The following is a 56,307-nucleotide window of genomic DNA, read 5'->3' as shown; positions in this document are numbered from 1 at the left end:
AGCGCCCCGCGTGACCCTTGATCAATGGCGCACGTTGCAAGCCGTGGTCGACCATGGTGGCTTCGCCCAGGCGGCCGAAGTACTGCACCGCTCGCAATCCTCGGTGAGCTACACCGTCGCCCGCATGCAAGACCAGTTGGGCGTGCCCCTGCTGCGCATCGACGGGCGCAAGGCCGTGCTCACCGAGGCCGGCGAAGTGCTGCTGCGCCGCTCCCGGCAACTGGTGAAAAACGCCAGCCAGCTCGAAGACCTGGCCCATCATATGGAGCAAGGTTGGGAAGCCGAAGTACGCCTGGTGGTCGATGCCGCCTACCCCAACGCCCGCCTGGTGCGCGCCCTCACCGCCTTTATGCCGCAAAGCCGTGGCTGCCGCGTGCGCCTGCGTGAAGAAGTGCTGTCGGGTGTCGAGGAACTGCTGATTGAAGGCGTCGCCGACCTGGCGATCAGCGGCTTCAGCATCCCTGGCTACCTGGGCACGGAAATGAGCGATGTGGAATTTGTCGCCGTGGCCCACCCCGAACACCCCCTGCACCGGCTTAACCGCGAGTTGAGCTTCCAGGACCTGGAAAGCCAGATGCAAGTGGTGATCCGCGACTCCGGCCGCCAGCAACCACGGGACGTCGGCTGGCTCGGCGCCGAACAGCGCTGGACCGTGGGCAGCCTGGCCACCGCCGCCACCTTCGTCGGCAGCGGCCTGGGGTTTGCCTGGCTGCCCCGGCACCTGATCGAGCGCGAGCTTAAAGAAGGCGTGCTCAAGCAACTGCCCCTGGAGCAAGGCGGCAGCCGCCACCCGACGTTCTACCTGTACTCCAACAAGGACAAGCCCCTGGGGCCCGCGACGCAGATTCTCGTCGAACTGCTGCGCACCTTCGACACCGCACCGCTGGACGCCCCCTTTGCCGCCCCCCGGCAAGCCTGAAACGGAGTTCACCCATGGCCTATTTCGAACATGAAGGTTGCACCCTGCATTACGAGGAATATGGCCACGGCGAGCCGCTGATCCTGATCCACGGCCTGGGCTCCAGTTGCCAGGATTGGGAACTGCAAATACCGGTATTGTCCCGGCATTACCGCCTGGTGGTGCTGGACGTGCGCGGTCACGGCCGCTCCGACAAGCCTCGGGAGCGCTACAGCATCGCTGGTTTTACCGCCGACCTGGTGGCCTTGATCGAACACCTGCAACTGCCCGCCGCCCATGTGGTGGGCCTGTCGATGGGCGCGATGATCGCCTTTCAACTGGCGGTCGACCAACCGCAGTTGCTCAAGAGCCTGTGTATCGTCAACAGCGCACCCGAGGTCAAGGTGCGCAGCGCCGATGACTATTGGCAATGGGCCAAGCGCTGGACCCTGGCACGTGTGCTGAGCTTGAAGACCATCGGCAAGGCCCTCGGTGACAGGCTGTTTCCCAAACCCGAACAGGCCGACCTGCGGCGCAAGATGGCCGAGCGCTGGGCAAGAAACGACAAACGTGCTTACCTCGAGAGCTTCGACGCGATTGTGGGCTGGGGCGTGCAGGAACGACTTTCGAAAATCACCTGTCCAACCCTGGTCATCAGCGCCGACCATGACTACACCCCGGTGGCGCAGAAACAAATCTATGTAAAACTGCTGCCCGATGCGCGGTTGGTGGTGATCGAGGATTCGCGCCACGCCACACCGCTGGACCAACCCGAAACCTTCAATACAACCCTGCTCGATTTTCTGAAGACAGTCGAAAGCACTTCCCAGGATCACTGACCCATGCTGAAAAAAATCGCCGTTTTTGCCGGTTCTGTTCTGTTTGCTGCCAACCTGATGGCGGCCACGCCGGCCAAGGCACCACACGTATTGATCACCACCACCAATGGCGAGATCGAAATCGAGTTGGACCCGGTCAAGGCGCCCATCAGTACCAAGAACTTCCTGTCCTATGTCGACAAAGGCTTCTACACCAACACCATTTTTCATCGGGTGATCCCGGGGTTTATGGTGCAAGGCGGCGGGTTCACCCAGCAAATGTCGCAAAAGCCAACTGAAACGCCGATCAAGAACGAAGCCAGCAACGGCCTGCATAACGTGCGTGGCACCTTGTCCATGGCGCGTACCAGCAACCCGGATTCGGCCACCAGCCAGTTCTTCATCAACGTAGCCGACAACGCCTTCCTCGACCCGGGCCGTGATGCTGGCTACGCGGTATTTGCCAAAGTGGTCAAGGGTATGGACGTAGTCGATATCATCGTCAACTCGCAGACCACCACCAAGCAAGGCATGCAAAACGTGCCTATCGATCCTGTCCTGATCAAGTCGGCCAAGCGTATCGACTAAGGTCCACAGGGCGTTTCGCGCGCCGCCCACAAGGCGGCGCGTGTATTTGAAAAGGAGAGCCCGCCCGGCGGGCGTCAGACCTAATGCTCTATCGTCGCTTTGAACAACTGATCGATATCTTCCGCGACGCTCCCAGCGCGGCACCTCCCGATAAAGTCCTGCCCTTCTACCTCTATTACCTGCGCCAGGTGTGGCCGTGCTTTGCCGCGCTATTGGTGGTCGGCCTGATTGGCGCGCTGATCGAAGTGGCGCTGTTCAGCTACCTGAGCCGCATCATCGACCTGGCCCAGGGCACACCGCCGGCCAATTTCTTCCAGGTCCACGCCACCGAGTTGATCTGGATGGCCGTGGTCGCCCTGCTGCTACGCCCGATCTTCGGCGCCCTGCACGACCTGCTGGTACACCAGACCATCAGCCCCGGCATGACCAGCCTGATCCGCTGGCAGAACCACAGCTATGTGCTCAAGCAGAGCCTGAACTTTTTCCAGAACGATTTTGCCGGGCGCATTGCCCAGCGCATCATGCAGACCGGCAACTCGCTGCGCGACTCAGCCGTCGCCGCTGTCGATGCCATCTGGCACGTGGCGATCTACGCCATCAGTTCCCTGGTGCTGTTTGCCGAGGCCGACTGGCGCCTGATGATCCCGCTGGTCACCTGGATCATCGCCTACAGCCTGGCGCTGCGCTACTTCGTGCCACGGGTCAAGGAACGCTCGGTGATCTCCTCCGAGGCGCGCTCCAAATTGATGGGGCGCATCGTCGATGGCTACACCAACATCACCACCTTGAAGCTGTTCGCCCACACGCAGTCCGAGCAGGAGTACGCCAAGGAAGCAATCATCGAGCAGACCGAAAAAACCCAGCTGGCCAGCCGCGTGGTGACCAGCATGGACGTGGTGATCACCACCATGAACGGCCTGCTGATCGTCACCACCACCGGCCTGGCCCTGTGGCTGTGGACCCAGTCGCTGATCTCGGTGGGCGCCATTGCCCTGGCCACCGGCCTGGTGATCCGCATCGTCAATATGTCGGGTTGGATCATGTGGGTGGTCAACGGCATTTTCGAGAACATCGGCATGGTCCAGGACGGCCTGAAAACCATCGCCCAGCCACTGGCGGTGATCGACCGCGAGAACGCCCCGCGCCTGCGCGTGCCCCACGGCGAAGTGCGCTTCGAGCAAGTGGATTTCCACTACGGCAAGAGCAGCGGCATCATCGGGGGCCTGAACCTGGTGATCAAACCTGGGGAAAAGATTGGTCTGATCGGTCCTTCCGGTGCCGGCAAGTCGACCCTGGTCAACCTGCTGCTGCGCCTCTACGACCTGCAGGGCGGACGCATCCTGATCGACGACCAGAACATCGCCGACGTGGCCCAGGAAAGCCTGCGCGAACGCATCGGCATGATTACCCAGGACACCTCGCTGCTGCACCGTTCGATCCGCGACAACCTGCTGTATGGCAAACCCGACGCCACCGACCAGGAACTTTGGGAGGCCATCCGCAAGGCGCGTGCCGATGAATTTATCCCGCTGCTCTCAGACGCCGAGGGCCGTGTCGGCCTGGACGCCCATGTGGGTGAGCGCGGGGTGAAACTCTCCGGCGGGCAACGCCAACGCATCGCCATCGCCCGGGTCCTGCTCAAGGACGCGCCGATCCTGATCATGGACGAAGCCACGTCGGCCCTGGACTCGGAAGTGGAAGCGGCCATCCAGGAAAGCCTGGAAACCCTGATGCAAGGCAAGACGGTGATTGCCATCGCTCACCGCCTGTCCACGATTGCTCGAATGGACAGGTTGGTCGTCCTGGAAAAAGGCCAGATCGCCGAGAGCGGCAGCCACGCCCAACTACTGGCACAGGGCGGCCTGTACTCGCGATTGTGGCAACACCAGACCGGCGGATTCGTCGGTATCGACTGATTCTGGACTACTAACGGCGCTATCAATTCCGAACAATTCTGACAGTTTTTTCTAACTCGCTGGCCGTGTATCACAATCCTGCTGTACTGCAATCAGGGCCCAGGGAGGGCCCTGACATCAGACTGCAGGGAAGCCTCACCGACCAGTTGATTTAGAAGGACGCGTTCATGTCTCTGTTCAAACGTTCCGTTACAGAAGGGTTAGGTACGTTTTGGCTGGTGTTGGGTGGTTGCGGGAGTGCGGTTCTGGCCGCAGCGTTCCCCGATGTCGGAATTGGTCTACTGGGGGTATCCCTGGCATTTGGACTGACGGTGCTGACCATGGCGTTCGCCATTGGCCATATCAGCGGCTGTCACCTCAACCCGGCAGTTACCGTGGGCCTGGTGGTCGGCGGCCGGTTTCCGGTCAAGGAGTTGCCAGCGTATATCGTCGCGCAGGTCATAGGTGGCGTCGTCGCGGCGGCCCTGTTGTATTTCATTGCCAGCGGCAAGCCGGGCTTTGAACTGGCTGCGGGGCTGGCCTCCAATGGTTACGGCGAACATTCGCCGGGCGGGTACTCGATGGCGGCGGGGTTTGTCACCGAACTGGTGATGACGGCGATGTTCCTGCTGATCATCCTCGGCGCCACTGACCGTCGTGCACCGGCGGGCCTGGCCCCCATCGCCATTGGCCTGGGGCTGACGCTGATCCACCTGATCTCCATCCCGGTCACCAACACCTCGGTCAACCCGGCCCGCAGCACCGGCCCCGCGCTGATTGTCGGCGGCTGGGCGATCCAGCAGTTGTGGCTGTTCTGGCTGGCGCCGATCCTTGGCGCGGTGATCGGTGGCATCACCTACCGTTGGCTGGGCAAGGAAGAAAACGCCTGATCCACCCTGTAGGAGCGAGCTTGCTGGCGAAAAACCTGAGGGCGCCGCGTTTATCCAGAATGAATGCGCTGTACTTGAGTTCTTCGCGAGCAAGCTCGCTCCTACAGGGGAACAGGTCGAGTTCCCTGAGCGTTATGCCTGCCGATACGGCAACGCCGACCGCGCCTCTTCGGCATACGCCAGAATCCCTACCCGCTCGCGCTCCAGGAAGTCTGCCACGGCGGTTTTCAAGCCCGGATGACGCAAGTAATGCCAGGAGCGGGTAATCACCGGCTCAAACCCCCGGATCAACTTGTGCTCGCCCTGGGCACCGGCATCGAAACGTTGCAGTCCATTGGCGATCGCGTAATCCATGCCTTGATAGAAACAGGTTTCGAAATGTAGCCGGTCGAATTCACCCAAGCAGCCCCAGTAGCGACCGTACAGGCTATCGCCACCCACCAGGCTGAAAGCCATGGCCACCGGCCGCGCCCCTTGCTTGGCCAGCACCACCCGAATGGCCTGCGGCATGCGCTCGGCCAACAGGCTGAAAAACGCCCGCGTCAGGTACGGCGACTGGCGGCGCACGGCATAGGTGTTGGCGTAACAGGCGTAGACAAAATCCCACTGGGCCTCGCTCAACTCATGGCCTTGCAACCATTCGAACTCAATCCCCTGCCCCGCCACTTGCTCGCGCTCCTTGCGCATCTGCTTGCGCTTGCGCGAACTCAGGGCGTCGAGGAAGTCCTGGAAATCGCGATAACCACGGTTCTGCCAGTGGAACTGGCAACCCAGACGCGCAAGCCAACCGGGTTGCTGGCCCAGTGCCGCATCGGCCATGGCATCGGTGAAGTTGATATGGGCGCTGGAAAGCCCTTCGATCTCCAGGTAGCCAGGCAAGCTCTGCAGCAGCTCCAGGCCGTCTGCGCCATTGGCCGCCAGCAGGCGCGGCCCGCTGACCGGGCTGAAGGGCACGGCTGTCAGCAACTTGGGGTAGTAATCGATGCCGGCACGCGCGCAGGCGTCCGCCCAACCATGGTCAAACACGTATTCGCCATAGGAGTGCCATTTGCGGTAGCTGGGCAGCGCCGCGACCAGCCGCTCATCCTCGTAGTGCAGCAAGTGCTCGGGCTGCCAGCCAGAATGCCGACCAAGGCTGGCACTGTCCTCCAGCGCACTGAGGAACGCATGGCGCAGAAACGGCTGATCCTCGGGGACCAACGCGTTCCACTCATCAGGCGATATTTCGGACAGGCTATTCAAACGTTTCAACGGCATGCCATTCCCCGACGGTAAACGCTCACTCACGATATTCAGGCCATTCTGACAGAACCCACTGCCTGCGCGGGCAGCAAAAAAAAACCCCGCCAAATGGCGGGGTGAAAAAGAGGATCGCGCTTTAACGGATGAAGAAAGAGCGCGTTGGAGCGGTATTACAGTTGCTTAGAACACGTACTGCACACGACCGACGATGGAGTCACCGCTGTCATCGCCATTGGCGTTGGTGATTTTGTCGGTGCTGACCTTGCTGTAGTTCAGCGACAGCTTGACCGCCTCGTTGGCGTACCAGTTCACACCCAGGGTGTTCACGTTGGCCTTGGCGTCGCCGGTTTCGCGGGTAGCGCTGCTGACGACGATGTTCTTGTCGTCAACCTTGATGCTGTCGTAGCGGTAGAACACTTCCCAGGCGCCGAATTGCTTGTTCTCGGGCTTGATCGCGTCGAACTTGCCGCCGTCGAGCTTGTAGGCACGGGACTCGCCGGTCAGGGTGTAGGCCAGTTGGCCGTAGAAACCGCTGGTTTTCACGTCCTGGTAGGCATTGCTGTCAGCTTTCATCTTGCGGCTCAGGGCTTCAGCCTGCACCGAGAATGGGCCGGTTGCGAAGGCAAACTCACCACCGAACACGGTGTCGGTGTCATAGGCGCCCACTGCGGTCAGGTTGCTGGCGTTCAGGCCCAGACCACCGCCGAAAGTAGCGCGGTTGCCGTTGGAGCCGGCATCGTTGCCACCGGTGGTCGCTACGCCACGAGCGCCGAGACGAGGACGAATCCGCGAGTCGAAGGCTGCATCGTTCAGATCACGTGCCGCCACGTTCAAGCCGAAGTGCAGGACGTCGCCGCCTTTGTTCATCGGCGCCAACACGATACGGCCGTTGAATTGCTTCACGCCCTTGCCGTCTTCGTCGTTGATGTCCTTGGAGGCCAGGCTGGCGGAGCCGTAGAACATGTCCGCCGCAGTGCCGCTGACCTGGATGCCCATGCCGTTTTCGTGGGTGTTGACCCAGTCCGCAACCTCGTAAGCGGAGTTACGCTCCATGGCGGTGATCCACTTGGAGCTGGTGGCTTTTTCCAGGCCAAAATCCGGGTCAAAACGACCGACGCGGATGGTTACTGGCTTGAAGCCCACATAGGACATGGACGCTTCGTCGAAGTAGCCGTCGTCGGAGTTACCCGAGTTGTGGGAGAAGTCGTAGTTGAGCTGGTATTTGAAATCCTTGTAGACGGTGCCACCCAGCTCCAGGAAGGCGCGACGGAAGTAAGCGGCGTCGCCCGAGTCACCGTTCTTGGTGTAGAAGCCGTCAAATGAGCCGTAATCGGCTTGCAGGCGACCACCCAGCTTGAAGCTGAAGTTCTGGTCGGTAGTAGCAACCTCAAGGCCGCCCTTGGTTTTGACAACGATATCGGCGCCGTCAGTAGTGACAGTACCAGCGAAAGCCTGGGCGGTAACGGCCAGGGCCAGGGCGCTGGCCGCGAAACCGGCGAAGTGCTTACGGATCATCGAAGAATTCCCCTAATTGGTGGTCTTTTGCGTTGGAAAACACACGGGTTCTGCCCCGCTGGTGTTGGGAGGGGATCTTGGCGAGGGGATATTTCAGGCAAGTTGCTGCAAGATAAATATTTTATTACAGGGGAACTTTATTACAACCACTGGAAATAAGCGCAAAGCTAGAGCCGGCGCGGGCTTGAGCAAAAAAAGTACGAGAAATGCCAGGTGAAAAAAAGGTGAAAAAAACTTACGAACCTGCAATGTTTTTCAGCGCAGGGCTTTTCGCCGACACAAAAAAGCCCACGACGGCGACGTCGCGGGCGTTGGGTCCAGCAGAAGGCGGTCAGGAATTGCGCTTGAGTTCCGAGGCCAGGCGTTCGGCCAACCCTTGTGCATCCGGCACCTCGGGTTCGGGCAGGATGCGCAAGGTGGCTTGCATCAGCCGCATCTGGCGAATGAAGCGCCGGCAATTGGCACAGAACATCAGGTGATGGCGCATCAGCAGGCGCTCGCGAAAGGTCAGTTGCCCATCGAGATAATCACTGGAGCGTGCCACTTGTTCTTTGCAGGTCAACATTCGCCGGTTTCCTCGAAATGCTCCACCGTGGCGAAGACTTTAAGCCGCGCCCGATGCAGCAGTACACGCACATTGGAGAGCGAGACTTCCAGAAGATTACAAATTTCTTCCAACTCCAGGCCCTGGCGTTCGCGCAGCAGCAGCACGCTGCTTTGCAGCTCGGACAGACTGAGCAGCGTGTGCTCCAGACATTCACGCAGCTCGTTTTCGGTGAGCAGCGCCTCGGGGGTGTCCTGATGCCAGGCAAAGGGCGCGATCAGCCAATGCTCGTCGCCGGCGGCAAAGCGCTCATCACCAATGGTCCCGTGGGGCGACGGCAAGTCGTCGAGCAAAACTTCCCGGCGGTTCTGTTTGTAACGCCCCTTGGCCGAGTTGGCGGTGATGGTCAGCAGCCAGGTCTTGAGGCTGGAGCGCCCTTCGAACTTGGCGAGGCTGCGTACCACCGAAAGCCAGGCGTCCTGGACCACTTCGTCAGCGTGGCGCTGGCCAACGATGGCGTAGGCCACCGCACGCATGGCGCTCTGGTACTGGGTGACTAACTCCTTATAGGCCTGCTGCTCGCCCTTGAGCAGGCGCTCAAGCAAGTGCGCGTCGTCGGCTGCTGCCATTCAGAATCTCACTGTGTTGAGGGGAGCCGTTGTGGCGAGGGGGCTTGTCCCCCGCTGGGCTGCGCAGCAGCCCCCATAAAACCCACTGAGTAGTGTCAGGCAGACCGAGGGGGTGGTTTTGGGGCTGCTGCGCAGCCCAGCGGGGGACAAGCCCCCTCGCCACAACAAGCCTCCACCGATAGGCCTCTTGGCCACTCAGCGCTTGCGCAGGATCACGCTGCCAATCGAATACCCGGCGCCAAACGAGCTGAGTACCGCCAGCGCGCCCTTGGGCAGGTCGTCCTGGTAGGTGTGGAACGCAATCACCGAACCCGCCGAACTGGTGTTGGCGTAGGTATCGAGGATCACCGGCGCCTCTTCGATCTCGGCTTCACGGCCCAGCAGTTTCTTGACGATCAGGTGGTTCATGCTCAGGTTGGCCTGGTGCAGCCAGAAGCGCTTCACGTCGGTCACGCTCAACTGGTTTTCAACCAGGTGCTGGCCGATCAACTCGGCAACCATCGGGCAGACATCACGGAAGACTTTGCGGCCTTCCTGCACGAAAAGTTTATCTGGCGCACCAATGCCCTCTTCAGCAGCGCGGTTGAGAAAGCCGAAGTTGTTGCGGATGGTATTGGAGAACTTGGTCAGCAACTTGGTGCTGACAACGTCGAACTGGTGCTCGGAAGTGGCCAGGTCGGCACGCTCCAGAATCACCGCGGTGGCCGCATCGCCAAAGATGAAGTGGCTGTCGCGGTCACGGAAGTTCAGGTGGCCGGTGCAGATCTCCGGGTTGACCATCAGGATCGCCCGGGCCTGGCCCAGTTGGATGCTGTTGCAGGCGTTCTGGATGCCGAAGGTCGCCGAAGAACAGGCCACGTTCATGTCAAAACCGAACCCCTGGATGCCCAGGGCTTCCTGGACTTCGATGGCGATGGCCGGATAGGCGCGTTGCAGGTTGGAGCAGGCAACGATCACCCCGTCGATATCGGCCGCAGTCTTGCCGGCGCGCTGCAGGGCTTGCTCGGCGGCGCCCACGGCCATCTGGCAGAGGATCGACCACTCGTCGTTGGAGCGCTCTGGCAGGCGCGGGGTCATGCGCTTGGGGTCCAGAATGCCTTCCTTGTCCATGACAAACCGGCTCTTGATACCCGAAGCCTTTTCGATAAAGGCGGCGCTGGATTCAGTCAACGCCTGAACGTCACCCTGCTCGATAGCCACGGCGTTGTCGGCATTGAACTGTTGAACGTAAGCATTGAAAGACTGCACCAGCTCTTCGTTGGAGATGCTGTTGGCCGGGGTGTACAGGCCTGTGCCGCTGATGACGACGTTATGCACGGTCGTTCCTCTAAATCTGTTCAGGCAGAAGGGATTGGTACCTTCGTACCAAACCGTAAGTCGCTCTAGTCCGCCGCGCGGACATCAAACGGGGAAACGCTTTGTCCCGGCGCGTCGAGGCTGATACAGCCAATCTAGACGATCCTGGCATTTATAACGGCGAAGTTTGCCATAAACCGGGGGGTTTGGCGCCTGTCACACGCGCACCTGCCCCCGGGATTGCAGGTCAAGGCTCCACCTGGCTCCACTGTTTGCTCAAACGCTTGTCGGAAATCGGTACCTTGGTGCCCAACTGCTGGGCAAACAGCGACACCCGGTATTCCTCCAGCCACCAGCGGTAAAGCTCCAACTGCGGATCGCGCTTGCCTTCCTGGGTGTGCTTGTTCAGCCGCGTCTGGTACTGGCTCCACAGGCCGCTCAACTCGCCGCTCCAGACCCGATCCTTCTGCACCTGGCTGGGCAGTTTTTCCAGGCGCAGTTCGATGGCCTTGAGATAACGCGGCAGTTCCTTGAACCACTGCGCCGGGGTTTCGCGCACAAAGCCTGGGTACACCAGGTTGCTCAGTTGTTGCTTGATATCGTTGAGTGCCACGGCCTGGGCCAGGTCGATCTTGCCCTTGAAGCGCTTTTGCAGGCCGTGCCACAGCTTCAATACTTCCAGGGTCAGGCGCGCCAGGCGTTCGGCATGTTCGGTCCAACTGCCGCGTTTGCGCTCGGCCAGGGCCGCCAAACCAGCGCCATCCCTCGGCAGGCTGGCCTCGCCTTCCAGCACGCAGCTGTCGAGGCTGGCCAGCAGAATGTCTTCCACCAGGGCATCGATACGTCCCAGCTCGCGGTACATCAGCCCCAGCTCGGTAAGACCGGGCAACTTGCCGCGCAGGAATTTTGCCGGCTCGGCCAGTTGCTGCATCAACAGACGCTGTAAGGCACGGCGATGCTGGAACTCGGCTTCGGCAGCAGTGGAGAAGCGCCCTTCCTTGACCGTCCCGTTTTCCTCCACCAACGCCGGATACACCGTCATCGACAGCCCGGCAATCTTTTGCTGGGTGGTCTCGGCCACGGCGGCGAAGACCTTGGCCTCCACCGGCAACTGGCTTTTGGCAGTCTGCGGCACCGCCAGGGCGGCCTGGCTGGCTTCGACAAAACGTGCTGTCAGCGCGGCCAGGTCGCGGCCCTCGCCGAGGAACTTGCCCTGGGCGTCCACCACTTCCAGGTTCATTTTCAGATGGTTTTCCACCTGCTGCGCGGCTTCGCTCCAGGCTTCATCGCTGACCCGCGCCCCCGTCATGCGCAGCAGCTCGCGCCCCAGCGCCTGAGGCAGCGAGCCCTGGGCAAATTCGATACGTTGCAGCGCAGCCTTGACGAAGTCCGGCACCGGCACGAAGTTCTTGCGCAGGGCCTTGGGCAGGTTGCGCACCAGGGCAATGCACTTGGCCTCGATCAGCCCGGGCACCAGCCACTCCAGGCGCTCGGCAGGCAAGGCCGGCAACAATGGGGCGGGCACGCGCACGGTCACGCCGTCGCGCGGGTGATTGGGTTCAAAGTGATAACTCAAGGCCAGGGCCAGGTCACCCAGGTGCAGCGTGTCCGGATAATGGGCAGCGGTGACTTCACTGGCCTCGCGCGCCAGCACGTCTTCTTCGCGCATGATCAGCAGTTGCGGGTCTTTCTGGCTGGTGATCTTGTACCAACTGTCGAAGGTCGCCGTCTGGTGGATCTCCGCCGGCAGGCGCGCATCGTAGAAGGCGTACAGGGTTTCTTCGTCGGCCAGGATATCGCGGCGCCGGGCCTTGGCTTCCAGTTCATCCAATTGCTCCAGCAACTGCTGGTTGGCGGCCAGGCACTTGGCCCGGGACTGGATCTCGCCACGCACCAGGCCTTCACGGATAAACAGCTCGCGCGACACCACCGGGTCCACCGGCCCGTAATGCACCGGCCGGCGTCCCACCACAATCAGGCCGAACAGGGTGATCTGCTCGAAGGCCACGACCTGGCCGCGCTTCTTCTCCCAATGGGGCTCGAAGTGGTTTTTCTTGATCAAGTGCCCGGCCAGGGGCTCGATCCAATCGGCATCGATCTTGGCCACCATGCGCGCATACAGCTTGGTGGTTTCCACCAGCTCGGCGGTCATCAACCATTGCGGGCGCTTCTTGCCGATCCCCGACGACGGGTGAATCCAGAAGCGCCGCTGACGGGCACCCAGATAGTCGCCCTCTTCGGTCTTCTGGCCGATCTGGCTCAGCAGGCCGGACAACACCGCCTTGTGCAGTTTCGGGAAATCCGCCGGCTCCTTGTTGACCGTCAACTGCATGTCACGGCAGATCAGGCTCAACTGGCGGTGGGAATCGCGCCACTCGCGCAGGCGCAGGTAGTTGAGGAAATTCTTGCGACACCAGTTGCGCAACGGGCTGGCGGTCAATTCCTGGCGCTGCTCTTCAAAGCCGCGCCACAGGTTGACCAGACCGGCGAAGTCCGAATCGGGATCCTTCCATTGCGCGTGGGCCTGGTCGGCCGCTTGCTGGCGCTCCGGCGGGCGCTCGCGCGGGTCCTGGATCGACATGGCACTGGCGACGATCAGCACTTCCTGCAAACTGCCGAGCTTGGCCGCTTCCAGCAACATGCGGCCCATGCGCGGGTCCACCGGCAGGCGCGCCAGTTGCCGGCCCAGGGGCGTCAGTTGGCTGTTGCGGTCCACCGCCGAGAGTTCCTGCAGCAGGTTGAAGCCATCGCTGATGGCCTTGCCATCCGGTGGCTCGATAAACGGGAAGTCGGTGATTTCGCCCAGGCGCAGGTGCAGCATCTGCAGGATCACTGCCGCCAGGTTGGTGCGCAGGATTTCCGGATCGGTAAATTCCGGGCGCCCGATAAAATCTTCTTCGCTGTACAGGCGCACGCAAATGCCCGGTTCAACCCGGCCGCAACGCCCCTTACGCTGGTTGGCGCTGGCCTGGGAAACCGCCTCGATCGGCAGGCGCTGGACCTTGGCGCGGTAGCTGTAGCGGCTGATGCGGGCGGTGCCGCTGTCGATCACGTAGCGGATGCCCGGCACGGTCAGCGAGGTTTCCGCGACGTTGGTCGCCAGCACCACGCGCCGCCCCGGATGGGACTGAAAAATGCGCTGCTGTTCGGCCGGCGACAGGCGCGCGTACAACGGCAGGATTTCCGTGTGCTTGAGCTGGGCCTTGCGCAGCATGTCGGCGGCATCGCGAATCTCGCGCTCACCGGGCAGGAACACCAGCACATCGCCCGGGCTCTTGCGCTCGCTGCGTTCAAAGGCGGCAATTTCATCGAGGGTGGCGAGGATCGCCTGGTCCACGGTCAAGTCGTCTTCGACGCGGTTGCCCTCTTCGTCCTGCTCCAGGGTCAGTGGGCGGTACCAGGTTTCCACCGGGAACGTACGCCCCGAGACCTCGACAATCGGCGCATCGTCGAAGTGCTTGGAGAAGCGCTCCAGGTCGATGGTGGCCGACGTGATGATGACTTTGAGGTCCGGGCGACGTGGCAGCAGGGTCTTCAGATAGCCGAGCAGGAAGTCGATGTTCAGGCTGCGCTCATGGGCTTCGTCGACGATGATCGTGTCGTAGCGCTCGAGGTAGCGGTCGTTCTGGGTCTCGGCCAGCAGGATGCCGTCGGTCATCAGCTTGATCAGGGTGTTGGAGTCGCTCTGGTCCTCGAACCGCACCTGATAGCCGACCAGCGCGCCCAAAGGCGTCGCCAGTTCTTCGGCAACCCGACTCGCCACACTGCGCGCCGCAATACGCCGAGGCTGGGTATGGCCGATCAAGCCGTACTGGCCGCGACCGATTTCCAGGCAGATTTTCGGCAGCTGCGTGGTTTTACCCGAGCCGGTCTCGCCCGCGATGATCAACACTTGGTGTTTTTGCAGCGCCGCCTTGATTTCATCGCGCTTGGCGGCGATGGGCAGGCTGTCGTCGTAACGAACCTGCGGCACGCTGGCCGCGCGCGCCGTGACCTGGGCACAGGACGCCTGCATGCGTGCCACCCACTGCGCCAGCTTCTCCTCATCGGGCTTCTTGCGCAGCTCAAGCAACTGCCGGCGCAAGCGGTGGCGGTCGGCGAGCATGGCGTGATCGAGGTTCTTCAGGAGTTGGTCGATAGCGGGCGCTTGGTCAGTCATCAGGTACTTTGCAGGTCGTCTATTTATGCACGGCCGGCAATTGTGGCAGAAAAGCGCCCGCAACGTTAAAGGCCGCGTAAATCACGTTTGGGAGCTGTCGAGCCCCACCCCAGCGAGGCTGCGATGACGGCGGCACTGCCTGCATCAATGTTGCCTGCCCCACCGCTATCGCGGGCAAGCCCGCTCCTACACGGATTAGTGCCCTTATTCGTTATCCAGGCCCTTGCGCCGGTACGGAAACACATCAATCACTTTCCCCGCCCGAATCGCCTCTTGCAGGCCTTTCCAGTAGTCGGCGTTGTACAGCTCACCGTGCAACTCATCGAACAAGCGCCGTTGCCCGGCATCCGCAAACAGGAACGGCGGGAACTCCTCGGGGAATACGTCCAGCGGGCCGATGGAATACCACGGCTCGGAGGCCATTTCATCTTCCGGGGTTCGGGGTGCCGGGATATGGCGGAAGTTGGCTTCGGTGAGGAAGCAGATCTCGTCATAGTCGTAGAACACCACGCGACCGTGGCGGGTGACGCCAAAGTTTTTCAGCAGCATGTCGCCGGGAAAGATATTCGCCGCCGCCAGCTGTTTGATTGCCAGGCCGTAATCTTCGAGGGCTTCGCGCACCTGGGCCTCATTGGCGTTTTCCAGGTAGAGGTTGAGCGGGGTCATGCGCCGTTCGGTCCAGCAGTGACGAATCAGCACCGTGTCACCTTCCACCTCGACCGTGCCCGCAGCCACTTCCAGCAGTTCGGCCAGGCATTGGGGCTCGAATTTGCTCAACGGGAAACGGAAGTCGGCGAACTCCTGGGTATCAGCCATGCGCCCGACCCGGTCGACACTTTTGACCAGGCGGTACTTCTCGATAACCGTCGCACGGTTGACGTTCTTCGACGGCGAGAAACGGTCCTTGATGATTTTGAACACCGTGTTGAACCCCGGCAGGGTGAACACGCTCATGACCATCCCCCGCACGCCCGGGGCCATGATGAACTGGTCGTCGGTGCTGGCCAGGTGGTTGATCAGCGCCCGGTAGAACTCTGACTTGCCGTGTTTGTAGAAGCCGATGGAGGTGTACAGCTCGGCGATGTGCTTGCCCGGCAGGATGCGTTTGAGAAAACCGATGAATTCCGCCGGTACCGGCACATCCACCATGAAATAGGAGCGGGTGAACGAGAAGATGATCGACACATCGGCTTCGTCAGTGATCAGCGCGTCGATGCGGATGCCCTGCCCTTCGCGATGCAGCAGCGGGATCACCAGCGGCCACTGTTCGTCGCGGGTATAGAGACGACCCACCAGGTATGCGCCTTTGTTGCGATAGAGCACCGAAGAAAACAGCTCGACGTTGAGGTCCGGGTCCTTGCAGACCCAATCCGGCAGGCTCTCGCGCAGTTGCGCTTCGAGGCGCTGCAGGTCGGCGGCCAGGTCGGCGTAGGGCTCGCTGAAGCGGTAGTCGCTGAAAATCTGCTCGAGCATGCCCGCCAGTTGGCCCTGGGGCTTGTAGGTGCGGGTTTGCGCAGCGCGGGCGCGACGCAGGCTCGGGCGAGTGGTGTGGATGAACATGCAGCCGTCGCTGATCAGGTCGTGGCTGAACAGCCCGCAAAAGATCGAGTTGTACCAGGTTTCGGACAGCTCATCGTCAAACCGCAGGTCGATCAGGCTGATATAGGCGCTCTTGACCAGTGGCCAGGACTTGATATCCAGCAACGCGCCTGCGTCAAAGGTTGCCCGCAGGCGCGTGGTGACTTCACCGACCTTTTCTTCGTACAGGTTGATCCGCGCCGCCGAGGCGGTTTGCGCCTCCTGCCACTGGGCCTTCTCAAAGCGCTCGCGGGCGCCGTCGGTGATCTGGCGAAAATGCTCGCGGTAATCGTCGAAGCCATCAAGGATCATCTGTGCGATGGACTGCGCGGTGTCGATGGCAGGCGTTTGCTGCGGCATGTCGGAGACCTCTGCGGGCGTTCGGAAGCCCTGAGATTAGCCAGAGTCCGCAAGCAGGAGAAGTACAATTTTCGCCGGGCGATGCCACGCGGATCGGTGCGCGACAAACAAATGTTTACGATTTTTTAATTCGACCATCCGGTCAATAAAACACCCCAAAGTCACGTCGCGTCGATGAATCGATTCACCTGAAGGCCGCAAAAGCCGGGCGCTGGCACCAAAAGCAGGGAACAACTCAGGCCGGCGTGGGCTCTGCGGCCTTATACAAACGTGGATCCAATGTAAGGGAAACCCTGATTACCTCAGTGATGGCACTTTGCTATATAGCCACCCCCTTCCCTGATAACAAGGTCAAAAGACCGGCTCGGGAACGGCTTTAAATCGCCCAAGGAGCATTGCAATGTCATTGAGGAATATGGGGATCGGCCTGCGCGCCAGTCTGAGTTTTGCGGTATTGGCCGGCCTGCTGGTGCTGGTCGGGTTGTTTGGCCTGGGGCAGATGGCCAAGCTGCGCGAAAGTGCCGCCATCATTGAAACGGCTTGGATGCCGAGCATCGAGAACATCCACGACAGCGCCGCCAACGTCGCGGCGATCCGCCTGGAGGCGCTGCGCTTGTTGACCACCGATGAGTCGGCGGTGCGCGAGCGCAGCAAAGGTTTGATCGCCAAGGAGCGCGCGCAGTTGCAGGAGCGCCTGGACAATCACCAGGCCCTGTTGAGCAATGATCAGGAGCGTCAGCTACTGGACCAGCTCAAAACCGCCGCGGCGGGTTATATGACCATCGTCGACCAGTTGATCCAACGGGTAGACCAGGATGAGCAGATGCAGGCCCTGACCTTGCTCACCGACAAGTTGACGCCCCAGGGCGTGATCCTCGGCCGGAGCCTGGACGCGTTGATCGACTTCAACCAGCAAGGCGCGCAGGATGCGGCGCAATCGGCGGCGCAGGTGTATCAGAGTGCACAGTGGATCGTCGGCGTCATCATCGCAGTCGCCCTGATCGCGACGTTGCTACTGGCCTGGCTGTTGACCCGCAGTATCACCACGCCCCTGGCGCAGGCGTTGCGCGCGGCACGTACGATTGCCTCCGGCGACCTGAGCCAGCCGATTCACGTGCAGGGCAAGGACGAACCGGCACAGTTGCTGGGCGCCCTGGCCACCATGCAGGAGCAATTGCAGGCGACCATTCGCGGTATCAGCGAATCCGCCCAGCAATTGGCCTCGGCCGCCGAAGAGATGAGCTCGGTGATGGAGCAAAGCACTCGCGGCCTGCAAGCCCAGAACGATGAAATCGAGCAGGCCGCCACCGCCGTCACGCAAATGAGCGCGGCAGTGGATGAGGTAGCGGGCAATGCGGTCTCCAGCGCCGAAGCCTCCCAGGCGTCCGATGAAGACAGCAAGCACGGGCACTATCAGATCAGCGAAACCATCAGCTCGATCCAGAACCTGGTCAACGAGGTGCTCGACGCCTCGGGCAAGGCCGAGGGCCTGGCAGTGCAGGCGCAAGACATCAGCAAGGTGCTGGAAGTGATACGCGGGATTGCCGGGCAGACCAACCTGCTTGCGCTCAACGCCGCCATTGAAGCCGCCCGCGCTGGCGAGGCCGGGCGGGGCTTTGCGGTGGTGGCCGACGAGGTACGTTCCCTGGCACAACGGACCCAGGACTCCACCGAAGAAATCGAGCAGATGATCACCGGTATCCAGCAAGGCACGCAGGACACGGTCGGCGCCCTCACCAGCAGCGCCGAGCACGCCAGCCAGACGTTGCAACGGGCCAACAGCGCAGGCAGCGCCCTGGAAAAAATCACCGCCGCCATTTCGCAGATCAACCAGCGCAACCTGGTGATCGCCAGTGCTGCCGAGCAACAGGCGTCGGTGGCCCGGGAGGTGGATCGGAGCCTGGTGAACATCCGCGACCTGTCGACCCAGACCGCCGCCGGGGCGACCCAGACCTCGGCCGCCAGCCAGGAGCTGTCGCGCCTGGCGGTGGACCTCAATGGTTTGGTGACGCGCTTTATTGTGTAGTGGATACGTAAAAGATTGTGTCAGACAGGTCCCTGGGCAACACTCTCGCCCTGATTAAAAAGGAGCTGTCCGTGAGACCTGTCGACACCCTGTACCTGCTGGTACTGGCCGCCATCTGGGGCGCGAGCTTTCTGTTCATGCGGATTATCGCCCCCGAGATCGGCACGATTCCTACAGCATTCTTCCGGGTGTCAATTGCCGCAGCCGGTTTGCTGGTGATCCTGGCAATCCTGCGGGTGAGCTGGGATTTTCGCGGTAAATTCAAAACCGTGCTGTTGCTTGGGGTGATCAACTCCGGGATCCCTGCGACCATGTATTCGGTGGCGGCGCAGGTCTTGCCCGCAGGTTATTCGGCGATTTTCAACGCGACGACGCCGTTGATGGGCGTATTGATTGGCGGGCTGTTTTTCCATGAACGGCTGACGCTGTCGAAGATTACCGGAGTAGGCCTGGGTTTGTTCGGCGTGGGCATCCTCACGCGGGCCGGGCCGGTGGCCTTTGACCTGGAACTGCTGATGGGCGCCCTCGCCTGCCTGCTGGCAACCACCTGCTACGGCTTCGCCGGCTTCCTGGCGCGCCGCTGGCTGGATCAACAGGGTGGCCTGGACAGCCGTCTTTCGGCCTTGGGCAGCATGCTCGGTGCCACATTGTTTCTATTGCCTTGGTTTGGCTGGAGCGCCATCAGCCATCCGCCCGCCAGTTGGGGTGGCTGGAATGTGTGGTTGTCGCTGCTCGGTTTGGGGCTGTTGTGTACGGCGTTTGCCTACATCCTGTACTTCCGCCTGCTGACATCCATCGGGCCGGTGAAGTCGATGACCGTTACCTTCATGATTCCGCCGTTCGGCGTGTTGTGGGGCGCATTGCTGCTGGATGAACCGTTGTCCATGGCCCATCTGTATGGCGGGATGTTGATCGCGGGGGCGCTGTGGCTGGTGCTACGCCCAGGGAAACTGATCAAGACCGTGTAGGAGCCGGCTTGCCGGCGCCTACACGGGGTATCAGGCTTTACGGAAAACGAACACCAAGCCGACGATGATCAACCCCATCCCCAGCACACTCAGCAGCGCCAGCCGATTGCCAAAGATCAGGTAGTCCATCACCGCAGTCACCGCTGGCACCAGGTAGAACAGGCTGGTGACATTCACCAGGTTGCCCCGGGCGATCAGGCGGTACAGCAGCAGCGTCGCCAACAGTGACACCACCAGCCCCATCCACAACACCGGCAGGTAAAAGCGGCTGCTGTGCTCGAAATGAAAAGGCTGGAACGGCACGAACACTGCGCACAACAACAAGCCCGCCAGGTACTGCACTGGCAAGGTGCCCAATGGGTTCTCGGTAATGCGCTTCTGCATGATCGAGCCCAGGGTCATGCTCGCCAGCGCCAGCAAGCCAAACAGCATGCCGGCCAGGGACATGCCGGCCAGACCGATGCCCTGGTACACCACCATGATCAGCCCCACCAACCCCAGCGCCAGGCCGAATATCCGACGCCATGAACGCTGGCGCTCCATCAACACCACGGTGAGGATCGGTTGCACGCCCATGATGGTTGCCATCACACCAGGGGTGATCTTCAAGTCCAGGGCCAGCAGATAGAAAATCTGATAGGCCCCCAGCAGCACCAGCCCGGTGGCCACCGCATACCACAGCGGTTTGCCCGGGCGCGGCAACCTGAGCTTGAGGATCGGTACCAGCACCACCAGGCCCGCCAGGGCAATGGCAAAGCGGATCAACAGGAAGGCAAAGGGTGATGCATGAGCCAGGCCCAGCTTGGAGAAAATCGCCCCGCTGCTCCACAGCAGGACAAACAGGCTCGTCGAGGCCGCCGCGGCCACGGATTGTTTCGAAAGAACAGACATGATGAACACCTGTAGTCAGGCAAAAAGCCAACTCAGCCAAGGCTGAAATTCAGTAGGTTCGGTACAGGCAGGCAACGGGCAACAGTGATCTGCTGATCAGCCCGAAATGCCAACGCCCGGCGGTGATACGACTGCGTACACCGGCGTGCTACTGACAGGTGGAGGGTAATGACTGATCTGCGCAGGCTGCTGGCTCCCACACGGCACGACCGCAGCGTTGACCGCTGAATCGACTACCGCTATGCGTGGGGAAGCAGGCATGGGCTGATCTTTTTTGAAGGGATTAAAGGTGCTGTGAAACACCTGGCGCCGACTATAACCAGCCGGTGACACGCTTTGCAATGGCTTTGCCAAAAGGCCAGTAAGGACAAGTTGAAAAACCACCTCTAGCCTTGGGAAAAACCAACTCACTCCTCTTCAGGAGGCTTTCGACTCATGACCGCCAATGCCAAAAACACGCGACTCCTTGCGATACCAGCTCTACCGATCCAAAGCTTTACGCCTTGCGAATGCATCGACTCAACAGTGGTACAAAAACCTGAAACACACCGACGCCCAAGGCGCAGAGATCGACTTGACCCATGTCCGTTTTGAATTGATCGACAGCCATGCATTGGCTGCCTATCAGGACTGGGCAGAAGACTCTCACTTCTCATGGGACGAGGTTGCGACATGGAAAGGCCGTGAACCGATGGCGTTCGATTTGTCCCTCTGGTACGACGAGGTGCTCTGTGGGCTGTGCTTTGCCAATCCCAATCAAAGCCGATTGCGGATCAAGGTCATCCGCCTGGAGGGAAGACCTGGAAAATCCCACCCTTTGAAAAGCCGCATAGCATCACTGACGATGATTGCCATCGACCATTACGCGAGAATCATTGGCAGCCAATGGATAGAAATTCAGGAGCCCGCACCCGGGGCTATTCCCCTCTATCAAAACCTGGGCTTTGACTTCGATTCACGGGGCAGGCTTGTGATAGCGGTAGAGAACGAATAGCATCGCAAACATGTTCAATTAATGATCAATCGTGGAGGCTGCATGGGAGAACTTATTAAAAAACCCGTCGCCCGAAAAGCGTCGTCCAAGGCCGGCCAGGAACCTAAAAGCACTGTGCTGACCGCCAATCAGCGCCGTTTTCTCAGCGCGGCTATGGCCGGCAACGTTGAAGAACCAAGCCTTTTGGCGGGTCACCCGGAAAAATAAAAGTCATAAAAAAACCGCTCATACGAGCGGTTTTTTTGAACCCATCAGCCAAACAACCAATACACCAACGCCCCCACCACCACCGCCGCCAATACCGGCCGCATGACGCGATAGGCTTTGGGGTGCTTGCGCTTCCACTGCTTGACCACACCACTGAAGCGATCGCTGAAGCTCTTGCTCCAGGCATAGGCCTGGTTGATCCCGCCCACGCGCTCGTCGTCCAGGTTCTGTGGCGCAGTCGCGCGGCCCAACTGGGCACTGACCCAGCGGTTGATGCGGGTCATCAATCGGTTGCTCAGGGGGCGTTCGATATCGCAGAACAGAATCACCCGGGTCTTCTCGGTTTCGTTCTTCACCCAGTGCACGTAGGTTTCGTCGAACATCACATCTTCGCCATCGCGCCAGGCGTAGATCTGGCCATCGACGAAAATGCGGCAGTCGTCGGAGTTGGGCGTCGACAACCCCAAGTGATAGCGCAGGGACCCGGCAAACGGGTCGCGATGGGGATTGAGGTGGCTGCCGCCCGGCAACAGGGCAAACATGGCGCCCTTGACGTTGGGGATGCTGCTGACCAGGGCCACGGTTTTTGGGCACAGCAACTCGGCCGACGGCAGTGGTTTGTCGTACCACTTGAGGTAGAAGCGCTTCCAACCCTTCTTGAAGAACGAGCCAAAACCGGCATCGTTGTTCTTCTCGGCGGCGCGGATATAGCCTTCGTCAAACAGGTGCATGGCCTCGTCGCGGATCACTTCCCAGTTGTCCTTGAGCACATCCAGTTCCGGGAACTTGCTGCGGTCCAGGTACGGCTTGGACGGCACAGCCGAAAAGATGTACATCAAGGCGTTGTACGGGGCGAACAGTGCCGAATGGTTGACGAACTGGCGCAGCACCGGCAAACGCGCCTTGCCGCGCAAATGCACGTAAAGCGTACTGCCGATAAACAACAGCAGCACCGACAGCTTGGCGGCCAAAGAAAAGGTCATGCAGCAACTCCTGGAAATAGCCTCCCGGCAGCGGGAAACCCGACATAGCAGCCGGCCATGATAAACACTCCAGGCCGGAGGAAAAACCCGCGTTATCCAACAATACGTTTTAAGGGGTGCGCGGCGAGTAAACAATTATGCATAAAGGGCATCAAACCGGGCTGATTTGGATCAACCCGATTTCTGTAGGAGCGAGCGTGTCTGCAAGGGGCATTCAGGGTCTTCGTGGGCAAGCTCGCTCCTACAGCGTCAGGCCTGGTTTTCCTGGTCGGTGAACAGATCGCTGAACAGCATGCTCGACAGGTAACGCTCGCCGGAGTCCGGCAGGATTACCACAATGGTCTTGCCCTGCATTTCTGGTTTCTCCGCCAGGCGTACCGCGACGGCCATCGCCGCACCACAGGAAATCCCGCACAGGATGCCTTCTTCCTGCATCAACCGCAGCGCCATGGCCTTGGACTCATCGTCACTGACCAACTCCACCCGGTCGACCATCGACAGGTCGAGGTTCTTCGGCACAAACCCTGCGCCGATCCCCTGGATCTTGTGGGGGCTGGGCTTGATTTCCTCACCGGCCAACGCCTGGGTAATCACCGGCGAGCTGATGGGCTCCACGGCCACCGAGAGGATCGGTTTGCCCGCTGTATTCTTGATGTAACGCGACACACCGGTGATGGTCCCACCCGTGCCGACACCCGCTACCAGCACATCCACGGCGCCATCGGTGTCGTTCCAGATTTCCGGGCCGGTGGTTTTTTCATGGATGGCCGGGTTGGCCGGGTTGTCGAACTGGGACGGCATGAAGTAGGTCGCCGGGTCGCTGGCAAGGATTTCGCCAGCTTTCTCGATCGCGCCCTTCATGCCCTTGGCCGGCTCGGTCAGCACCAGTTCAGCGCCCAGGGCCTTGAGCACCTTGCGCCGCTCGATGCTCATGGAGGCAGGCATGGTCAGCAGCAACTTGTAGCCACGGGCAGCGGCGACAAAGGCCAGGCCAATCCCGGTGTTACCCGAAGTCGGCTCGACGATGGTCATGCCAGGCTTGAGTTTGCCGCTGCTTTCCGCGTCCCAGATCATGTTCGCGCCGATCCGGCACTTCACCGAATACCCAGGGTTACGCCCTTCGATCTTGGCCAGGATGGTCACGCCACGGGGCGCGATGCGGTTGATCTGAACCAGGGGCGTGTTACCGATGGAGTGCGCGTTGTCTGCAAAAATGCGGCTCATGGCGGGGTCCTTTAGGCGGTTTCAAGAAGGCAACAAGGGTATGCCTCGTACTCCAAGGCGTCCAGTCGAGGAACGTTGGCGCTGCCTGCGTAGTCAACCGCCTATACACAGGGAGGAAAAACCTATGAAGCGTCGCTACAGTTGGCCGATATGGACGGTCGCCGGGCTGGTGGTCGTGCTGGTGGCACTGGATATCGCCCTGCCCTACCTGGTGCGCAACTACCTCAACGAAAAACTCGCCGATATGGGCGACTACCGTGGCCAAGTGACTGATGTCGACCTGGCGCTATGGCGCGGCGCGTACCGGATCAACGGCCTGCAGATCGTCAAGGTCGATGGCAAGGTGCCCGTACCGTTCGTCAAGGCCCCGGTGATCGATCTGTCGGTCAGCTGGCATTCCTTATGGTACGACCATGCGGTTGTAGCCGAAGTGCAATTCGTCGAGCCAGAACTCAACTTCGTCGACGGCGGCCCCAACAAACAGGCGTCCCAGACCGGTCGCGGCACCGACTGGCGGGCACAACTGGGCAAGTTGCTGCCCATCACCCTCAACGAAGTGCGCATCGACGACGGCAAGATCGCCTTTCACAACTTCAATTCAAAGCCGCCGGTCAACATCGGCGCCACCCAGGTCAACGCCAGCCTCTATAACCTGACCAATGTGGTGGACGTCGAAGGCAAGCGCGATGCGCGCTTTGACGGCAAGGCCATGTTGCTGGGGCATGCACCACTGGAAGCCAGCGCGACTTTCGACCCGCTGAGCAACTTTGAAGACTTCGAGTTCCGCTTCCGCGCCCGTGATATCCAGCTCAAGCGCATGAACGACTTCGCCTCGGCCTATGGCAAGTTCGACTTCAAAGCCGGCACCGGCGACGTGGTCATCGAGGCCCAGGCCGAAAAAGCCCAACTGACCGGTTATATCAAGCCACTGTTGCGGGACGTGGAAGTCTTCGACTGGCAGCAGGATGTGGAGAACAAGGACAAGGGGATTTTCCGCTCGATCTGGGAAGCCGTGGTCGGCGCCAGCGAAACCGTCCTGAAGAACCAGAGCAAAAACCAGTTCGCCACCCGAGTCGAGCTCAGTGGCAGCGTGCACCAGCAAAATATCAGCGCATTCCAGGCGTTTTTGCAGATTTTGCGCAATGGTTTCGTCCAGGCGTTCAATGCCCGCTACGAACAACCCAAGCCCAGCGCGGATTGACCGTGGAGTGACTGGTCATTCAGAGACTGAATAACCCGTCTGCGTTCACAGTCACCGGGGCTGCGCGCTATAGTCGCAGGCATGCTGACTACCGGCGTCATGTTCGAGGATTGAGAAATGAAGTTCGAAGGCACCCAGGCCTACGTTGCCACCGATGACCTGAAACTGGCGGTCAACGCCGCCATCACATTGGAGCGCCCGCTGCTGGTCAAGGGCGAGCCGGGCACCGGTAAGACCATGCTCGCCGAACAACTGGCCGAATCGTTCGGCGCACGCTTGATTACCTGGCACATCAAGTCCACCACCAAGGCGCACCAGGGCCTGTATGAATACGATGCGGTCAGCCGCCTGCGCGACTCGCAGCTGGGCGTGGACAAGGTCCATGACGTGCGCAACTACCTCAAGAAAGGCAAGCTGTGGGAGGCTTTCGAGTCCGAAGAGCGGGTGATCCTGCTGATCGACGAGATCGACAAGGCCGACATCGAGTTCCCCAACGACCTGTTGCAAGAACTCGACAAGATGGAGTTCTACGTCTACGAAATCGACGAGACCATCAAGGCCAAGAAGCGCCCGATCATCATCATTACCTCCAACAACGAGAAAGAGCTGCCGGATGCGTTCCTGCGTCGCTGCTTCTTCCACTACATCGCCTTCCCCGACCGCACCACCCTGCAGAAAATCGTCGACGTGCACTACCCGGACATCAAGAAAGACCTGGTCAGCGAAGCGCTGGACGTGTTCTTCGACGTGCGCAAGGTGCCGGGCCTGAAGAAAAAACCTTCCACCTCCGAACTGGTGGACTGGCTCAAGCTGCTGATGGCCGACAACATCGGCGAAGCGGTGTTGCGCGAGCGTGATCCGACCAAGGCCATCCCGCCACTGGCCGGCGCCCTGGTGAAAAACGAGCAGGATGTGCAACTGCTTGAGCGCCTGGCGTTCATGAGCCGTCGCGGCACTCGATAAGGGCTTTTGCCATGCTGCTCAACCTGTTCAATGAAATGCGTGCAGCCAAGGTGCCGGTCTCGGTGCGTGAGCTGTTGGACTTGATCAACGCCCTGAAACAACGGGTGACCTTCGCCGACATGGACGAGTTCTACTACTTGTCCCGGGCGATCCTGGTGAAAGACGAGCGCCATTTCGACAAGTTCGACCGTGCCTTCGGCGCCTACTTCAACGGCCTGGAAAAACTCGACGATCACTTGCAGGCGCTGATTCCCGAAGATTGGCTGCGCAAGGAGTTCGAGCGTTCGCTGAGCGATGAAGAGCGCGCGCAGATCCAATCTTTGGGCGGCCTGGACAAGCTGATCGAAGAGTTCAAGAAACGCCTGGAAGAACAAAAGGAACGCCACGCCGGCGGCAACAAATGGATCGGCACCGGCGGCACCAGCCCGTTCGGTTCCGGCGGCTTCAACCCCGAGGGCATTCGCGTGGGCGATGCCGGCAAGCGCCAGGGCAAGGCGGTCAAGGTCTGGGATCAACGCGAGTACAAGAACCTCGATGATTCGGTGGAGCTGGGCACGCGCAATATCAAGGTGGCGCTGCGCCGCCTGCGCAAATTTGCACGCCAGGGTGCGGCCGAAGAGCTGGATATCGACGGCACCATCGACCACACCGCCCGCGACGCTGGCCTGCTGAATATCCAGATGCGCCCGGAACGGCGCAACACGGTCAAATTGCTGTTGCTGTTCGACATCGGCGGCTCGATGGATGCCCACGTGAAGATCTGCGAGGAGCTGTTTTCGGCCTGCAAGACCGAGTTCAAGCACCTGGAGTACTTCTACTTCCACAACTTCATTTATGAATCAGTGTGGAAGAACAACATGCGCCGCACCTCCGAACGCACCTCGACCCAGGACCTGCTGCACAAGTACGGCGCTGACTACAAGGTGATCTTTATCGGCGATGCGGCCATGGCGCCTTACGAAATCACCCAGGCCGGTGGCAGCGTGGAGCACTGGAACGAGGAGCCGGGGTATGTGTGGATGCAGCGGTTCATGGAGAAGTACAAGAAGCTGATCTGGATTAACCCGTACCCGAAAGATACCTGGGGCTATACCTCGTCGACCAATATCGTGCGGGATTTGATTGAGGACCAGATGTATCCGCTGACCTTGCGGGGATTGGAAGAAGGGATGCGCTTTCTCTCTAAATAGGTGGTGAATTCACTGACGCTATCGCAGGCAAGCCAGCTCCCACATGGAATGCATTCACATACTTTACTGTGTGAACGCAGTTTAAATGTGGGAGCTGGCTTGCCTGCGATGCCTTTAGCGGTTCATAAATCGCTGCAAATAGCTCAGATGCTCCCGGTGCGCCGTCTCCTGCATCACCGGTGCCAACCGCACCTTCTCCCCCGGCAGGCACTGGGCCAGGCGCGCCAATGACAACGGCGTCAACGCACCCAATCGCGGGTAGCCGCCAATGGTCTGCCGGTCATTGAGCAACACAATCGGCTGCCCATCCGGCGGTACCTGGATTGCGCCCAAGGGGATGCCTTCGGAGATCAGCGACGCGCCCTGATACGCCAGCGGCGTGCCCAGCAGGCGCATGCCCATGCGGTCGGCGCGGCTGTCCAGGGCCCATTCGGTGTTAAACGCATCGAACAGGCTCTGGCCGCTGAACTGGCCGATCTGCGCACCGAGAATCACGTCCAGGGGCGCCGCTGGGTGTAATTGTTCCACAGGCAACTCACGCAAATTGCTGCTCGTGCCGCAATAGGCAAGCGTAGCGCCTTCAGCCAGGGCCCGGCCAAACCCGTCCAAACCGCCCAAGGCCTCGCGGCCAACACTGGCACAACTGCCCAGCACCTTGGGCGCATCAAAACCTCCCGGCGCCGCCAGGTAAGCCCGTGCGCCACGGTGTGGTTGGGTGAAGCGCAAACGCTGGCCTTTTTGCAGAATGAAACTACGCCCTGGGCTGACGGCACGCTCGTCGATGTACGCCCCCAGGTCAGCACCGGCCAGTGCCAGCACGCAATAGCCTTGGGCCTGGACGGTAAAACCGCCCAAGGTGATCTCCACCACCGGCGCATCCAGTGGATTACCCAGCAGCCAATTGGCCCAGGACATCGACACCCAATCCAGCGCGCCACCCTGGGTCACGCCCAGATGCCGCACACCAAAACGCCCGGCGTCCTGCAACAGGCACAGCGCGGTGCTGGCCTCGATCAACAAGCGGCTCATGCCTGGGCCTCCAAGGGCGTGTCATCGCCACCCAGGTTGATAAATTCAGCGCGGCCGATGGCTTCGAAACGCACACTGTCGCCTGGCTGCATGAGGCTGTAGCCATCGCGCTCGCGGTCGAACAGTTTGGCCGGGGTGCGGCCGATCAGGTTCCAGCCCCCTGGGGACTCCACTGGGTAGGCTGCGGTCTGCCGCTCGGCGATGCCGACGCTACCCGGCGCCACGCGTTTGCGCGGGGTGTTCAGGCGTGGCGCGGCGAGCTGTTCTTCGACCAGGCCCATAAAAGCAAAACCTGGGGCAAAACCGAGGGCGAAAACCTGATAGTGATGCTGGCTGTGGCGCCGAATCACCTCGTCGACCGCAAGCCCGCTGCGCTGGGCGAGCAAGGTCAGTTCAGGGCCGACGCTCAGGTCGTACCACACCGGCAACACGTGACAGTGCCCGCTGCCCTGTGCCTGTGGCTGCAGGTCGGTAAGCGCCTGATCGATCAGCTCCCGTGCCTGTGCCGGACTCAGCGCCAGCAGGTCGTAATGCACCATCAGCGTCGTGTAGGAAGGCACCAGGTCCACCAACACCGAGCCAAAGCCCTCGCGCAGGCGGCGCGTGGCGGCGAGCATCCAGGGCATGTTGTCTTCGGCTATTGCATCAAACAGGCGCACCATCAGGCAGTCGATGGCCACTACTTCAATCCGTGGCTTCATGGTGGCGTCAACGCGTGGCGAATGCGCTGCACCGCCGCCACCGAGCTGGCGTTATCGCCATGCACGCAAAGGGTGTCGGCCTGCAACAGCAAGGGGCTGCCATCGCTGGCAACCAGGGTTTCGCCACGGGCAATGGTCAGGGCCTGCTGGAGGATGACCTGCGCATCATGATGAACGGCCCCGGGCAACTGGCGCGAGACCAGGTGCCCGGCGTTGTCATAGGCGCGGTCGGCAAAGGCTTCGAACCACAGGGTCACGCCATACTCATCACCCAGGGCCTGGGCGGCGCTGTTGTCGCGGGTAGCCATGAGCATCAACGGCAGCCTCGCGTCGTACGCCGCCACGGCCTGGATCACCGCGCGCAGTTGCGCAGGCTTGGCCATCATGTCGTTGTACATCGCGCCATGGGGCTTGACGTAGCTGACCCGGCCACCCTGGGCCCGGCAGATACCGTCGAGGGCACCGATCTGGTAATGCAGCAGGTCCTGGAGTTCCTCGGCCCCATACGCCATGGAGCGGCGGCCAAAGCCTGCCAGGTCCTGATAGGCCGGGTGCGCACCGATCTGCACGCCATGCTGCAATGCCAGGGCGACGGTCTTGCGCATGATGCTCGGGTCGCCGGCGTGGAAGCCGCAGGCAATATTGGCGCAATCAATGAATGGCATGACCTCGGCATCCAGACCGATGGTCCAGGCGCCAAAGCTTTCGCCGATGTCGCAATTCAGTAGCAGGCGGCTCACGGTGAAGACTCCTGTAGGCTTTATTTTTTTGTAGTGTGGGATCTTTTACCAAGATCCCGCAACGATGTTGTCCTGAGCCCCGACGACGCTTATCGTGAGACAGCCCGATTTTTGGCGCGCAGCCCCTGCTGCGTCCAACTAATAAAAACCGATCCATGCATAAGAAAAAGTTGATCCCATGAATTTGAAGTTCCTCGAAACCTTCGTCTGGGTAGCCCGGCTCAAGAGCTTCCGGCTGACGGCAGAGAAGCTGTTCACCACCCAGGCCTCGATCTCCAGCCGCATTGCGGTACTGGAAAGCGAGCTGGGGGTGAAACTGTTCCTGCGTGACTCACGAGGGGTGAGCCTGACCCCGGATGGGATTAAGGTGCTCGATTATGCCGAGCAGATGATGGTCACCATGCAGGGGCTCAAGCAGTCGCTGGAAACCACCAGCAGCAAGGTCGGACGCATCCGCATCGGCGCGATGGACACGGTGATCCATACCTGGCTCAGCCCGCTGGTGACCGAACTGATGGACCACTTCCCCCTGGTGGAAATCGAGCTGGTCGCCGATACCGCGCTCAACCTCAGCGATCAGCTGCAAAAAGGCTTTCTCGATCTGATCCTGCAAACCGACCTGCTACGCCAGGAATCGGTGCGCAGCCTGGAACTGGCCAGCCACCCCATGGGCTGGATCGTCGCCAGCCATAGCATCTACAACCGTGACTACGCCTCCCTGGCCGAGTTGGCCCAAGAGCGGATCATCACCTATTCGAAAAACTCCCACCCGCACCAGGACGTGCTGAGCCTGATGCAGGCCCATGGCGTGGCGGCGCCGCGTATGAACTGTGTGAATTCGGTGTCGGCCATCACCCGCTTGCTGCGCGACGGCTTCGGTATCGGCGCGCTGCCGCCGGTGCTGGTCAGCGAAGAGTTGGCGCGGGGCGAACTGGTCATGCTGCCCATGACGCAACGCTTACCAAACCTGCAGGTGGTGGTGTCGTGGCGGGTGGGCGTGGAGTTGGTGGAGGAGATTGTTGCGTTGTGCCAGAGCGTCGTGGCGCGGTATGCCGAGGAAGTGGGTGAAGAACGCATGGTGCTCAGTCACCCACCCTCACTGAAGAAACCCGATTGAAACGGCAGGGGCTGGATTGGGTGGGAGCTGGCTTGCCTGCGATAGCCTCACCGCGGTGCAACTGTTGTACCGAGGCACATTTTTGCCGCAACGCGCAAACCTAAGCAGATAGAGCCCTTGTGGGGTGCAGGCCAGTGCCTACACAAACCCCGTTCCACATTTGGATTTACAAACCCTTGAGGTCCCGCTCTTCAATCGGTCGGCTCTGGCGCAGACGCTTGCCACCCAGTACCACCCAGTCGATCAGGCGGAACAGGCATTCCAGGCCGAACGACAACAGCATCGCCCCGCCCAGGCCCCAGCCCATGGCTTCGGGGGTCAGGAGGATCTGGTAGCTGTAGCCATTCCAGGTCTCCTTGCGGATATCCGGGTCGGCGGCCACCGCCACCTGCAAGGCGCGGATGTACCACGGCCCCTGCATGGCCTGGAACTGCTTGTCCAACGCCACCTGGCGATCGAGCAAGGTGCCAAGGCTGTTGGCATCGCTGCGGAACACCGGATCCTCACTGGCGCGGTAATGCGCCACCAATGCCTGCAAATCGCCATTGAAGAACTGCTGCGCAGTGCTTTCAAACCCGCGCAGGCCGGTCTGGGCTTCGATCAAATGGGCTTCGACGCGCTTGGCGTAGTCGTTGATAAACCCCGGGACTTGCACCCCGACCAACAAGCCGATGGCAAACAACACCAGGCGCAGATAGCTGAGCAACATAATCGACGTCCTTATGCGGTTGTACCCTGGCGCACGCATTCACCGCGCCGCCACAGGCTCCACTGGCCCGGTTCGTAGCGGGTCCAGGTCTCGTTTTCGGTCAAGGGTTCGGTGGCAATCACCGTTACTACATCGTTTGGCGTGGTTTCGGCCTGAAAATCGACGATCACGTCGACATCTTTCAGGCGCGCAGGGCCAAATGGTGCGCGACGGGTGATCTGCGCCAGTTTGGTCGAGCAGTAGCAGAACAGCCAGTCACCATCACTGAGCAGGCAGTTGAACACGCCTTTGCTGCGGTATTCGGCGCAGGCGGCGATCAGGTCCGGCAGCACTTGCTCGATATCCACCGGCTCGGGAAACGCCTCACGAATACGGTTGAGCAGGTCACAGAACGCCGCTTCGCTGTCGGTATCGCCTACCGGCCGGTAGAACGTGGCCTGGGGCGTGAAGTCGGCCAACTGGCCGTTATGCGCAAAACACCAGTTGCGCCCCCACAATTCGCGCACGAACGGATGGGTGTTGGACAGGCTGACCTTGCCGACGTTGGCCTGGCGGATATGGCCAATCACCACTTCGCTCTTGATCGGATAACGCTGCACCAGCAGCGCCACCTCAGACTCGCTGCTGGCCGCCGGGTCCTGGAACAGCCGCAGGCCACGGCCCTCGTAGAAGGCAATGCCCCAGCCGTCGCGGTGCGGCCCGGTACGCCCACCGCGCTGCATCAGCCCGGTGAAGCTGAACACGATATCGGTCGGTACGTTGGCACTCATGCCCAATAATTCACACATGCCAGGACTCTCGATGCAGGGCTTACAACGTTAAAGACGCGGCTCGACCCGCATGCCACTGACAGGGGCCGGCGGCCGGCCATAGGGTTCGTCGTCTTCAGGCTCGGCCGCGACCGCTGCCGCAGCGGCGGCCTTCTGCTCACGCCGGGCCTTGGCGGCACGCTCGATGGGCCAGCGGATCAGCACAAAGACCAGGTACAGGCCAAAGGCAATCATCGCGTACATGAGCAAATCGGAAACCGCTCGCCAGGCGTTATTGCCCACCTTGAGCAGCAGATCCAGGGCGGTGATGGCCACGGCCGGGGCAAACTGCTCCTTGACCGGGTCGACAATGGTCGGGCTTAACAGCAGCACCGCCATCAGCAACCGCAGCGGTTCGCGCAGCCAGCGCCAGATCCAGCGGGTCAGGCGAAACCACACCAGCAGGCAGCCCAAAGCGGCGAAGGCGTAGAGGCCCCAAGCGGTCAGATAGTCGTTCTCGGTCATGGTGTCCATGGCAAGGTAGGCAAACAGGCCCGTATGATAACGGCTTTTCCGTGCCACGGCTGCAATGCCGTCGGCCCACTGCCAGACAGAGAGTGATCCATGCCTCCATCGACCCACATCACTGCCGCCCCGATTGCCCGCAGCGCCCCAGGCCAGGACCCATATGCCTGGTTGCAGGAACGCGACAGCAGCGAGGTGCTCGACTACCTCAAGGCCGAGAATGCCTGGCAAGAGGCACAGCTCGATGATCAAAAAGAGCTGCGCGAAACGCTGTTTCAAGAGATCAAGGGGCGCATCCTCGAGACCGATCTGTCACTGCCCTCGCCCTGGGGGCCCTACCTGTACTACACGCGCACCACCGCCGGTGACGAATACCCACGCCACTATCGCTGCCCGCGCCCGGCCGACGACAGCCAGCAGATCGATGAGAGCGCCGAAGAGTTGCTGCTGGACCCGAATGTGCTGGCCAATGGCGGTTTTTTCTCCCTCGGTGCCTTCAGCATCAGCCCGGACCATAAGCGCCTGGCCTACAGCCTGGACACCAATGGCGAAGAGATCTACACCCTGTACGTGAAGGAATTGTCTTCAGGCAAGGTCAGCGAACTGACCTTCGAAAATTGCGACGGCAGCATGACCTGGGCCAACGACAGCCTGACGCTGTTCTTCGGCGAACTGGACGACACCCATCGCCCACACAAACTGTATCGCTATCGCCTGGACGGTACCGCTGCCGAACAGGTGTTCCACGAGCCCGACGGCCGCTTCTTCCTGCATTGCTACCGCTCCAGTTCCGAGCGCCAACTGCTCCTGGCCCTGGGCAGCAAGACCACCAGTGAAATCTGGGCCCTGGACGCCGAGCAGCCGCAACAGGCATTTGCCTGCCTGGCGCCACGGGTTGAAGGCCATGAATACGATGTCGACCACGGCAAGCTGGACGACCAGTGGACCTGGTTTATCCGCAGCAACCGCGACGGCATCAACTTTGCGCTGTTCCAGGCGGCGGACAACGGCAGCGTGCCCAGCGAAGAGCAGTGGCACAACCTGATTGCCCACGATGACGCGGTGATGCTCGATGGCGTGACGCTCAATGCCCGCGCCATGACCCTGAGCCTGCGCATTGGCGGCCTGCCGGTGATCGACGTGCACCCACAAGGTCTGCCGAGCTATCGCGTGGAACTACCAGACGCGGCCTACAGCCTGTATGTGCAAAACAGCCTGGAGTTCGACAGCGACAAGATCCGCCTGCGTTACGAAGCGCTGAACCGCCCGGCGCAGGTTCGCCAGTTGGAACTGGCCAGCGGCGCACAGCAGGTGCTCAAGGAAACCCCGGTGCTGGGTGAGTTCAACGCTGACGACTACGTCAGCCAGCGACTGTGGGCGACGTCTGCCGATGGCACCCAGGTGCCGATCAGCCTGGTGGTCAAGCGCGACCAGGTGGGCCAGCCAACGCCGCTGTACCTGTATGGCTACGGTGCCTACGGTTCCAGCCTCGATCCGTGGTTCTCCCATGCACGCCTGAGCCTGCTGGACCGGGGCGTGGCGTTTGCCATCGCCCACGTGCGCGGCGGCGGCGAACTGGGCGAAGCCTGGTACCGCGCCGGCAAGCAGGAGCACAAGCAAAACACCTTCAGCGACTTTATTGCCTGTGCCGAACACTTGATCGCCCAAGGCCTGACCACTTCCAAGCAACTGGCCATCAGCGGCGGCAGCGCCGGCGGGCTGTTGATCGGTGCCGTGCTCAACCAGCGCCCGGAACTGTTCCAGGCAGCGATCGCCGAAGTGCCCTTTGTCGATGTGCTCAACACCATGCTCGACCCGGACCTGCCACTGACCGTCACTGAATATGACGAGTGGGGCAACCCACAGGAGCCCGAGGTGTACGAGCGGATCAAGGCCTATGCGCCGTACGAAAACGTCAGCGCCCAGGCGTACCCGGCGATGCTGGTGATCGCCGGCTATAACGACAGCCGTGTGCAGTACTGGGAAGCCGCCAAATGGGTGGCCAAGTTGCGCGCCACCAAGACCGACGACAACCTGCTGCTGCTCAAGACCGAACTGGGCGCCGGGCATGGCGGCATGAGCGGGCGCTACCAGGGGCTGCGTGACGTAGCCCTGGAATACGTCTTTGTGTTCAAGGCCCTGGGGTTGGTTTAAGAACCCGCTGCCGGCGCCTTCGGCTTGCTGTCGCTTTGCTGCAGGCCGGGCAAGGTCTGGTCCTTGGGCGGCTTGGGCATTTCAATCGGCGGCAACAACGGCGCCCCGGCCCCTTGTGGCTTGGGTGCCATCGGCGGGGTGACTTGCGGATAGGGGGTCGGCGTTGCAGTACCCGGTGCACCCGTGGTGGTCGCCGGTGTGTTCGGCACGGGTTGCAACTGCTGGGCATGTGCGGCACCCAATGTGAGCACACTCCCTACAATGACCGCTAGAATGCTGCACTTCATCGATGGCTCCATGGCCTGACTGTTAACCAGTCCCAAGGCTACTCCCAACCGCGCAAGAATGCCCTTCCCAATGAGATTTCCATGAAACGTTTCGTGCTGCTCGACACCACCCCCATCCCCGATAACGGCGGCGCCCTGTGCCTGTTCGAGTACGGCGAGGATTTTGTGATCAAGATCCAGGGTGGTGACGGCGGGCAATTGATGAACACGCGCATGCACGGTTCCGAAGACGCCCTGGCAGAAATCCCCTGTCGCAAAGTTGCCGGGCGCCCCGGCTCGCGGGTATTGATTGGCGGCCTGGGCATGGGGTTCACCCTGGCCTCGGCGCTCAAGCACCTGGGCAAGACGGCGCAAGTGGTCGTGGCAGAATTGGTGCCGGGCGTAGTGGAATGGAATCGCGGCCCTCTTGGAGAAAAATCCGGCAACCCGTTGCAGGATCCGCGCACCGTGATCCGCCTGGAAGACGTGGCCAAGGTCCTGCAAGCCGAGCCCCAGGGCTTTGATGCGATCATGCTCGACGTCGACAACGGCCCCGAAGGCCTGACGCAAAAAGCCAACAGCTGGCTGTACTCCGCCGGTGGCCTCAGCGCCTGCGCCAAGGCCCTACGCCCCAAGGGCGTGCTGGCCGTGTGGTCGGCCAGCGCCGACAAGCAGTTCAGCGACAAACTGCGCAAGGCCGGCTTCAAGGCCGAGGAAGTGCAAGTCTTCGCCCATGGCAACAAGGGCACCCGGCATACCATCTGGATTGCCGAGAAGCTCAAGGGCTGAGGCAAATTGCCAGGCGAGCAGCTAGAATCAACGTCATCCGTGATCTATCCAATAAATGAACAGGAGCCATGATGAGCTCGACCAACCCGCCCTCCCACACCGCCAAGCTGGACCGCATCCTCGCCGATGCCCAGCGCGACCGGGAAATGGGCTACCGCGACAAAGCCCTGAAAATGTACCCCCACGTGTGTGGCCGTTGCGCCCGTGAATTCGCTGGCAAGCGCCTCAGCGAACTGACCGTGCACCACCGCAACCACAACCATGACGACAACCCTCAGGACGGTTCCAACTGGGAGTTGTTGTGCTTGTACTGCCACGACAACGAACACTCCCGCTATACCGACCAACAGTATTTCGGCGAAGGCTCCACCAGCAGCCCGACCATCGCCAAGGCTACGCACAACCCGTTTGCGGCGTTGGCGGGGTTGATGAAAAAGGACGACTGACGCTCGGCGCTGAACGCAACGACGCTATCGCGGGCAAGCCCGGCTCCCACAGGTGAATGCATTTCAAATGTGGGAGCCGGGCTTGCCCGCGATGACAATCCCCCAGACCCGCCATTTCTATACCGACCGCTGTTCGAGCAATCCCCGTATAATCGCGGTTTTTCTCGAAGGCACCCTCTCCCGTGGGCAATAAACGCTACAGCTGCATCGGTCTGTACAACCCCAAATCCCCCGAAAACGTTGGCTCGGTCATGCGTGCCGCCGGCTGCTATGGGGTGGCTTCGGTGTTCTACACCGGTAAACGTTATGAGCGGGCCCGGGACTTTATTACCGACACCAAGAAGGTCCACCACGATATCCCGCTGATCGGCATCGACGACCTGAAGAAAATCCTGCCCCTGGGCTGCATCCCGGTCGCCGTGGAACTGGTAGAGGGCGCTCGGCCGCTGCCGGAATACACCCATCCTGATCGGGCGCTGTATATCTTCGGCCCCGAAGACGGCTCCCTCGACAAAGAGATCCGCGACTGGTGCGAAGACGTGATCTACATCCCGACCACCGGCTGCATGAACCTGGCAGCCACCGTCAATGTGGTGCTCTACGACCGCTTGGCCAAGGGCAATAACACCCGTTCGGGACCCAAGTACTGACTTTTTGGGAACATCCTTGAACTGCCGACAGTCAGTTGCATATCAATGGCCCTTTGTTGGAGACAGACCATGAGCGACAGCAGAACCCTCGAACCTGTGATTGAATCGACGCCGTTCCAGACCCAGCCGACCCAGAACGTCCAGGGCTGGGAGCGCATTGGCTCCCTGGCCGGTGGCGTGGTGATGATGGGCAAGGGCATTCGCCGGGGCGGTTTTTTCGGCCTGATCCAGGTGGCGATTGGCGGCGTGGCATTGGCGCGCGGGATCAGCGGCCATAGCTCGGCCAAGTCGCTGCTGGAAAAAAGCCGTCAGGATATCAATAGTGTGCGGACCAAGATCGAGCGGGCCGGCGAGGAATTGAAGAACCTCAAGACCCGGGCTGAAGTGGCTGCCGAAAAAACCACCGGCTGACATTAATCAAAATGTAGGAGCTGGCCAGCGATAGCGTCACCTCGGTACATCTGATGGACCGAGCCGCTTGCATCGCTGGCAAGCCAGCTCCTACACGGGCCCGGTCAGTGCAGCAGCTTGCTGTCGAGCACCACGGACGATTCGCCGATCACGCTTTCAGCCAACTGCACAAACTCCTTGGTACTGATACTGTCCAGGCGCATCAGCGCTTGGGTCAGGTCATCCAGTGAGCGCTTGTTGTGGGTTTTCAGGCGAATTTCGCGATCCAGTTCTTGCAAAACCACCACCGCCCGCGCCACCGTGGCACCGCTGACGTGTTCGCCACGCAAGGTCGTCACGCCCTTGCCATCCTTGCTCAGGCGCGCCTGGATCGCCACATAACGCTCATCGCTGATACCACCCGCACGCCGCAGCAGCTCGATGGCGTAGTACTCCGAAAGCCCCTCACTGATCCAGTCACTGCCCTGGTGGTCGTTGAACCGTCCGATGGCTTGCACCACTTCGCGAATCAGCGGGCTGCTGCCGTTCTCGCTGACCAGCGGCGTGCGGCTATTGAGGTATACCGAATCGCGTGCGGCAAACGCGCCACGGCGCATTGGGTCGCTGGCGCCCACTACCAGCAGCTTGGCCGGGTGCCTGGGAAACGCCGCTTGCACCTGAGGCCAGACGAACGTCAGCAACGTCAGCACATCCATACGCCGCATGGCCTGGCCCTTGGGCGAGGCCACGGTGACTTCGGTTTCGCCCAGGCGCACACGGCGGCTGCCCAGGCTGCCGGCGAGCATCCAGCCAGTGGGCCGGTCGAACAGACGGGACACATTGTCGATACGGAATTTGTGCTTGCCGATCCGCGGCCAGGGCGTCTCGACGCTTTTCCACCCCGCCGGCAGCTCGAAGGTCAGCCGCGACACCAGTTCCACGCCATCCTGCTGGTCCAGACGGGCCGCCGGCACCAGGTCCTCGCCGCGAAACAGCGCCCAACTGGGGGTCATGCGTGATTCGTAGATACCGGCCTTGCGCGCATGGCTCAAGCGCACGCGGTAGGTCAGGCTGGCCTTGTCGGCGCCCGGCTGCCACAGGCCACGACTGGCCCCCGCGTCAGGCCTGACCTGCCACTGGCCGTCGGCCTTGAAATCGCTGTAGTCACCGTCGCGCCCCAAGTCGAAGTCCAGGCTGCGCACCGCCGAGCCCTGGGACAGGCTTAAACGGACTTCGGCCTGATCGCTCTGGGGCAAGAGTTTGACGTGATAGTCGAGGTCGACCTTTTTCGCCGACCACGCCGACGCGCTCAACCCCAACAACAGCAGGCTCACTGCCAGCTTGGCTTGGACCGTCATACGCTCTCCTTTTCAGCCTGCGCGGAAAATCAGGTAATCCTCCCAATCATCCTCGGGCACGCTGCCTTCGCTGAGCATGCGTCCGGACTGGGAAATGCGTTCGTGGTGCACGGCATCGCGATCACCACAGACCAGGTGGTGCCAGAGCGGCAGGTCCTTGCGCTCACTCACCAGGCGATAGCCGCAGGTCGGCGGCAGCCATTTGAACTGATCGGCTTGGCCCGGCGTGAGCTGGATGCAATCGGGGACCGAGTCGCGGCGGTTAGGGTAGTCGGTGCACTGGCAGGTTTTCAGGTCCAGCAGTTTGCAGGCGATACGCGTGTAGTAGACGCTGTTGTCGTCTTCATCTTCGAGCTTTTGCAGGCAGCACAGGCCACAGCCGTCGCACAGCGACTCCCATTCCTCCTGGTCGAGGTGCTCAAGGGTTTTGCGTATCCAGAAAGGTTCGACTTTGGCGGCCATGGCTCTACATCAGTTTCGGTATGTTAAAAGGCCGCCAGTCTAGTGCCCAAGCCCCCTGGGGCCAAGCGCTTACGACTACCGGTAGGGCAAGACTTGTCAGGTACGCGGTGGCGCAGTAGCTTTGAAGGCCGGTTTTTCCATCAGGATGCGCTTATGAGCACTGAAGCACGCGTTGCCGATTATCCGATCCACCCGCAGTTCACCGAACGTTGGTCGCCGCGTGCGTTTACCGGGGAAAGCATCCCGGAGGAAACCTTGCTGAGCTTCTTCGAGGCCGCGCGCTGGGCGCCTTCGGCCTACAACTCGCAGCCTTGGCGCTTTCTCTATGCCCGTCGCGATACGCCGGACTGGCAGCGCTTCCTTGGCCTGCTGAACGAATTCAACCGTGGCTGGGCGCAACATGCCTCGGCGCTGGTGATCGTGGTCTCGAAAACCGATTTTGCGGTGCCGGGCGCCAGCGAAGAAACCCCTGCCCTGTGGCACACCTTTGATACCGGCTCGGCCTGGGGCCACCTGGCGCTGCAAGCCAGCATCAGCGGCTGGCACACCCATGGCATGGCCGGTTTCGATCAGGAACTGACCCGCAAGGAACTGAAAATCCCCGAGGGGTATGCGCTGCATGCGGCGGTCGCCGTGGGCAAGCTGGGAGACAAGTCGACCCTGGCGCAATACCTCCAAGCCCGTGAAGCTCCAAGCCCGCGCCGGCCATTGAGCGAGTTGGTGGCTGCCGGGGACTTCAACCTCTAAGACTGCCCCCCGCCGCTGACACGCGGCGGGGTGTCCAGGCCCCCCATCAAGAAGGTTTAGCGACAAGGCCACTGTAGGCCACGCGCAGCGCCTCTTTATGCCTGTTATATGTGTCCATGACCACCGGCACCATAAACTCCAAGCCCTGGGAATCCATATCCACCGGGTAAACTTTCTGGTCTTTGGCAGAGTACATAAAGTTCTTTAATTGCAGGTCACTGTGATAGATATCCTTGGCTTCCATTTGCGCCAATACATCATCCAGCAATGAACGCGCCTCGGGTGGCAGGCCATTGCGCTCGAACTTGCTCAGATCCACACCTTCGATCCGCCCCATTTTTATATATTTACGCCCATCCTCGATGATTACCCTGGCAAAACCCTCGCCGTAATATTTATTCAGCGAGACCACTTCCGTATTGATGTACTTATCCGATGGCTTGATTGATGTAGGCCCCAGATCCTTGTAGACACTTTTGCCATCAAGGCTCGCGTAGATAATGCCCTCGCCACCTTGCCCGATTACAGCGCCCAGATCGGCTGCCACCGGCATCGGAGCAGCGCCCAACAGATTCAGGCGCTGCCATTGATCACCTTGTACATGCTGGACCAATAGCGGCGTCTGCCGGCCACGGTGATAGATCCGTGCCTGCACCACGCCCTCTTCGGTACGGGTGACTTGCCTAACCTCATACACAGCCGTCTCACCGGCACTGTCGGTATGGCGGATATGGGACAAGTGGCCGTCAGCCGCAACATAGACGCCCTGGCTGTTGCGCGACAGCCCGGCTATTTTCGAGGGCGCAACGCTGTACTCGACGAGCATCCTGTTGCCCAAGTCGCTGCCCGGCGCGACACGTCCCATGGCAAGCGCGCCGTCCACGGCCCTGGTCTGGGCCACAAAGTCCTGCAGAGGCCCACCATAGGCACGTAGCCTGTCGGCATCAAAGGCATACCATTTGCCGTTATGCAGGACGGCCCCTGCTTCGACACTGCGCCCTGCCACCTTGAACCTGCCGGTGGCCGCTACGCCATAGTCGTTGCTGACAGCCTTCAACAGGTCATAGCTGCCGGAAGTGCCCCTGAGCCTATTGACCCCGCCGACACCTTTGGCGAGCCCTTTGCCGACCAGCCTGGCACCGCCGACGCTCAAGTCACCCAACCCGCCAAGCGGGTTCAAGGCGCCAATCGTGGCCGCACCAATGATCTTCGCTCCCTGCAAGGCCTTGGCCGTCCCGGATATGGCTGCGCTGCCTAACTTGCCAAGCTTTCCGGCGACGCCCGCGCCGGCAGTCAGGAAGCCAAAGATATCCAGCGCTAGGTCAAAGGCGCCCTCGCCATAGTTGCCCTGTTGGAAATTGACAATCGCCGAACGCAGCGGAACCAGGTTCAATAAAAACGTTTCAACAACCTTGGCCCTGCCCCGCTGTGCGTCCAGCGTGGTGTGCCCTCTCGCGTGTTCCTTTATCGCGGGATCATCAAGATCAAGGTGTTCGACAAATGCCTGCGCAATGTATTGAGTGCGTGCCGTCGCAAAACTATCAAGTAACGGGTTACCCACGGGTGTTGTTTGTTCTTGTTGCTGGGCTTGGCTGGCGGCAGGTGTGAACGCCTTGGTCTCGTAGACCAGGTTGGCATTTCTGGAACGACGCTCCTCGGCTTGCCAGGGCTCAGTTGATCGAATAGTGCCTTGGGCAAAGTTTATTTCGTACGCCGCGGTCTTTCCCTCGCGTTCGGTTTTTACCAGCAGCTCCACCCCCTTGGGATGATGGGTTTTATCGGAGAACCCCAGCCCGAGCGTATGGGATGAACGTTGATAGAAGGCGATCTTTCCATATTCAAAGTTCTTTCGGTCCTCCAGGGGAAGCTGCGCGATCAAGTGTTTGACGGCTGTGGTGACCGCCGCCTTTTTACTCTGGATGACATCATTGAACTGCTGGTTGAACGACTCGGTTGTGCCAAACCGGTAGTTGGCATTCAACTCGGCCAGGGGGATGCGGCTGTCCGCCGAATAGAACAAGGCTGGAGAAGGCAGGTCCATCATGGCGATATCCAGCAACGAATGGAGGCCGACCAATCGGGTGGCCGGCGTTCCCGGCGCTCCTCGCGGGGAACTTGTGGTGCTGATCAACCTTTCTTCAAAAAGCCCACCGAGATCGCCAAACCGTTGTTTGAGTTCGGCCAGCGCCAGTGCCTTTCGACCAGGGAGGGCCTGGTCCAATGACCGGCTGGCACTGATCATTTGCTGCTGGCGGGTATTGAAGGTGTTCTGGAGGGTGTCCAGTTCTTGGTTGGTGTAGCGTTCGTCCGCCTTGCGCACCAGCAGGCCATTGACCACCCCCCAGTCCACCAGCGCAGCCTGCTGTGCACGCTGGGTGATGTCCGGATCAGCCAGCCTTGCGCGCTCGGCCTGCTGCATGACCTGCACAAAGGTCATGTTCGGTACTTTGCCCGGCGACTGGGCCTCGATGGTCGCCGCCGCAATCGCCAGGCTGACCCAGGCCGAACTGCCATAGGTCACGCTGGCGGGGATGTCTTTGATAAGAAATTCGGGAGCCGCTTTGGCCAGCAACAGATAGGCGCCCACCCCGGCCATTTCCGGGCTGGTCTTGCCTCCAGCGCTGAGGTGCTCGCTCAACCCCGCTACCACCGTTGAAGCGGGTTGGCCCCAGTGCTTCTCGCTGGCCAGGTCGAAACCCGCCACCTTGTTGCGCTGGGGAGCGCCGATGGGCTCGGGATCCATCTGTACAGCCATGGCGGCCAGCAAATAGTCGCCGGCACTGCGGTCAGTGGCTATCCCGCTCATTTGTTGCTGCAAGTACTTCCCCAGCCGCTGCCCCTCGCTGGAACTGACCAGCGACTCCAGAGCCTTGGCGGGGTTGCCCAGCACAGGCGCGGCGACTGGCTGGCCAGCGTGCAGGAAACCCAACACCCCCTTGCCTTGCCTGCCTTGTGGCTGCTCACCCAGATAACTCTGGGTCAACACGCCAAGTTTGTGCTGCTCAGTTGGGCTCATGGGCACCGGCCAGGACAACCCACCGCCAAAATCGCCAAGAGGGTGCTCCAGGGCTTTTTCATCCAGCGCCTGGGCCAGGCTGGTGAGATGAAAATGACTGGAGGGCAGGAATAAACCCAGATGCTTGATAAAGGCTGCCAAGGTGATGCTGCGACCGGTCTGCAGCGCATGGGACGACTCGGGGTCGATGCCCATCGGCGTACTCTCCAGCGCCGCCAGCACTGCCTGAGGCGCAGCGTCTACGCCCAATCGGGTGGCGACCTCGTGGAGCTTGCGCGCCAGGAGCTTGAGGTTTGCCTGGTCTGCCAGCGCGGCCCGCAGACCCGCCGGCTGCTTGGTTCGGGCCGGGATGACCTGGGCGCCTGCATCAACAGTGGTCGGATCAGGTTGCGGCTGCAGCGGGCGGGAAGCGTCAACGGCGCGATCAGCCGCAGGCATGAGAAGCGGGGATAGTGGCGGGGGAACAGCGCGCAAAACGAGCATGGAGAGGCCTCCCTTCTTAAGGTCAGAGAGCCTCCCACTTTTGCCGCCAGCGATAAAATCAGATGGGTGCCACGCACCGTGTGGGGTTTTTCAATATCCCCGCTCGAAACTCACCTCGCCCCGCAGCGAATCCTTGGCCTGGTACGCCCGCAGGTTTTCCACAAACAGCGCCACCATCCTGCGCGGGCAGGTCGGCGCGGAGCTGTGGCCCGTCAGCAGCAAACCCCAGGCGGTCCAGAACGGATGGCGCTGGGGCAGTGGCTCCTGGCGGCAAACGTCGATCACCGCACCGGCCAGGTGACCTTCCTTCAAGGCCTCGACCAGGTCGGCATCCACCACCGCCACGCCACGCCCGACGTTGATAAACAACCCGGTCGGTTTGAACTGCTTGAACAGCGCTGCGTCGTACAGGTCGTGGGTGTTGGGCGTGTTGGGCAGCAGGTTGACCACATAGTCCACCTCGCCCACCAGGCGGCCCAGTTGATCCGGCCCGACCACCTCGATAAACGGTGCCTGCTCCCGGGCTTCGCTGGCGATGCCGTACAACTCCACGCCAAAGGGCAGCAGGAACTGCGCCACGCTCTGGCCGATATCGCCGGTGCCGACGATCAGCACCTTGCGCCCCGCCAGGCTCTGGCCCATGCGGTTGTCCCACTTGCGCTCGACCTGGCTCACCAGGCGCGCCAGCACTTCACGCTCGTGACCGAGCATATAGGTGAGCACGTACTCGGCCATCACCTGGCCAAAAATGCCGACGGCACGGGTCAGCCGATAATCCCGAGGCAGGCCATCGGCCAGCAGCGGCGTGATGCCGGCCCAGGTCGATTGCAGCCACTGCGGGTGGTGGCCCTGGCGCAGCAGGGTTGCCAGCAGGTCTGGCTGGCCCAGCCACACCGGGCAATCGGCAGCCAGGCTCGACAATTGGGCCGAGTCGCCACTGGTCAGGACTTCAATATCCGGCGCCGCTTCGCGCAGCAATCGGGCGTACAGCGGGTGGTCCTGTTCTGCTATCAGAACGCGCATGGTTCAAACCTTTCAAAAACAGTGCAGGCGGCCACCGCCAGCAAACTGACTGCAGGGCTCGGGGCTCGCCAGGTCATTCGATTCAAACGTGTCCCGAACGGGACACTGGTCGCTCACATCGGGTCGTTACGGCGCAGCAACTCTTCGGGAAGGTGTTCGATGTACTCGTCATCCGGCGGTGGCATTTGCAGGTGGTAGCCCTGCTTTTCGAGGTTGGCCAGGACCGCCACGATATCCTCCTGCTGCAACTTGCGTTCCGGCGTCAGTACCAGGTTGAACGCGTGTACCGGCTTGCCGAACACCGTCAGCAGGCCTTCGGGCACGCGCTCGAGGGCATCGCTCTTGAGCACGTAGAGGTACATGCCGGCACGTTTCGGGCTGCGGTAGATGGAGCAAATATGTTTCAAGGCTGTTCTCCGGCAGTGGCCAGGCTGTCCAGCAGCGCCTGGCCCATCAACTCGCGGCGCCAGCCACGCAGCGAGTCAGGCAATTGGTAAGGCCCATCGGGGTAGCCGCTCTTGACCAGCGCCTCAAGGGTTTTCTTGCGCAGCATCAGTTCCGGGGCCATGTCCAGGCGTTCGGCGAAGGTCTGGCCCAGGGCGCGCAGTTGCTTGATCAGCACCGCGGCATCCACCGGCAACGGCTCGGGCACGGCCGGTGGCCATTGGTCCATCGGCACACTGGCGGCACGCTTGATCAGGCCCAGCAGGAACTCGCCGTCCTGGCGCACGGTGCGCGGGTGCATGTCTTCGATTTTGCCCAGGGCAGCGAGGTTATCCGGCTGCGACTTGGCCAGGGGCCATAGTGAGTGTTCGCGGATGATGCGGTTGCGTGGCAGGTCGCGGGCACGGGCCTGCTGCTCGCGCCAGGCGCACAGTTCGCGCAACACGGCGAGCTGGGCCCGGGACAGTTTCCAAGCCAGCTTGGCGTCGCGGTAGACCTCGTAGGGGTCGATTTCCCGGCGCAGGTTGGCCACCAGTTCGGCGCCATCTTCCAGGACCCAGGCGTACTTATCGTCGGACAACCGCGGACGCAGGAGCGTATAGACCTGCGCCAGATGCACCGCGTCTTCGGCGGCGTAACTGACCTGGGTCTCGGACAGTGGCCGCTGCAGCCAGTCCGAACGCGTCTCGCCCTTGGGCAACTCGATATCCAGCACCGCTTGCACCAGGCGCGAGTAGCCCATGGAGAAGCCGAGGTTCAGGTAGGCCGCCGCCAATTGCGTGTCGAACAATGGCACCGGCAGGCTGCCGGTCAGGCGCAGCAATACTTCCAGGTCTTCGCTGCAGGCGTGCACCACCTTGATCACCGCTGGATTTTCCAGCAACGCGGCCAAGGGCTGCCAGTTATCGATGGTCAGGGGATCGATCAGATAAGCGCGTACACCATCCCCGATCTGGATCAACCCGGCGATGGGATAGAAGGTGTCGACCCGCATGAATTCGGTGTCGAGGGCGACGAATGGCAACTGCTGCCATTCGGCGCAATGCTGGCCGAGGCTATCGTTGTCGCAGATCCAGTGAATATCGATGGCCACACGGCTCTCCCTTGAAGAATGGCGCGCAGTATATATCGCCTGAGGGTCTTTCGAGCACCCGCAGTGTGCCAGCCATCATGAAAACTCTGACAGGAGACGAAGAATAGTCCGACGTGTGCGGCTTATCCTCTTTTACGCAGCACATAAACCCGCCACAAGGCCGAGCCGGGCATGAACTCTTGCTGGTTCAGCACCGTGAAGCCCGCCTGGCGGAACTCCGCTTCCACCTCGCTGCGATGGGCCAGTAAAGGTTGCCCCGCGCCTGCCGGGTGGCGTTGACGATGGCGGCTGTCGCTGTCTACCGAGACAATCACCGTGTCGCGGCTGACCCGGTGAAATTCGCGCAACAACGCCAGCCGCGCGTCAGCCGTGGGGACGTGGCGAAACAATTCCAGGCAAAAAATGCAGTCCACCGCGTTGGCCGACAGGCCGATGGAAAAGGCCGAGCCCTGGAACGTCTTGATCCGCCGCAGAAATGCCGCGCCATGGTGGCTCTGTGCATGATCGAGCATGACTTGGGAGGCGTCCGAGGCCAGGATCACGCGGTTGCTGTGCTCAGCCAGCACCGGCCAGAAACGCCCCGCCCCGCAGGCCAGGTCCAGCACCAGGCCGGGCTCCCCCGCCACCTTCAGGGCCTGGCGCACCAGGCGCTCATCGCGCCATAACCACAAGCGCCGCAGCAAACCAGGCGGTCGCGTGTCACCACAGACCCGAGCGTGGTCACGATCACAGCGCGCGGCGAATTCAGCCTCGATGGACGATAGGGGGGGTGGTGACATCACGGGACTCATGTAGATGAACCGGTCTCTACGGACACTGGAACTTGAGCTTAACCACCCCTGCGTGAAAAAAAGGTCGAAAGGCCATCGTCACGCCTGGTGCAAGTACCAACGCCAGTCCTGCTCACCCACTTCGCCCATGAACTGCCGATACTCGGCCCGCTTGACCGCCAGGTACACGCCGAGGAACTCCTGGCCGAACGCCTCACGCGCCCAGGCCGAACCTTCCAATGCGCGCAAGGTGGTCAGCCAATCGGTGGGCAGCAACTCCTTGGCCTGGGCATAACCATTGCCCGTCACCGGCGCGCCCGGATCGCGCTGTTCGCGAATGCCTCGGTGAATCCCCGCGAGAATGGCTGCCGCGGCCAGGTAAGGGTTGGCATCGGCGCCGCAGATGCGGTGTTCGATATGCCGCGAATACGCCGGCCCGCCTGGCACACGCAGGCTCACCGTGCGGTTGTCGACGCCCCAGGTGGCGGCCAGCGGCGCGTAGCTGTTGCTCTGGAAGCGGCGGTAGGAGTTGGCGTTGGGACAAAACAGCAGCAAGCAATCGAGCAAGGTACTGAGCATCCCGCCGACCGCCTGGCGCAACAATGGCGTGCCGTCGGGCGCCTCGCTGGCAAACAGGTTGTTGCCGTCGGCATCCGCCAGGCTGACATGCATGTGCATGCCTGTGCCGGCCAGGTCGTCGAACGGCTTGGCCATGAAACAGGCAGTCATCCCGTGTTTGTGGGCCACGCCCTTGACCAGGCGCTTGTAACGCACCGCCTCGTCCATCGCCTGCAACGCATCGCTGCGATGCTCGAGGGTGATCTCCACCTGGCCTGGGGCGTATTCGGAAATTGCCGTGCGCGCGGGGATGCCTTGCAGTTTGCAGGCACTGTACAGGTCGGCCAGAAACGGCTCGATCTGCTCCAGTTCGCGCAGGCCATAGACCTGGGTCGAGCGCGGGCGAGCGCCATCCACATCCCGCGCCGGTTGCGGGCGGCCATTGCTGTCGGGTTTCTGGTCGAGCAGGTAGAACTCCAGTTCCGCCGCCATCACCGGGTAATAACCGTCGGCCTTGAGCCCATCGATGACCTTGGCCAGCAAGTGCCGGGGATCGGCAACCGTCGCCGGCAGGCCTTCCTCGGGGTGCATGCTGACTTGCACCGCTGCCGTGGGAATCAAGCGCCACGGCATGCGTTGCAAACTGCCGCTGATCGGGTAGGCACGGCAATCGATATCGCCCACCTCCCACACCAGGCCGGAGTTTTCTACGTCATCGCCATTGAGGGTCAGGCCCAGGATGGTGCTGGGCAGCGGCCGACCGCTTGCATAGACCGCCAGCAGTTCATCACGGTGCAGCAACTTGCCCCGGGGCACGCCGTTGCTGTCGAGGATGAACAGTTCGAACATCTCGATATCGGGGTTGTGGTCAAGAAAGGACTGGGCTTCGTGCAGGTTGGCAAAGACGGTACTCATGGCAGCTCTCTTACGTTTGCGTCAGGCAGGCGCGCACGACGGCACGCCCTGGATGGGGGCAATCAGCGTAAGGGCGTGGTGTCTGGCGGGCGGGCGTGGCGGCAGTGCCACAGCGCCCAAAAGGCCAGTTCAGAGGGCAGTGCATCAGCACCCAACCGACATACCGGGCAGCAGGGCGCGATGGCGCCAGGCGAGGCCTCGGGGTGAGCGTCGGGGGAGCCGTCCATGCAGTGATCACAGTGAAGAGATGAACACCAGCGTCACACGGTGCAATAAGTCGTTAAATTCACCCTTGATGGAGTTTGGATGCGACCTCACTAAACATTCAGAAGCGACTTACATCGTTTGCTGAATATTCATGCATAGCTCACAGCCGTCTACGCTGTTGGGACATTCACAAGAACGAGGGACGGGTCAATGAAGGGAATGCTCCGCGCCACCTGGCTGCTGTTGCTGTTGTGTGCCAGCCAGGCCCACGCCGCTACCGCCCAGGAACAGGACGCCCAGGCCGCCAAGGCGCTGCTGGAGAAGGCTCTGGCCTACTACCACGACAACGGTGACAAGGCCTTCGCCGCCTTCAGTCGCCAGGGCGAGTTTGTCGACAAGGACCGTTATGTGTTCGTGGTCGATACCAAGGGCGTGCTGCTGGCCAGTGGCGGCCCGTCATCGGCGTTGATCGGGCGCGACGTGTCCGAAGTGCTCGGCCCGGACCTGCGCCAGTCCTTCAAGGAGGCGTTGAAAATCCCGGAAGGCAATGGCATCCAGCAAGCCGAATACCGCTGGCAGAATTGGAACGATGGCAAGGTTGAACGCAAGCGTGTGTTCTACCAGCGCATCGGCCAGCGCATCCTCGCCGTCGGCTATTACCTGCCCCGCGCCACGCCCGAACAGGCCAAGGCCCTGCGGGACAAGGCGGTCAAGGACCTGGAGAAAAACGAAGCGGGCACCCTGAAGGCAATCAACGCACTGCAAGGTGGCTTCCTGCAGGACGACCTGTATGTGTTCGTGGTCGACCTGGATACCGGGCGCTACGTGGCCCATGGCACCAACCTGCGTCTGATTAACACCGACTTTGCCAAGGTCAAGGACCCGGACGGCAAGCCCGTGGGTGAGCCGATCCTGGCACTGATGAAGGAGCAGGGTCAGGGCGAATATGAGTACCGCTGGAAAAACCCGGTGACCGGCAAGGTGGAAGACAAGCATGCCTACCTGCGCAAGAGTGGGCATTTTCTGGTGGCAGTGGGTTACTACAGCCCATAAAGCGCCCGCGCTAAAGAATCCCCGTGGCGAGGGGCTCATCCCCTCGCCACGGGCGGGGTTCGCGCTTAATTGAGCGTCCTGGGTCGAAGCGTTTATCGCGCCTTGTCCTCACGCCCACGCAACAGGTGGTTGGGCATGGCAATCGCCGCCGCCAGCCCCAGCAGCGACACTGCCGCACTGATCATCAATAAATGCCGGAACGTACTCAGCAACTCCCCACGCAAGGCATCCTGCGCCGGGCCGGGCGCGGCATTGAGGCCATCGAGCAGGACGTTGCCGGAACTGCCTTCAGCCATCATCGAGCCACCGGCCAGATGGGCAATACTCGAATCCTGCAACAACGCCAGCAGCAAGGCCGACATGCATGCCACGCCGACCGCGCCACCCAGGGAGCGGAACAGGTTGGTGGTGCTGGTGGCGACGCCAATGTCGTGTTGGGCCACCGAGTTTTGCGTGCCCACCAGGGATGTCGGGAACTGCATGCCTGAGGCAATGCCACTGAGCACCATGAACAGGCTGCTCAAGACCAGGGACTGGGGTGCGCTGAAGGCCATGCCGAAGATCGCAATCGGCGTGAGCACTGCCCCGGCCAGGATCATGGGTTTGTAGCGCCCCGTCACCGAGGTCATGCGCCCGGCGAAGAACGCGCCCATGGGCAAGCCCATCGCCAGCGGCAGCAGGTGCAGCGCAGCGCTGTCGGCGCCGGCGCCCGTGACGCTCTGGTAGCGCAGGGGCATCAGTACGATCAGCGAGATGGCCTGGAAACTGGTGAAGAAAATCGTGCACCAGCACAGCACCGCGCTGCGGTTGGCGAACAGGTGCATGGGCAACAACGGCTCCCGCGCCCGGCGCTCGTGCCAGACAAACAGCGTCAACGCCACCAGGGCACATGCCAGCAGGCCCAGCACTTGATCATCGCGCCAATGATGGCCCTGGCCGATTTCGGTGATGCCCAGCAACAACGCCGTCAGGCCAACGATCATCAGCAGCGTGCCAAGGTAATCGATGATCGGCTTGCGCTGTGGCACCGGCAGCCCCACCAGGGTGCGATGGGCCACCCACCAGGCGCCCGCGCCCAATGGCAGGTTGATCAAAAACACCCAGCGCCACGACAGGTACTCGGTCATATAGCCGCCCAGCACCGGCCCGGCCACGCTGGCGACGGCGTACATGCTGCTGAAGTAACCCTGGTAACGCCCGCGCTCGCGGGGTGGGATGATGTCGCCGATGATCGCCTGGCTCACGGAAATCATCCCGCCCGCGCCAATGCCCTGGAGGATACGCGCCAGCACCAGTTGTTCCATGCTTTGCGCCATGCCACAAAACAGCGAGGCGACGGTGAACAGGCCCATGCCGATCAGCATCATGGGCCGGCGCCCGTACAGGTCGCCGAGCTTGCCGTAGATCGGCACCGCCACCGTCATCGCCACCATGTAGCCAGAGATGACCCAGGCCAGCAAGTTGACGTCGTTGAACTGGGCGGAAATGGCCGGCATCGACACCGCCACGATGGTCTGGTCCAGGGCGCCGAGGAAAATCGCCAACATCAGCGCGGCGAGGACACTGCGTACGGAAGGTGTGGGTTGAGTCACGGCAGAACCTGCAGGCAAGGCCACGGAAAAAGAGGCCCGCGGCAATGCCCGTCATGTTACTCGATAGCCAGCTATTGGATAGCTTCGTAGGGAAGTCCGACGTAATTTTCTGCAATGGTTTTACGCCCGGCCTCAGACTCGACAAAGTACTCCAGCTCGCTCTGGGCGATGCGTTGGCTGAAGCCATCCGCCTCGGGAAACTGGTGCAGCATCGAGGTCATCCACCACGAAAACCGCTCGGCCTTCCAGATACGGCGCAGGCAGATCTGTGAGTATTTTTCCAGCAGCTCCACGCGCCCTTCCCGGTACACCTTGCACAGGATCGTAAACAGGGTGCTGACATCACTGGCCGCCAGGTTCAGGCCCTTGGCCCCGGTGGGGGGCACGATGTGGGCGGCGTCTCCCAGCAGGAACAGGCGCCCGTACTGCATGGGCTCCACCACGAAACTGCGCAGCGGGGCGATGCTCTTTTCGATCGACGGCCCGGTGACCAATTGCGCCGCCAGATCCGTGGGTAAGCGCGCCTTGAGTTCATCCCAGAAGCGCTGGTCGGACCACGCGTCAATCGACTCCGCGGCCGGCACTTGCAGGTAATAGCGGCTGCGGCTGGACGAACGCATGCTGCACAGGGCAAAGCCGCGCGGGTGCTTGGCGTATACCAATTCGTCGTGGACCGGCGGGGTGTCGGCAAGAATGCCCAGCCAGCCGAAGGGGTAAACCCGCTCGAAGGTCTTGAGCACGTCGCTGGGGATCGACTGACGCGCCACGCCGTGGAAGCCATCGCAACCGGCTATGTAGTCACAGTCCACGCGTACCTGCTGGCCTTGATGCTCGAAGGTCAGCCAGGGCCGCTCGCCCTTGAGGTCGTGGGGTTGTACGTTGCGTGCTTCATAGAAAGTGATGGCGCCGGCCTGCTCGCGGGCGGCCATCAGGTCGCGGGTGACTTCGGTCTGGCCGTAGATCATCACGGTCTTGCCGCCGGTCAGGGATTTCAGGTCGATGTGTTGCAAACGCCCATTCAGAGCCAGCTCGAAGCCTTCATGCACCAGGCCTTCGGCGTCCATCCGCTGGCCGACGCCCGCCTGGCGCAACAGCTCGACCATGCCCTGCTCCAGCACCCCGGCGCGAATCCGCCCCAGAACATAGTCCGGGGTCTGCCGCTCAAGAATCAGGGTTTCAATCCCGGCGTTGTGCAGCAACTGGCCGAGCAGCAGCCCCGAAGGACCGGCGCCGATGATGGCGATTTGGGTTTTTAGCGTTTTCATTATTTTTATGACCCGCCTGCTTCCCCCGAACGTAACCGGTGAAAGCGTTGTCAGTGGTTTTGGTACTGGCATTTTTCCCTTGAGTGACCGCCACAAGAAGGTGAAAACTGAGCCAAAGCCTGCGCTTTTCGCCAATCGGGGCGATTACCGAACCACTGTCCTGAGTATCGGATAAAAACATGACCAAAAATGCCAGCCCCGCGATTCCAGTGTTCAAACTCTACGGGGAAAGCCAACAGTGGCCGACGCCAGACTTACTGCACTGTGAAACCATCTCCCGGCGCAGCCGTGAGTACCAGTGGGAGATCCAGCCCCACCGGCATGCGGACCTGTGCCAATTGCTCTACGTGTACAAGGGCCAGGCGCAACTGGAGATCGAGGGCCAGCGCACGACGCTGACGCAGTCGACCCTGCAGGTGCTGCCGCCGCTGTGTGTGCATGGGTTCCGGTTTTCCGAGGATGTCGAAGGATTTGTGGTGACACTGGCCGCGCCACTGGTGGCGCACCTGCAAGGCCAATTGGGTTCGGCGGTGGACGGCTTGAGCGCCCTGGGCAGCTACCCGGCGGGCCAGGACAGTGACTATCTCAATAGCCTGTTTACGCGGTTGCAGAACGAATACAGCGACGACTTCCCGGCCCGGGACATGATGATGCACGCCCTGGTCAGCGTGCTGCTGGTGTGGATCAGCCGCCAGGCCATCCAGCGCCGCCATCCACGGGCCCCACGGGGCCGTGAGTACTTCCGGCGGTTCACCCAGTTGGTGGAGCAGCACTACCGTGAACACCCGAAAATCGAAGACCTGGCGCACAAGCTGGGGATCTCTGTGTCGCACCTCAATGGCACCTGCCGCGAATTGGGCGGGCAGCCGGCCTTGCAGATCATGCATGACCGTCAGTTGCTGGAGGCCAAGCGCCTGCTGACCTACACCAGCATGACCATCAACGAAATGTCTGAGGTTTTGGGGTTTTCAGATCCGACCAATTTTTCACGCCTGTTCCGACGACGCGTGGGGTTTTCACCCAAGGCATTTCGCGAACAGCTGAACGCGGCGCCTAACGATGGCGTGTCAGCGCAGAGCGCTCAACGTCGCTGAGTAGGTGCATTGCCCATGGTTGCAACTCGCGGCCATGCCCGGTTGCTGGCGGGCCTGTTCGGCGCGGTAGGCGGCGGTGCCGTACAGGGCTGTGGCGAAGGCGCACAGGGCAAAGATCATCAGGTACTTTCTGGTTTTGATCGTCATGGCGGTGACCTCCGGACAGATCAAGAAGGTGCTGTCTTAAGCATAGGTCAGCCAGGGCGAGTTGCCAGTATTGACGGGTATTCAGGCGCCTTATCGGCCCTACAGCCCCGCATCCCATTGCGGCTCGGGCGGGAAGCGCAATACCAGGAAATCCAGAAGGCTGCGCAAGGCCTGCGGCATGTGCTTGCGCGAGGCGTAGACCGCGTACATGTTCATCCGCCGGGGCTCGGCATGGGGCAGCAGGCGGATCAGTTGCCCGCTGCGGATGTAATCGCCGGCCTGATAGGTCGGCAACATCGCCACCCCCGCGCCGGCCAGGGTCAGCCGTAGCAAGGTGCTGGCCTCATTGGCGCTGATATTGCCGTGCACCGGCACCGACACCGGTTCGCCATCCTCCTCGAAATGCCACAGGCTTTTGCCGAAGTAAGAATGGGTCAGGCAGTTATGCCCCGCCAACTCCTCTACCCGCTGGGGTTGCGGGTGCTCCTGCAGATACGCCGGCGAAGCGCAGATCACCGAGCGGCATACCGTCAGTTGACGGGCGATCAGGTTGGGATCCAGGTCATTGCTGGTGCGGATCGCCAGGTCAATGCGCTCATCCACCAGGTTCACCGTGCGATCGAGCATCTGCAGGTCAATGCTGACCAACGGGTAACGCTTGACGTAATCGGCCATCGCCTCGGCCAACTGCGCCTGGCCAAACGAGGTGCTGACACTCAGGCGCACCAGGCCACGGGGGGCGTCGTCCGGTTCGCTGACGGCGGCCTGCATGTCGCAGGACAATTCCAGCATCTGCCGGCATCGTGGCAGGGTTTCGCTGCCGGCGGCGGTCAGGCTGAGCTTGCGGGTGGTGCGGTGCATCAAGCGTGCGCCGACCCAGTCCTCCAACTCCGCCAGATAACGCGACACGACAGGGCGCGACAGGTCCAGGTGATCGGCGGCGGCAGATTGGCTGCCCAGGTCGACCACGGTGACAAACACGCGCATTGCTTGAAGACGATCCATGATTTGCCCGATTTCAGAAACAAACTATGTTCCAGCATCGCATTTTTTGCTGCGTTCAGTGCAACTAAGCTCTGTCCATCGCCTGCCAAGGCACCCCTGACCTGGACCTGAACATGCTCACCACCCTCAAGCGCTTTGTATTGGCTACTACCGTTCTCGGCTTTGCCGCCCACGCCGTCGCCGCCGACCTCACCCTCGATGTCTACAACCCGGGCGAATCGGCGATCTTCCCTGTCAGTTCGGTGCTGGTCAGCGGCGAGAAAGACGCGATCCTGGTGGACGCGCAGTTTGGCAAAGGCCAGGCCGAACAACTGGTGCAGAAAATCCGCGCCAGCGGCAAACAACTGACCACCATCTATATCAGCCATGGCGACCCAGACTACTACTTCGGCCTCGACACCCTGGCCAGCGCCTTCCCCCAGGCCAAGATCCTCGCCCCGCAGCCCGTGGTCGACCATATCAAGGCCACCGTTGCCGGAAAGATCGAATACTGGGGTCCGAAAATGGGCGACGACAAGCCGGCCAAAACCATTATTCCCCAAGTCCTCGAAGGCCATAGCCTGACGCTTGAAGGGCAAGCACTGGAAGTGATCGGCCTGGATGGCCCGCAGCCGGATCGCAGCTTTGTCTGGATCCCATCGATCAAGGCCGTGGTCGGCGGCGTGGTGGTCTCGCAAAACATCCACCTGTGGATGGCCGACACCCAGGGCGCGAAATCCCACGCCGATTGGCTGGGCACCCTGCAACGTATCGAAAAACTCAAACCGGTCACCGTGGTACCCGGTCACTACCTGGGCACACCTTCGGCCAAATCTGTCGCCTTCACTGCCGACTACATCAAGGCGTTCGACGTAGAGACCGCCAAGGCCAAGGACTCCACCGCACTGATCGCGGCGATGAAAAAACGCTACCCGCACCTGGCCGATGAAAGCTCCCTGGAACTGAGCGCCAAAGTCGCCAAGGGCGAAATGAAGTGGTGAATTGATCCAACCCTTACCCACCCTGGAGAACGTCATGAGCAAGATTGCAATCATTGGTGCCACCGGCCGTGCCGGTAGCCAACTGCTGGAAGAAGCCCTGCGTCGCGGCCACACGGTCACTGCCATTGCCCGTAACACTGGCGCTATCGCGGCGCGTCCCGGCCTGACCGTCAAACAGGTCGACGCCCTGGACGCGGCAGCTCTGCAACAGGCCATCAGCGGCAACGACGTGGTGATCAGCGCCGCGCACTTCGCCACCCTGCCCGCTGCCGCAGTGATCGGCCCGGTCAAACAGGCCGGCGTAAAGCGTTTGCTGGTAGTGGGCGGTGCGGGTTCGCTGCTGTTGCCGGGCGGCGGGCGGGTCATCGACAGCGAAGGTTTCCCTGCCGAATACAAGGCCGAGGCCAGTGCGGGTGCGGTGTTCCTCGACACCTTGCGCCAGGAAAAGACGTTGGACTGGACCTTTCTTTCGCCCTCGGCAGAGTTTGTCGCGACTGAGCGCACCGGCACGTTCCGCCTGGGCCAGGACGACCTGCTGGTGAGCAGCGAAGGCCGCAGTTGGATCAGCTTTGCCGACTTCGCCATTGCGTTGATCGATGAAGTGGAAACACCCAAGCATTCGCGCCAGCGTTTCACCGTAGGCTACTAAACACACACCCTGTGGCGAGCGGGCTTGCCCCACCACTCGGTGCCTCGCCTAGGCTCGGCATGCCCGCAGTCAGGCATTGCTCCGTGGGCCCGCCGCGATCGGCCATCCATGGCCGTGTCGCG

The 56,307-nt window shown here is 61.3% G+C and carries 53 protein-coding genes (1 of these 53 only partly in view); 24 read left to right on the top strand and 29 right to left on the bottom strand.

All coding sequences use genetic code 11. The annotated features are described in order from the left end of the window. From BHC62_RS11810 to aqpZ, 5 genes are all read left to right on the top strand, one after another. A protein-coding gene (locus tag BHC62_RS11810) for a LysR family transcriptional regulator (RefSeq protein WP_029292366.1) crosses the window boundary here: on the top strand, positions 1 to 919 show its 3' portion. 5 nt of this gene lie to the left of the window's left edge; 919 of the gene's 924 nt are visible here — the last part of the coding sequence; its start codon lies off the left edge, out of view; it ends in the stop codon at positions 917 to 919. Positions 920 to 933: 14 nt separating this feature from the next. Beyond that, positions 934 to 1,737, top strand: coding sequence for an alpha/beta fold hydrolase (locus BHC62_RS11805; protein ID WP_070995118.1), 804 nt, complete (start codon positions 934 to 936; stop codon positions 1,735 to 1,737). Between the two features lie 3 nt (positions 1,738 to 1,740). Continuing rightward, a complete protein-coding gene (locus BHC62_RS11800; RefSeq protein WP_070995117.1) occupies positions 1,741 to 2,304 on the top strand; it encodes a peptidylprolyl isomerase in 564 nt (187 codons plus the stop codon). A gap of 83 nt (positions 2,305 to 2,387) precedes the next feature. Further along, a complete protein-coding gene (locus BHC62_RS11795; RefSeq protein ID WP_029292363.1) occupies positions 2,388 to 4,220 on the top strand; it encodes an ABC transporter ATP-binding protein in 1,833 nt (610 codons plus the stop codon). A gap of 167 nt (positions 4,221 to 4,387) precedes the next feature. Next, positions 4,388 to 5,089: an aquaporin Z gene (gene aqpZ, locus BHC62_RS11790; RefSeq protein ID WP_029292362.1), complete on the top strand. Its 702-nt coding sequence runs from the start codon at positions 4,388 to 4,390 to the stop codon at positions 5,087 to 5,089. Positions 5,090 to 5,221: 132 nt separating this feature from the next. Here the strand turns inward: aqpZ and BHC62_RS11785 are convergent, their stop codons facing one another. The 7 genes from BHC62_RS11785 to aceK form a co-directional block, all read right to left on the bottom strand. Continuing rightward, positions 5,222 to 6,346: a GNAT family N-acetyltransferase gene (locus tag BHC62_RS11785; protein WP_070995116.1), complete on the bottom strand. Its 1,125-nt coding sequence runs from the start codon at positions 6,344 to 6,346 to the stop codon at positions 5,222 to 5,224. Between the two features lie 165 nt (positions 6,347 to 6,511). Further along, a complete protein-coding gene (locus tag BHC62_RS11780; RefSeq protein ID WP_029292360.1) occupies positions 6,512 to 7,846 on the bottom strand; it encodes an OprO/OprP family phosphate-selective porin in 1,335 nt (444 codons plus the stop codon). A gap of 331 nt (positions 7,847 to 8,177) precedes the next feature. Next, complete coding sequence (locus BHC62_RS11775) at positions 8,178 to 8,411, bottom strand: anti-sigma factor (RefSeq protein WP_029292359.1); 234 nt, start codon at positions 8,409 to 8,411, stop codon at positions 8,178 to 8,180. Further along, entirely contained in the window at positions 8,405 to 9,019 is a 615-nt protein-coding gene (locus tag BHC62_RS11770) for an RNA polymerase sigma factor (protein ID WP_070995115.1), read from the bottom strand. Before BHC62_RS11770 ends, BHC62_RS11775 begins: the two co-directional genes overlap by 7 nt. A 195-nt stretch (positions 9,020 to 9,214) precedes the next feature. Next, the gene (locus BHC62_RS11765) at positions 9,215 to 10,336 is read right to left on the bottom strand and encodes a beta-ketoacyl-ACP synthase III (protein ID WP_070995114.1); all 1,122 of its coding nucleotides are present in this window, start codon (positions 10,334 to 10,336) and stop codon (positions 9,215 to 9,217) included. 226 nt (positions 10,337 to 10,562) lie between these two features. Beyond that, positions 10,563 to 14,474, bottom strand: coding sequence for an ATP-dependent RNA helicase HrpA (gene hrpA / locus BHC62_RS11760; protein WP_070995113.1), 3,912 nt, complete (start codon positions 14,472 to 14,474; stop codon positions 10,563 to 10,565). 204 nt (positions 14,475 to 14,678) lie between these two features. Further along, entirely contained in the window at positions 14,679 to 16,412 is a 1,734-nt protein-coding gene (gene aceK / locus BHC62_RS11755) for a bifunctional isocitrate dehydrogenase kinase/phosphatase (RefSeq protein ID WP_029292355.1), read from the bottom strand. 400 nt (positions 16,413 to 16,812) lie between these two features. On the opposite strand from aceK, the gene BHC62_RS11750 reads away from it, so the two are divergent. Together BHC62_RS11750 and BHC62_RS11745 are read left to right on the top strand one after the other, a co-directional pair. After that, entirely contained in the window at positions 16,813 to 18,438 is a 1,626-nt protein-coding gene (locus tag BHC62_RS11750; protein WP_070995112.1) for a methyl-accepting chemotaxis protein, read from the top strand. A 71-nt stretch (positions 18,439 to 18,509) separates the two neighbouring features. Next, the gene (locus BHC62_RS11745; protein ID WP_029292353.1) at positions 18,510 to 19,406 is read left to right on the top strand and encodes a DMT family transporter; all 897 of its coding nucleotides are present in this window, start codon (positions 18,510 to 18,512) and stop codon (positions 19,404 to 19,406) included. A gap of 30 nt (positions 19,407 to 19,436) precedes the next feature. Here the strand turns inward: BHC62_RS11745 and BHC62_RS11740 are convergent, their stop codons facing one another. Continuing rightward, complete coding sequence (locus BHC62_RS11740) at positions 19,437 to 20,297, bottom strand: DMT family transporter (protein ID WP_029292352.1); 861 nt, start codon at positions 20,295 to 20,297, stop codon at positions 19,437 to 19,439. Positions 20,298 to 20,742: 445 nt separating this feature from the next. Here BHC62_RS11740 and BHC62_RS11735 point away from each other — a divergent pair, with 445 nt between their 5' ends. Both BHC62_RS11735 and BHC62_RS28580 read left to right on the top strand, forming a co-directional pair. Then, positions 20,743 to 21,291, top strand: a complete 549-nt coding sequence (locus BHC62_RS11735; RefSeq protein ID WP_070995111.1) for a hypothetical protein — start codon at positions 20,743 to 20,745, stop codon at positions 21,289 to 21,291. A gap of 42 nt (positions 21,292 to 21,333) precedes the next feature. Continuing rightward, positions 21,334 to 21,498, top strand: coding sequence for a hypothetical protein (locus BHC62_RS28580; RefSeq protein ID WP_158682880.1), 165 nt, complete (start codon positions 21,334 to 21,336; stop codon positions 21,496 to 21,498). A gap of 44 nt (positions 21,499 to 21,542) precedes the next feature. On the opposite strand, the gene BHC62_RS11730 is transcribed toward BHC62_RS28580, so the two are convergent. Further along, the gene (locus BHC62_RS11730) at positions 21,543 to 22,481 is read right to left on the bottom strand and encodes an aspartyl/asparaginyl beta-hydroxylase domain-containing protein (RefSeq protein WP_029292350.1); all 939 of its coding nucleotides are present in this window, start codon (positions 22,479 to 22,481) and stop codon (positions 21,543 to 21,545) included. 249 nt (positions 22,482 to 22,730) lie between these two features. Further along, entirely contained in the window at positions 22,731 to 23,705 is a 975-nt protein-coding gene (gene cysK, locus BHC62_RS11725) for a cysteine synthase A (protein ID WP_070995110.1), read from the bottom strand. A gap of 124 nt (positions 23,706 to 23,829) precedes the next feature. Here cysK and BHC62_RS11720 point away from each other — a divergent pair, with 124 nt between their 5' ends. From BHC62_RS11720 to BHC62_RS11710, 3 genes are all read left to right on the top strand, one after another. Further along, a complete protein-coding gene (locus BHC62_RS11720; protein WP_070995109.1) occupies positions 23,830 to 24,906 on the top strand; it encodes a DUF748 domain-containing protein in 1,077 nt (358 codons plus the stop codon). A 117-nt stretch (positions 24,907 to 25,023) separates the two neighbouring features. Then, positions 25,024 to 25,869 (top strand): MoxR family ATPase, encoded by an 846-nt coding sequence (locus BHC62_RS11715; RefSeq protein ID WP_029292347.1) that lies wholly within the window; start codon positions 25,024 to 25,026, stop codon positions 25,867 to 25,869. 11 nt (positions 25,870 to 25,880) lie between these two features. After that, a complete protein-coding gene (locus BHC62_RS11710) occupies positions 25,881 to 27,059 on the top strand; it encodes a VWA domain-containing protein (protein WP_029292346.1) in 1,179 nt (392 codons plus the stop codon). A 114-nt stretch (positions 27,060 to 27,173) separates the two neighbouring features. Here the strand turns inward: BHC62_RS11710 and BHC62_RS11705 are convergent, their stop codons facing one another. Genes BHC62_RS11705 through BHC62_RS11695 form a run of 3 tightly spaced genes read right to left on the bottom strand, consistent with a single transcriptional unit; the run spans position 27,174 to position 29,529 of the window. Next, positions 27,174 to 28,088 (bottom strand): biotin-dependent carboxyltransferase family protein, encoded by a 915-nt coding sequence (locus BHC62_RS11705; RefSeq protein ID WP_070995108.1) that lies wholly within the window; start codon positions 28,086 to 28,088, stop codon positions 27,174 to 27,176. Beyond that, positions 28,085 to 28,789 (bottom strand): allophanate hydrolase subunit 1, encoded by a 705-nt coding sequence (locus BHC62_RS11700; RefSeq protein ID WP_070995107.1) that lies wholly within the window; start codon positions 28,787 to 28,789, stop codon positions 28,085 to 28,087. The genes BHC62_RS11705 and BHC62_RS11700 overlap by 4 nt, the downstream gene beginning before the upstream one ends. Next, positions 28,786 to 29,529 carry a 5-oxoprolinase subunit PxpA gene (locus tag BHC62_RS11695; protein WP_070995106.1) on the bottom strand — a complete coding sequence of 248 codons (744 nt, stop codon included), beginning with the start codon at positions 29,527 to 29,529 and terminating at the stop codon, positions 28,786 to 28,788. Before BHC62_RS11695 ends, BHC62_RS11700 begins: the two co-directional genes overlap by 4 nt. Positions 29,530 to 29,707: 178 nt before the next feature. On the opposite strand from BHC62_RS11695, the gene BHC62_RS11690 reads away from it, so the two are divergent. Continuing rightward, on the top strand, positions 29,708 to 30,646 hold the full coding sequence (locus BHC62_RS11690; protein WP_070995105.1) for a LysR family transcriptional regulator: 939 nt from the start codon (positions 29,708 to 29,710) through the stop codon (positions 30,644 to 30,646). A 166-nt stretch (positions 30,647 to 30,812) separates the two neighbouring features. On the opposite strand, the gene BHC62_RS11685 is transcribed toward BHC62_RS11690, so the two are convergent. The 3 genes from BHC62_RS11685 to BHC62_RS11675 are packed head-to-tail and all read right to left on the bottom strand — an operon-like array spanning position 30,813 to position 32,638. Continuing rightward, positions 30,813 to 31,355, bottom strand: a complete 543-nt coding sequence (locus BHC62_RS11685; protein WP_029292341.1) for a DUF2937 family protein — start codon at positions 31,353 to 31,355, stop codon at positions 30,813 to 30,815. Positions 31,356 to 31,366: 11 nt separating this feature from the next. After that, on the bottom strand, positions 31,367 to 32,143 hold the full coding sequence (locus BHC62_RS11680) for a class II glutamine amidotransferase (RefSeq protein ID WP_029292340.1): 777 nt from the start codon (positions 32,141 to 32,143) through the stop codon (positions 31,367 to 31,369). 30 nt (positions 32,144 to 32,173) lie between these two features. Further along, a complete protein-coding gene (locus tag BHC62_RS11675) occupies positions 32,174 to 32,638 on the bottom strand; it encodes a hypothetical protein (RefSeq protein WP_029292339.1) in 465 nt (154 codons plus the stop codon). A 90-nt stretch (positions 32,639 to 32,728) separates the two neighbouring features. On the opposite strand from BHC62_RS11675, the gene BHC62_RS11670 reads away from it, so the two are divergent. Beyond that, positions 32,729 to 34,783 carry a S9 family peptidase gene (locus tag BHC62_RS11670; RefSeq protein ID WP_070995104.1) on the top strand — a complete coding sequence of 685 codons (2,055 nt, stop codon included), beginning with the start codon at positions 32,729 to 32,731 and terminating at the stop codon, positions 34,781 to 34,783. Here the strand turns inward: BHC62_RS11670 and BHC62_RS11665 are convergent. Then, a complete protein-coding gene (locus BHC62_RS11665; RefSeq protein WP_029292337.1) occupies positions 34,780 to 35,070 on the bottom strand; it encodes a hypothetical protein in 291 nt (96 codons plus the stop codon). The two genes, BHC62_RS11670 and BHC62_RS11665, sit on opposite strands and share 4 nt — an antisense overlap. 81 nt (positions 35,071 to 35,151) lie before the next feature. Between BHC62_RS11665 and BHC62_RS11660 the strand changes: the two genes are divergently transcribed. The 4 genes from BHC62_RS11660 to BHC62_RS11645 all read left to right on the top strand — a co-directional run bounded on the left by BHC62_RS11660 (position 35,152) and on the right by BHC62_RS11645 (position 37,345). Further along, complete coding sequence (locus BHC62_RS11660; RefSeq protein ID WP_070995103.1) at positions 35,152 to 35,838, top strand: spermidine synthase; 687 nt, start codon at positions 35,152 to 35,154, stop codon at positions 35,836 to 35,838. A gap of 71 nt (positions 35,839 to 35,909) precedes the next feature. After that, on the top strand, positions 35,910 to 36,284 hold the full coding sequence (locus BHC62_RS11655) for a YajD family HNH nuclease (protein WP_003210675.1): 375 nt from the start codon (positions 35,910 to 35,912) through the stop codon (positions 36,282 to 36,284). A gap of 182 nt (positions 36,285 to 36,466) precedes the next feature. Further along, complete coding sequence (locus BHC62_RS11650) at positions 36,467 to 36,934, top strand: RNA methyltransferase (protein WP_003210674.1); 468 nt, start codon at positions 36,467 to 36,469, stop codon at positions 36,932 to 36,934. A gap of 69 nt (positions 36,935 to 37,003) precedes the next feature. After that, positions 37,004 to 37,345, top strand: a complete 342-nt coding sequence (locus BHC62_RS11645; RefSeq protein WP_070995102.1) for a DUF2892 domain-containing protein — start codon at positions 37,004 to 37,006, stop codon at positions 37,343 to 37,345. 104 nt (positions 37,346 to 37,449) lie between these two features. Here the strand turns inward: BHC62_RS11645 and BHC62_RS11640 are convergent, their stop codons facing one another. After that, positions 37,450 to 38,682: a hypothetical protein gene (locus BHC62_RS11640; RefSeq protein WP_070995101.1), complete on the bottom strand. Its 1,233-nt coding sequence runs from the start codon at positions 38,680 to 38,682 to the stop codon at positions 37,450 to 37,452. 12 nt (positions 38,683 to 38,694) lie between these two features. Next, complete coding sequence (locus tag BHC62_RS11635) at positions 38,695 to 39,144, bottom strand: YcgN family cysteine cluster protein (RefSeq protein ID WP_029292333.1); 450 nt, start codon at positions 39,142 to 39,144, stop codon at positions 38,695 to 38,697. 153 nt (positions 39,145 to 39,297) lie between these two features. On the opposite strand from BHC62_RS11635, the gene BHC62_RS11630 reads away from it, so the two are divergent. After that, positions 39,298 to 39,891, top strand: a complete 594-nt coding sequence (locus BHC62_RS11630) for a nitroreductase family protein (RefSeq protein WP_029292332.1) — start codon at positions 39,298 to 39,300, stop codon at positions 39,889 to 39,891. Positions 39,892 to 39,937: 46 nt separating this feature from the next. On the opposite strand, the gene BHC62_RS11625 is transcribed toward BHC62_RS11630, so the two are convergent. Then, on the bottom strand, positions 39,938 to 42,709 hold the full coding sequence (locus BHC62_RS11625) for a hypothetical protein (protein ID WP_143007528.1): 2,772 nt from the start codon (positions 42,707 to 42,709) through the stop codon (positions 39,938 to 39,940). 318 nt (positions 42,710 to 43,027) lie between these two features. On the opposite strand from BHC62_RS11625, the gene BHC62_RS28105 reads away from it, so the two are divergent. Then, positions 43,028 to 43,360, top strand: coding sequence for a hypothetical protein (locus BHC62_RS28105; protein ID WP_143007527.1), 333 nt, complete (start codon positions 43,028 to 43,030; stop codon positions 43,358 to 43,360). Positions 43,361 to 43,480: 120 nt separating this feature from the next. Here the strand turns inward: BHC62_RS28105 and BHC62_RS11620 are convergent, their stop codons facing one another. The 5 genes from BHC62_RS11620 to BHC62_RS11600 all read right to left on the bottom strand — a co-directional run bounded on the left by BHC62_RS11620 (position 43,481) and on the right by BHC62_RS11600 (position 48,193). After that, a complete protein-coding gene (locus tag BHC62_RS11620) occupies positions 43,481 to 44,413 on the bottom strand; it encodes a D-2-hydroxyacid dehydrogenase (RefSeq protein ID WP_070995100.1) in 933 nt (310 codons plus the stop codon). A 113-nt stretch (positions 44,414 to 44,526) separates the two neighbouring features. Beyond that, positions 44,527 to 44,820 carry a YcgL domain-containing protein gene (locus tag BHC62_RS11615; protein ID WP_029292329.1) on the bottom strand — a complete coding sequence of 98 codons (294 nt, stop codon included), beginning with the start codon at positions 44,818 to 44,820 and terminating at the stop codon, positions 44,527 to 44,529. After that, positions 44,817 to 45,950 carry a ribonuclease D gene (gene rnd / locus BHC62_RS11610; RefSeq protein WP_070995099.1) on the bottom strand — a complete coding sequence of 378 codons (1,134 nt, stop codon included), beginning with the start codon at positions 45,948 to 45,950 and terminating at the stop codon, positions 44,817 to 44,819. Before rnd ends, BHC62_RS11615 begins: the two co-directional genes overlap by 4 nt. 122 nt (positions 45,951 to 46,072) lie before the next feature. Continuing rightward, positions 46,073 to 46,729, bottom strand: a complete 657-nt coding sequence (locus BHC62_RS11605) for a class I SAM-dependent methyltransferase (protein ID WP_029292327.1) — start codon at positions 46,727 to 46,729, stop codon at positions 46,073 to 46,075. A 90-nt stretch (positions 46,730 to 46,819) separates the two neighbouring features. Continuing rightward, entirely contained in the window at positions 46,820 to 48,193 is a 1,374-nt protein-coding gene (locus BHC62_RS11600) for a glutamine synthetase family protein (RefSeq protein WP_029292326.1), read from the bottom strand. A 417-nt stretch (positions 48,194 to 48,610) separates the two neighbouring features. Here BHC62_RS11600 and BHC62_RS11595 point away from each other — a divergent pair, with 417 nt between their 5' ends. Further along, entirely contained in the window at positions 48,611 to 49,453 is an 843-nt protein-coding gene (locus BHC62_RS11595; protein WP_070995098.1) for a cache domain-containing protein, read from the top strand. Between the two features lie 92 nt (positions 49,454 to 49,545). Here the strand turns inward: BHC62_RS11595 and BHC62_RS11590 are convergent, their stop codons facing one another. Together BHC62_RS11590 and pobA are read right to left on the bottom strand one after the other, a co-directional pair. After that, on the bottom strand, positions 49,546 to 51,063 hold the full coding sequence (locus BHC62_RS11590) for an MDR family MFS transporter (protein WP_143007531.1): 1,518 nt from the start codon (positions 51,061 to 51,063) through the stop codon (positions 49,546 to 49,548). A 53-nt stretch (positions 51,064 to 51,116) separates the two neighbouring features. Further along, on the bottom strand, positions 51,117 to 52,310 hold the full coding sequence (gene pobA / locus BHC62_RS11585) for a 4-hydroxybenzoate 3-monooxygenase (RefSeq protein WP_070995096.1): 1,194 nt from the start codon (positions 52,308 to 52,310) through the stop codon (positions 51,117 to 51,119). A gap of 179 nt (positions 52,311 to 52,489) precedes the next feature. Here pobA and BHC62_RS11580 point away from each other — a divergent pair, with 179 nt between their 5' ends. After that, complete coding sequence (locus tag BHC62_RS11580) at positions 52,490 to 53,404, top strand: helix-turn-helix domain-containing protein (RefSeq protein ID WP_070995095.1); 915 nt, start codon at positions 52,490 to 52,492, stop codon at positions 53,402 to 53,404. On the opposite strand, the gene BHC62_RS28575 is transcribed toward BHC62_RS11580, so the two are convergent. Beyond that, complete coding sequence (locus tag BHC62_RS28575; RefSeq protein ID WP_166647834.1) at positions 53,378 to 53,551, bottom strand: hypothetical protein; 174 nt, start codon at positions 53,549 to 53,551, stop codon at positions 53,378 to 53,380. The genes BHC62_RS11580 and BHC62_RS28575 overlap by 27 nt on opposite strands. Before the next feature lie 99 nt (positions 53,552 to 53,650). After that, complete coding sequence (locus tag BHC62_RS11575; protein ID WP_029292321.1) at positions 53,651 to 54,556, bottom strand: LysR family transcriptional regulator; 906 nt, start codon at positions 54,554 to 54,556, stop codon at positions 53,651 to 53,653. A gap of 113 nt (positions 54,557 to 54,669) precedes the next feature. Between BHC62_RS11575 and BHC62_RS11570 the strand changes: the two genes are divergently transcribed. Both BHC62_RS11570 and BHC62_RS11565 read left to right on the top strand, forming a co-directional pair. Next, positions 54,670 to 55,536 carry an MBL fold metallo-hydrolase gene (locus tag BHC62_RS11570; RefSeq protein WP_029292320.1) on the top strand — a complete coding sequence of 289 codons (867 nt, stop codon included), beginning with the start codon at positions 54,670 to 54,672 and terminating at the stop codon, positions 55,534 to 55,536. 34 nt (positions 55,537 to 55,570) lie between these two features. Beyond that, the gene (locus BHC62_RS11565; protein ID WP_070995094.1) at positions 55,571 to 56,185 is read left to right on the top strand and encodes an NAD(P)-dependent oxidoreductase; all 615 of its coding nucleotides are present in this window, start codon (positions 55,571 to 55,573) and stop codon (positions 56,183 to 56,185) included. Positions 56,186 to 56,307: the final 122 nt, after the last annotated feature.

This window comes from Pseudomonas sp. 06C 126 (genome assembly GCF_001855215.1).
Classification (GTDB): domain Bacteria; phylum Pseudomonadota; class Gammaproteobacteria; order Pseudomonadales; family Pseudomonadaceae; genus Aquipseudomonas; species Aquipseudomonas proteolytica.
Note: the sequence above shows the minus strand (reverse complement) of the source record. Positions and strands in the feature narration are given on the sequence as shown.

What these genes read in the sequence shown, in the direction of transcription:
- BHC62_RS11690 (WP_070995105.1), top strand. Translation starts at nt 29,708, where the DNA reads ATGAATTTGAAGTTCCTCGAAACCTTCGTCTGGGTAGCCCGGCTCAAG.
- aqpZ (WP_029292362.1), top strand. Translation starts at nt 4,388, where the DNA reads ATGTCTCTGTTCAAACGTTCCGTTACAGAAGGGTTAGGTACGTTTTGG.
- BHC62_RS11750 (WP_070995112.1), top strand. Translation starts at nt 16,813, where the DNA reads ATGTCATTGAGGAATATGGGGATCGGCCTGCGCGCCAGTCTGAGTTTT.
- BHC62_RS11620 (WP_070995100.1), bottom strand. Translation starts at nt 44,413, where the DNA reads ATGCGCGTTCTGATAGCAGAACAGGACCACCCGCTGTACGCCCGATTG.
- BHC62_RS28580 (WP_158682880.1), top strand. Translation starts at nt 21,334, where the DNA reads ATGGGAGAACTTATTAAAAAACCCGTCGCCCGAAAAGCGTCGTCCAAG.
- BHC62_RS11720 (WP_070995109.1), top strand. Translation starts at nt 23,830, where the DNA reads ATGAAGCGTCGCTACAGTTGGCCGATATGGACGGTCGCCGGGCTGGTG.
- pobA (WP_070995096.1), bottom strand. Translation starts at nt 52,310, where the DNA reads ATGAAAACGCTAAAAACCCAAATCGCCATCATCGGCGCCGGTCCTTCG.
- BHC62_RS11775 (WP_029292359.1), bottom strand. Translation starts at nt 8,411, where the DNA reads ATGTTGACCTGCAAAGAACAAGTGGCACGCTCCAGTGATTATCTCGAT.
- BHC62_RS11800 (WP_070995117.1), top strand. Translation starts at nt 1,741, where the DNA reads ATGCTGAAAAAAATCGCCGTTTTTGCCGGTTCTGTTCTGTTTGCTGCC.
- BHC62_RS11680 (WP_029292340.1), bottom strand. Translation starts at nt 32,143, where the DNA reads ATGTGTGAATTATTGGGCATGAGTGCCAACGTACCGACCGATATCGTG.
- BHC62_RS11730 (WP_029292350.1), bottom strand. Translation starts at nt 22,481, where the DNA reads ATGACCTTTTCTTTGGCCGCCAAGCTGTCGGTGCTGCTGTTGTTTATC.
- BHC62_RS11565 (WP_070995094.1), top strand. Translation starts at nt 55,571, where the DNA reads ATGAGCAAGATTGCAATCATTGGTGCCACCGGCCGTGCCGGTAGCCAA.
- BHC62_RS11785 (WP_070995116.1), bottom strand. Translation starts at nt 6,346, where the DNA reads ATGCCGTTGAAACGTTTGAATAGCCTGTCCGAAATATCGCCTGATGAG.
- BHC62_RS11630 (WP_029292332.1), top strand. Translation starts at nt 39,298, where the DNA reads ATGAGCACTGAAGCACGCGTTGCCGATTATCCGATCCACCCGCAGTTC.
- BHC62_RS11660 (WP_070995103.1), top strand. Translation starts at nt 35,152, where the DNA reads ATGAAACGTTTCGTGCTGCTCGACACCACCCCCATCCCCGATAACGGC.
- BHC62_RS11715 (WP_029292347.1), top strand. Translation starts at nt 25,024, where the DNA reads ATGAAGTTCGAAGGCACCCAGGCCTACGTTGCCACCGATGACCTGAAA.
- BHC62_RS11795 (WP_029292363.1), top strand. Translation starts at nt 2,388, where the DNA reads ATGCTCTATCGTCGCTTTGAACAACTGATCGATATCTTCCGCGACGCT.
- BHC62_RS11700 (WP_070995107.1), bottom strand. Translation starts at nt 28,789, where the DNA reads ATGAAGCCACGGATTGAAGTAGTGGCCATCGACTGCCTGATGGTGCGC.
- BHC62_RS11685 (WP_029292341.1), bottom strand. Translation starts at nt 31,355, where the DNA reads ATGTTGCTCAGCTATCTGCGCCTGGTGTTGTTTGCCATCGGCTTGTTG.
- BHC62_RS11580 (WP_070995095.1), top strand. Translation starts at nt 52,490, where the DNA reads ATGACCAAAAATGCCAGCCCCGCGATTCCAGTGTTCAAACTCTACGGG.
- BHC62_RS11595 (WP_070995098.1), top strand. Translation starts at nt 48,611, where the DNA reads ATGAAGGGAATGCTCCGCGCCACCTGGCTGCTGTTGCTGTTGTGTGCC.
- BHC62_RS11735 (WP_070995111.1), top strand. Translation starts at nt 20,743, where the DNA reads ATGCCAAAAACACGCGACTCCTTGCGATACCAGCTCTACCGATCCAAA.
- BHC62_RS11780 (WP_029292360.1), bottom strand. Translation starts at nt 7,846, where the DNA reads ATGATCCGTAAGCACTTCGCCGGTTTCGCGGCCAGCGCCCTGGCCCTG.
- BHC62_RS28105 (WP_143007527.1), top strand. Translation starts at nt 43,028, where the DNA reads ATGCTTGATAAAGGCTGCCAAGGTGATGCTGCGACCGGTCTGCAGCGC.
- BHC62_RS11675 (WP_029292339.1), bottom strand. Translation starts at nt 32,638, where the DNA reads ATGGACACCATGACCGAGAACGACTATCTGACCGCTTGGGGCCTCTAC.
- BHC62_RS11740 (WP_029292352.1), bottom strand. Translation starts at nt 20,297, where the DNA reads ATGTCTGTTCTTTCGAAACAATCCGTGGCCGCGGCGGCCTCGACGAGC.
- cysK (WP_070995110.1), bottom strand. Translation starts at nt 23,705, where the DNA reads ATGAGCCGCATTTTTGCAGACAACGCGCACTCCATCGGTAACACGCCC.
- BHC62_RS11605 (WP_029292327.1), bottom strand. Translation starts at nt 46,729, where the DNA reads ATGTCACCACCCCCCCTATCGTCCATCGAGGCTGAATTCGCCGCGCGC.
- BHC62_RS11710 (WP_029292346.1), top strand. Translation starts at nt 25,881, where the DNA reads ATGCTGCTCAACCTGTTCAATGAAATGCGTGCAGCCAAGGTGCCGGTC.
- BHC62_RS11575 (WP_029292321.1), bottom strand. Translation starts at nt 54,556, where the DNA reads ATGGATCGTCTTCAAGCAATGCGCGTGTTTGTCACCGTGGTCGACCTG.
- aceK (WP_029292355.1), bottom strand. Translation starts at nt 16,412, where the DNA reads ATGCCGCAGCAAACGCCTGCCATCGACACCGCGCAGTCCATCGCACAG.
- BHC62_RS11670 (WP_070995104.1), top strand. Translation starts at nt 32,729, where the DNA reads ATGCCTCCATCGACCCACATCACTGCCGCCCCGATTGCCCGCAGCGCC.
- BHC62_RS28575 (WP_166647834.1), bottom strand. Translation starts at nt 53,551, where the DNA reads ATGACGATCAAAACCAGAAAGTACCTGATGATCTTTGCCCTGTGCGCC.
- BHC62_RS11640 (WP_070995101.1), bottom strand. Translation starts at nt 38,682, where the DNA reads ATGACGGTCCAAGCCAAGCTGGCAGTGAGCCTGCTGTTGTTGGGGTTG.
- BHC62_RS11705 (WP_070995108.1), bottom strand. Translation starts at nt 28,088, where the DNA reads ATGAGCCGCTTGTTGATCGAGGCCAGCACCGCGCTGTGCCTGTTGCAG.
- BHC62_RS11570 (WP_029292320.1), top strand. Translation starts at nt 54,670, where the DNA reads ATGCTCACCACCCTCAAGCGCTTTGTATTGGCTACTACCGTTCTCGGC.
- BHC62_RS11635 (WP_029292333.1), bottom strand. Translation starts at nt 39,144, where the DNA reads ATGGCCGCCAAAGTCGAACCTTTCTGGATACGCAAAACCCTTGAGCAC.
- BHC62_RS11645 (WP_070995102.1), top strand. Translation starts at nt 37,004, where the DNA reads ATGAGCGACAGCAGAACCCTCGAACCTGTGATTGAATCGACGCCGTTC.
- BHC62_RS11655 (WP_003210675.1), top strand. Translation starts at nt 35,910, where the DNA reads ATGAGCTCGACCAACCCGCCCTCCCACACCGCCAAGCTGGACCGCATC.
- BHC62_RS11770 (WP_070995115.1), bottom strand. Translation starts at nt 9,019, where the DNA reads ATGGCAGCAGCCGACGACGCGCACTTGCTTGAGCGCCTGCTCAAGGGC.
- BHC62_RS11805 (WP_070995118.1), top strand. Translation starts at nt 934, where the DNA reads ATGGCCTATTTCGAACATGAAGGTTGCACCCTGCATTACGAGGAATAT.
- BHC62_RS11600 (WP_029292326.1), bottom strand. Translation starts at nt 48,193, where the DNA reads ATGAGTACCGTCTTTGCCAACCTGCACGAAGCCCAGTCCTTTCTTGAC.
- BHC62_RS11665 (WP_029292337.1), bottom strand. Translation starts at nt 35,070, where the DNA reads ATGAAGTGCAGCATTCTAGCGGTCATTGTAGGGAGTGTGCTCACATTG.
- hrpA (WP_070995113.1), bottom strand. Translation starts at nt 14,474, where the DNA reads ATGACTGACCAAGCGCCCGCTATCGACCAACTCCTGAAGAACCTCGAT.